Annotated in this window: 54 protein-coding genes (1 of these 54 only partly in view); 27 read left to right on the forward strand and 27 right to left on the reverse strand. The window is 67.8% G+C overall.

Going from position 1 to position 55,296, the window contains the following annotated elements; genetic code table 11:
- The first annotated feature begins 77 nt into the window (after window positions 1–77).
- A complete protein-coding gene (locus BGO20_RS01055; protein ID WP_291662783.1) occupies window positions 78–986 on the forward strand; it encodes a LysR family transcriptional regulator in 909 nt (302 codons plus the stop codon).
- Between the two features lie 81 nt (window positions 987–1,067).
- On the opposite strand, the gene BGO20_RS01060 is transcribed toward BGO20_RS01055, so the two are convergent.
- Entirely contained in the window at window positions 1,068–1,460 is a 393-nt protein-coding gene (locus BGO20_RS01060; protein WP_299856322.1) for a hypothetical protein, read from the reverse strand.
- On the opposite strand from BGO20_RS01060, the gene BGO20_RS01065 reads away from it, so the two are divergent.
- The 7 genes from BGO20_RS01065 (at window position 1,434) to BGO20_RS01095 (ending at window position 8,297) form a co-directional block, all read left to right on the forward strand.
- A complete protein-coding gene (locus BGO20_RS01065; protein ID WP_299856324.1) occupies window positions 1,434–2,363 on the forward strand; it encodes a M24 family metallopeptidase in 930 nt (309 codons plus the stop codon). The genes BGO20_RS01060 and BGO20_RS01065 overlap by 27 nt on opposite strands.
- A 39-nt stretch (window positions 2,364–2,402) precedes the next feature.
- Window positions 2,403–3,440 carry a TRAP transporter substrate-binding protein gene (locus BGO20_RS01070; protein WP_291662785.1) on the forward strand — a complete coding sequence of 346 codons (1,038 nt, stop codon included), beginning with the start codon at window positions 2,403–2,405 and terminating at the stop codon, window positions 3,438–3,440.
- 64 nt (window positions 3,441–3,504) lie between these two features.
- Window positions 3,505–4,125 carry a TRAP transporter small permease subunit gene (locus BGO20_RS01075; protein ID WP_291662786.1) on the forward strand — a complete coding sequence of 207 codons (621 nt, stop codon included), beginning with the start codon at window positions 3,505–3,507 and terminating at the stop codon, window positions 4,123–4,125.
- Window positions 4,122–5,405 carry a TRAP transporter large permease gene (locus BGO20_RS01080; protein WP_291662787.1) on the forward strand — a complete coding sequence of 428 codons (1,284 nt, stop codon included), beginning with the start codon at window positions 4,122–4,124 and terminating at the stop codon, window positions 5,403–5,405. Before BGO20_RS01075 ends, BGO20_RS01080 begins: the two co-directional genes overlap by 4 nt.
- A gap of 48 nt (window positions 5,406–5,453) precedes the next feature.
- Complete coding sequence (locus tag BGO20_RS01085) at window positions 5,454–6,140, forward strand: DUF2848 domain-containing protein (protein WP_291662788.1); 687 nt, start codon at window positions 5,454–5,456, stop codon at window positions 6,138–6,140.
- Between the two features lie 2 nt (window positions 6,141–6,142).
- The gene (locus BGO20_RS01090; protein WP_291662789.1) at window positions 6,143–7,498 is read left to right on the forward strand and encodes an amidase; all 1,356 of its coding nucleotides are present in this window, start codon (window positions 6,143–6,145) and stop codon (window positions 7,496–7,498) included.
- Window positions 7,499–7,502: 4 nt separating this feature from the next.
- A complete protein-coding gene (locus tag BGO20_RS01095) occupies window positions 7,503–8,297 on the forward strand; it encodes a putative hydro-lyase (protein ID WP_291662790.1) in 795 nt (264 codons plus the stop codon).
- Between the two features lie 209 nt (window positions 8,298–8,506).
- Here the strand turns inward: BGO20_RS01095 and BGO20_RS01100 are convergent, their stop codons facing one another.
- On the reverse strand, window positions 8,507–8,812 hold the full coding sequence (locus BGO20_RS01100) for a hypothetical protein (protein ID WP_291662791.1): 306 nt from the start codon (window positions 8,810–8,812) through the stop codon (window positions 8,507–8,509).
- Window positions 8,813–8,818: 6 nt separating this feature from the next.
- Window positions 8,819–9,829: a 1-aminocyclopropane-1-carboxylate deaminase gene (locus tag BGO20_RS01105; protein ID WP_291662792.1), complete on the reverse strand. Its 1,011-nt coding sequence runs from the start codon at window positions 9,827–9,829 to the stop codon at window positions 8,819–8,821.
- A 157-nt stretch (window positions 9,830–9,986) separates the two neighbouring features.
- Between BGO20_RS01105 and BGO20_RS01110 the strand changes: the two genes are divergently transcribed.
- On the forward strand, window positions 9,987–10,451 hold the full coding sequence (locus BGO20_RS01110; protein WP_291662793.1) for an Lrp/AsnC family transcriptional regulator: 465 nt from the start codon (window positions 9,987–9,989) through the stop codon (window positions 10,449–10,451).
- 192 nt (window positions 10,452–10,643) lie between these two features.
- On the opposite strand, the gene gyrB is transcribed toward BGO20_RS01110, so the two are convergent.
- From gyrB to hmgA, 6 genes are all read right to left on the reverse strand, one after another.
- A complete protein-coding gene (gyrB, locus tag BGO20_RS01115; RefSeq protein ID WP_291662795.1) occupies window positions 10,644–13,082 on the reverse strand; it encodes a DNA topoisomerase (ATP-hydrolyzing) subunit B in 2,439 nt (812 codons plus the stop codon).
- A 169-nt stretch (window positions 13,083–13,251) separates the two neighbouring features.
- Window positions 13,252–15,090, reverse strand: coding sequence for a DNA helicase RecQ (recQ, locus tag BGO20_RS01120; protein WP_291662796.1), 1,839 nt, complete (start codon window positions 15,088–15,090; stop codon window positions 13,252–13,254).
- Window positions 15,091–15,171: 81 nt separating this feature from the next.
- Window positions 15,172–15,804, reverse strand: coding sequence for a maleylacetoacetate isomerase (maiA, locus tag BGO20_RS01125; protein ID WP_291662797.1), 633 nt, complete (start codon window positions 15,802–15,804; stop codon window positions 15,172–15,174).
- Window positions 15,805–15,814: 10 nt separating this feature from the next.
- Entirely contained in the window at window positions 15,815–17,143 is a 1,329-nt protein-coding gene (fahA, locus tag BGO20_RS01130) for a fumarylacetoacetase (protein ID WP_291662799.1), read from the reverse strand.
- Between the two features lie 11 nt (window positions 17,144–17,154).
- The gene (locus BGO20_RS01135) at window positions 17,155–18,468 is read right to left on the reverse strand and encodes an MFS transporter (RefSeq protein ID WP_291662801.1); all 1,314 of its coding nucleotides are present in this window, start codon (window positions 18,466–18,468) and stop codon (window positions 17,155–17,157) included.
- A 141-nt stretch (window positions 18,469–18,609) separates the two neighbouring features.
- Complete coding sequence (gene hmgA, locus BGO20_RS01140) at window positions 18,610–19,974, reverse strand: homogentisate 1,2-dioxygenase (RefSeq protein WP_291662803.1); 1,365 nt, start codon at window positions 19,972–19,974, stop codon at window positions 18,610–18,612.
- Window positions 19,975–20,130: 156 nt separating this feature from the next.
- On the opposite strand from hmgA, the gene BGO20_RS01145 reads away from it, so the two are divergent.
- The 12 genes from BGO20_RS01145 to BGO20_RS01200 all read left to right on the forward strand — a co-directional run bounded on the left by BGO20_RS01145 (window position 20,131) and on the right by BGO20_RS01200 (window position 31,052).
- Window positions 20,131–20,565: a MarR family winged helix-turn-helix transcriptional regulator gene (locus tag BGO20_RS01145; RefSeq protein ID WP_291662805.1), complete on the forward strand. Its 435-nt coding sequence runs from the start codon at window positions 20,131–20,133 to the stop codon at window positions 20,563–20,565.
- A gap of 113 nt (window positions 20,566–20,678) precedes the next feature.
- Window positions 20,679–21,428, forward strand: coding sequence for a GntR family transcriptional regulator (locus BGO20_RS01150; protein WP_291662807.1), 750 nt, complete (start codon window positions 20,679–20,681; stop codon window positions 21,426–21,428).
- 166 nt (window positions 21,429–21,594) lie between these two features.
- The gene (locus BGO20_RS01155) at window positions 21,595–22,803 is read left to right on the forward strand and encodes an ABC transporter substrate-binding protein (protein WP_291662809.1); all 1,209 of its coding nucleotides are present in this window, start codon (window positions 21,595–21,597) and stop codon (window positions 22,801–22,803) included.
- 107 nt (window positions 22,804–22,910) lie between these two features.
- Window positions 22,911–23,813: a branched-chain amino acid ABC transporter permease gene (locus BGO20_RS01160; protein ID WP_291662811.1), complete on the forward strand. Its 903-nt coding sequence runs from the start codon at window positions 22,911–22,913 to the stop codon at window positions 23,811–23,813.
- Between the two features lie 5 nt (window positions 23,814–23,818).
- Window positions 23,819–24,802, forward strand: coding sequence for a branched-chain amino acid ABC transporter permease (locus tag BGO20_RS01165; protein ID WP_291662814.1), 984 nt, complete (start codon window positions 23,819–23,821; stop codon window positions 24,800–24,802).
- Window positions 24,792–25,589 (forward strand): ABC transporter ATP-binding protein, encoded by a 798-nt coding sequence (locus BGO20_RS01170; protein ID WP_291662815.1) that lies wholly within the window; start codon window positions 24,792–24,794, stop codon window positions 25,587–25,589. The genes BGO20_RS01165 and BGO20_RS01170 overlap by 11 nt, the downstream gene beginning before the upstream one ends.
- The gene (locus BGO20_RS01175; protein ID WP_291662816.1) at window positions 25,582–26,295 is read left to right on the forward strand and encodes an ABC transporter ATP-binding protein; all 714 of its coding nucleotides are present in this window, start codon (window positions 25,582–25,584) and stop codon (window positions 26,293–26,295) included. The genes BGO20_RS01170 and BGO20_RS01175 overlap by 8 nt, the downstream gene beginning before the upstream one ends.
- A gap of 32 nt (window positions 26,296–26,327) precedes the next feature.
- Window positions 26,328–27,071 (forward strand): SDR family NAD(P)-dependent oxidoreductase, encoded by a 744-nt coding sequence (locus tag BGO20_RS01180; RefSeq protein ID WP_291662818.1) that lies wholly within the window; start codon window positions 26,328–26,330, stop codon window positions 27,069–27,071.
- A 10-nt stretch (window positions 27,072–27,081) separates the two neighbouring features.
- On the forward strand, window positions 27,082–28,779 hold the full coding sequence (locus tag BGO20_RS01185; RefSeq protein WP_291662819.1) for an FAD-dependent oxidoreductase: 1,698 nt from the start codon (window positions 27,082–27,084) through the stop codon (window positions 28,777–28,779).
- 13 nt (window positions 28,780–28,792) lie between these two features.
- Window positions 28,793–29,413, forward strand: a complete 621-nt coding sequence (locus BGO20_RS01190; RefSeq protein WP_291662820.1) for a glutathione S-transferase family protein — start codon at window positions 28,793–28,795, stop codon at window positions 29,411–29,413.
- A 24-nt stretch (window positions 29,414–29,437) separates the two neighbouring features.
- Window positions 29,438–30,268 carry an SDR family NAD(P)-dependent oxidoreductase gene (locus BGO20_RS01195; RefSeq protein WP_291662822.1) on the forward strand — a complete coding sequence of 277 codons (831 nt, stop codon included), beginning with the start codon at window positions 29,438–29,440 and terminating at the stop codon, window positions 30,266–30,268.
- A 13-nt stretch (window positions 30,269–30,281) separates the two neighbouring features.
- Window positions 30,282–31,052, forward strand: a complete 771-nt coding sequence (locus tag BGO20_RS01200) for an SDR family NAD(P)-dependent oxidoreductase (RefSeq protein WP_291662824.1) — start codon at window positions 30,282–30,284, stop codon at window positions 31,050–31,052.
- 19 nt (window positions 31,053–31,071) lie between these two features.
- Here BGO20_RS01200 and BGO20_RS01205 read toward each other — a convergent pair whose 3' ends face one another.
- Window positions 31,072–31,851 carry a helix-turn-helix transcriptional regulator gene (locus BGO20_RS01205; protein ID WP_291662826.1) on the reverse strand — a complete coding sequence of 260 codons (780 nt, stop codon included), beginning with the start codon at window positions 31,849–31,851 and terminating at the stop codon, window positions 31,072–31,074.
- 128 nt (window positions 31,852–31,979) lie between these two features.
- Window positions 31,980–32,450 carry an Lrp/AsnC family transcriptional regulator gene (locus tag BGO20_RS01210; RefSeq protein ID WP_291662827.1) on the reverse strand — a complete coding sequence of 157 codons (471 nt, stop codon included), beginning with the start codon at window positions 32,448–32,450 and terminating at the stop codon, window positions 31,980–31,982.
- A gap of 120 nt (window positions 32,451–32,570) precedes the next feature.
- Here BGO20_RS01210 and hppD point away from each other — a divergent pair, with 120 nt between their 5' ends.
- A complete protein-coding gene (gene hppD, locus BGO20_RS01215) occupies window positions 32,571–33,680 on the forward strand; it encodes a 4-hydroxyphenylpyruvate dioxygenase (RefSeq protein WP_291662829.1) in 1,110 nt (369 codons plus the stop codon).
- Window positions 33,681–33,696: 16 nt separating this feature from the next.
- Complete coding sequence (locus tag BGO20_RS01220; RefSeq protein WP_291662830.1) at window positions 33,697–34,065, forward strand: Rieske (2Fe-2S) protein; 369 nt, start codon at window positions 33,697–33,699, stop codon at window positions 34,063–34,065.
- A 32-nt stretch (window positions 34,066–34,097) separates the two neighbouring features.
- Here the strand turns inward: BGO20_RS01220 and BGO20_RS01225 are convergent, their stop codons facing one another.
- The 7 genes from BGO20_RS01225 to BGO20_RS01255 form a co-directional block, all read right to left on the reverse strand.
- Window positions 34,098–34,712, reverse strand: coding sequence for a LysE family translocator (locus BGO20_RS01225; RefSeq protein WP_291662831.1), 615 nt, complete (start codon window positions 34,710–34,712; stop codon window positions 34,098–34,100).
- Between the two features lie 76 nt (window positions 34,713–34,788).
- Entirely contained in the window at window positions 34,789–35,916 is a 1,128-nt protein-coding gene (recF, locus tag BGO20_RS01230) for a DNA replication/repair protein RecF (protein ID WP_291663483.1), read from the reverse strand.
- A gap of 10 nt (window positions 35,917–35,926) precedes the next feature.
- Entirely contained in the window at window positions 35,927–37,042 is a 1,116-nt protein-coding gene (gene dnaN, locus BGO20_RS01235; RefSeq protein ID WP_291662833.1) for a DNA polymerase III subunit beta, read from the reverse strand.
- A gap of 155 nt (window positions 37,043–37,197) precedes the next feature.
- Window positions 37,198–38,718, reverse strand: a complete 1,521-nt coding sequence (gene dnaA / locus BGO20_RS01240) for a chromosomal replication initiator protein DnaA (protein ID WP_291662835.1) — start codon at window positions 38,716–38,718, stop codon at window positions 37,198–37,200.
- A 774-nt stretch (window positions 38,719–39,492) separates the two neighbouring features.
- Complete coding sequence (gene rpsT, locus BGO20_RS01245) at window positions 39,493–39,759, reverse strand: 30S ribosomal protein S20 (protein ID WP_291662837.1); 267 nt, start codon at window positions 39,757–39,759, stop codon at window positions 39,493–39,495.
- A gap of 181 nt (window positions 39,760–39,940) precedes the next feature.
- The gene (locus tag BGO20_RS01250) at window positions 39,941–40,924 is read right to left on the reverse strand and encodes a threo-3-hydroxy-L-aspartate ammonia-lyase (RefSeq protein ID WP_291662838.1); all 984 of its coding nucleotides are present in this window, start codon (window positions 40,922–40,924) and stop codon (window positions 39,941–39,943) included.
- A gap of 109 nt (window positions 40,925–41,033) precedes the next feature.
- Complete coding sequence (locus BGO20_RS01255; RefSeq protein WP_291662839.1) at window positions 41,034–41,807, reverse strand: enoyl-CoA hydratase; 774 nt, start codon at window positions 41,805–41,807, stop codon at window positions 41,034–41,036.
- A gap of 191 nt (window positions 41,808–41,998) precedes the next feature.
- Here BGO20_RS01255 and BGO20_RS01260 point away from each other — a divergent pair, with 191 nt between their 5' ends.
- A complete protein-coding gene (locus BGO20_RS01260) occupies window positions 41,999–42,556 on the forward strand; it encodes a lipocalin family protein (protein WP_291662841.1) in 558 nt (185 codons plus the stop codon).
- Window positions 42,557–42,669: 113 nt separating this feature from the next.
- On the opposite strand, the gene BGO20_RS01265 is transcribed toward BGO20_RS01260, so the two are convergent.
- A complete protein-coding gene (locus tag BGO20_RS01265) occupies window positions 42,670–43,470 on the reverse strand; it encodes an endonuclease/exonuclease/phosphatase family protein (RefSeq protein ID WP_291662843.1) in 801 nt (266 codons plus the stop codon).
- Window positions 43,471–43,523: 53 nt separating this feature from the next.
- Window positions 43,524–44,420, reverse strand: coding sequence for a bifunctional DNA-formamidopyrimidine glycosylase/DNA-(apurinic or apyrimidinic site) lyase (gene mutM / locus BGO20_RS01270; protein ID WP_291662845.1), 897 nt, complete (start codon window positions 44,418–44,420; stop codon window positions 43,524–43,526).
- Between the two features lie 114 nt (window positions 44,421–44,534).
- On the opposite strand from mutM, the gene ubiE reads away from it, so the two are divergent.
- Both ubiE and ubiB read left to right on the forward strand, forming a co-directional pair.
- Window positions 44,535–45,296: a bifunctional demethylmenaquinone methyltransferase/2-methoxy-6-polyprenyl-1,4-benzoquinol methylase UbiE gene (gene ubiE / locus BGO20_RS01275; RefSeq protein ID WP_291662847.1), complete on the forward strand. Its 762-nt coding sequence runs from the start codon at window positions 44,535–44,537 to the stop codon at window positions 45,294–45,296.
- Between the two features lie 16 nt (window positions 45,297–45,312).
- A complete protein-coding gene (gene ubiB, locus BGO20_RS01280) occupies window positions 45,313–46,869 on the forward strand; it encodes a 2-polyprenylphenol 6-hydroxylase (protein ID WP_291662848.1) in 1,557 nt (518 codons plus the stop codon).
- Between the two features lie 12 nt (window positions 46,870–46,881).
- Here ubiB and BGO20_RS01285 read toward each other — a convergent pair whose 3' ends face one another.
- The 3 genes from BGO20_RS01285 to BGO20_RS01295 form a co-directional block, all read right to left on the reverse strand.
- On the reverse strand, window positions 46,882–47,739 hold the full coding sequence (locus BGO20_RS01285) for a C40 family peptidase (protein WP_291662849.1): 858 nt from the start codon (window positions 47,737–47,739) through the stop codon (window positions 46,882–46,884).
- Between the two features lie 47 nt (window positions 47,740–47,786).
- Window positions 47,787–48,140 (reverse strand): MarR family transcriptional regulator, encoded by a 354-nt coding sequence (locus tag BGO20_RS01290; RefSeq protein WP_089177619.1) that lies wholly within the window; start codon window positions 48,138–48,140, stop codon window positions 47,787–47,789.
- A gap of 80 nt (window positions 48,141–48,220) precedes the next feature.
- Window positions 48,221–49,609, reverse strand: coding sequence for a leucyl aminopeptidase family protein (locus tag BGO20_RS01295; protein WP_465245986.1), 1,389 nt, complete (start codon window positions 49,607–49,609; stop codon window positions 48,221–48,223).
- Between the two features lie 116 nt (window positions 49,610–49,725).
- Between BGO20_RS01295 and BGO20_RS01300 the strand changes: the two genes are divergently transcribed.
- Window positions 49,726–50,631, forward strand: a complete 906-nt coding sequence (locus BGO20_RS01300; protein WP_291662854.1) for a tetratricopeptide repeat protein — start codon at window positions 49,726–49,728, stop codon at window positions 50,629–50,631.
- A 167-nt stretch (window positions 50,632–50,798) separates the two neighbouring features.
- Here BGO20_RS01300 and BGO20_RS01305 read toward each other — a convergent pair whose 3' ends face one another.
- The 4 genes from BGO20_RS01305 to BGO20_RS01320 form a co-directional block, all read right to left on the reverse strand.
- Window positions 50,799–51,776 (reverse strand): type II secretion system F family protein, encoded by a 978-nt coding sequence (locus BGO20_RS01305; protein ID WP_291662856.1) that lies wholly within the window; start codon window positions 51,774–51,776, stop codon window positions 50,799–50,801.
- Window positions 51,777–51,785: 9 nt separating this feature from the next.
- Window positions 51,786–52,763, reverse strand: a complete 978-nt coding sequence (locus tag BGO20_RS01310; protein ID WP_291662857.1) for a type II secretion system F family protein — start codon at window positions 52,761–52,763, stop codon at window positions 51,786–51,788.
- Between the two features lie 27 nt (window positions 52,764–52,790).
- On the reverse strand, window positions 52,791–54,230 hold the full coding sequence (locus tag BGO20_RS01315) for a CpaF family protein (RefSeq protein WP_291662858.1): 1,440 nt from the start codon (window positions 54,228–54,230) through the stop codon (window positions 52,791–52,793).
- A gap of 81 nt (window positions 54,231–54,311) precedes the next feature.
- Window positions 54,312–55,296, reverse strand: the 3' portion of a protein-coding gene (locus BGO20_RS01320) for a CpaE/TadZ family protein (protein ID WP_291662860.1). Its footprint extends 281 nt past the window's final position; 985 of the gene's 1,266 nt are visible here — the last part of the coding sequence; the start codon falls outside the window, past its right edge — the gene reads right to left on this strand; its stop codon occupies window positions 54,312–54,314.

Consider the following 55,296-nt stretch of genomic DNA (forward strand, 5'->3'; position numbering starts at 1 on the left):
ACCGGCTAGCGTCCCCGATCCGGCGCCGAGTCGGCTTTTTGTTGGCTTGCAGACGCAAGCCTCGACATCATGGGGCCATGATCGACCTGCGCAACATCGAGACCTTCTTCTGGGCCGCGGCGCTCGGCAGCCTTCGGGCAGCCTCGGAGAAGCTCGGAACCACCCAGCCCGCGATCTCGCAGCGGATCGCCTCGCTGGAGGCGGCGCTCGGCGTGCGGCTGTTCGAGCGCGACGCCCGCGGCGTCAAGCTCACGGCCAAGGGCCACGAACTCCTTGCCCATGCCGAGCGGATGATGCAGGCGCGCCGCGACATGATGCAGGCGGCCCGCGACCAAACCACCATGAGCGGCACGTTGCGCATCGGGGTTGCCGAGACGATCGTGCAGACCTGGCTGCCCAAGCTGATCGAGGAGGTCCATGTCGCCTATCCGGCGCTCGTCCTGGAGATCGAGGTCGATAGCACCCATGTGCTCCAGTCGCATCTGATGGCGCGCCAGATTGACCTCGCCTTTCTGCTCGGCCCGGTGCTGGAGGCGCGGGTCGAGAACCTGCCGCTCTGCACCTATCCGCTTGCCTGGGTGGTCAAGCCAGGCGCGGGCCTCGGCCCCGGCTCCGTGTCGCTCTCCCGCATCGCCGCGCTCCCGATCATCACCTATCCCTCCAACAGCTCGCCCTATCGGCAGGTCCGCGACATGCTGATGCGCGCCGGCATCTCGACCCCGCGCATGTATGGCAGCGCCTCGCTCTCGATGGTCGTGCGCATGGTGCTCGACGGCATCGGGGCCGCCGTGATCACGCCGGTCTTCCTCGGTCGCGAGCTGGAACGCGGCGAATTGCAGATCGTCGAGGTCGAGGCCGATCCTCTGCCCGATCTGAGCTTCACCGCGAGCTGGATCGATGGACCCGACAGCCATCCCGCCCGCGTCATCGCGCGTATGGCGCAAGCGGTCGCACGGCAGGATGGTCGCGGTGCGGAGGGGGGATAAATCTGGCTTATACCTCCGTTCCAAACATACGATTGGACAGCAACGCCCGCCATGCCCTGCAATGCCGATGCATAGACGGCTCTAAAGCCGCGGCAGAGGGGTCACGCGTTGAACGTTGCAGACATCGCGATTTCGAAGCGCCTTGCCTTGGGTGCTGCTGTCGTCGTCTCGTCCTGATCCGCAATGACGGTCGGAGCGGCGCGCGACATCATCGATCTGCTTGCGGAGCGGCGGAGCGCTCTGCTGCAGCTCGCGCGCGACCATGGTGCCGGCAGCGTCGCCGTCTTCGGCTTCGGTAGCGCGCTTGGCGCCGGCAGCGCTTCGCACGGTGCCCTTCGGTTCTTCAGCGGTTGGGATGGGCATGAAAGCCTGTCGCTCATGCTCGTCACCCAACAGGGCGCGCATCTTCTGGTCGGCAGCCCGTTCATGCTGCCGCTGGCGCGCGAGTTGCAGCCGGATCTTGCCGTCGAGCATGTCCCGCCGCTGGACTGGGGCAAGGCGCTCGTGGCGCTGGCGAACGGCACTTGCGTCGCGACGGTAGGCTTCGGCGAATTGCCCCGGGAGCTTGATGCTGCGCTGACGGCGGACGGCTTTGTCGCTGGCCCCTCGCTGGACGACGCCGCAGCGCGACTGCGGCTGGTCAAGGATGCAGCAGCCCTTGGCCGGCATCGCGACGCGGCCGCCCTGTGCGATCTGCTCTTCGGCCGGCTCGGTGCGGAGCTGGCGAGGCGGCGTCCGGCCTGGGAAATCCAGCTCGATCTCGAAACCGAGGCGCGTCGGCAGGGCGCCGATTATTGCCGGACCTGGCTGACCGTCGCGCCGGCAGCGGACTACCCGCGCTACTGGCCGGCGGAGGCGCGGCGGGTGCCCGAGCCTGGCGACCAGGTTCTCTTCGGCGTCGCGCTGACAGTCGACGGTCATTGGGGCCACGGCATCCGGATGGGCAGCATCGGGCCCCAGAAGGCCGCGCACCGCGAACTCGCCGGCCATGTCGAGGCCATGCTGGAGGCGGGGCTGTCGGTGCTGCGTCCGGGCCTGCCGCTCGGCGGAGCCGAGCAGGCCATGGAGGCGGTTCTGGCCGAGCGCGTCGATGCGCAGGACCGCCCGCGCCTCCGGCGCTTCCGCAACGGGCATGGTCTGGGCTTCTCCTATGAGGAGCCGCTGACGACCGGCGTGTTCCGCCAGCACTTCGATCCCGGTGCGCCGCCGGCCGCGGCCTCCGATCTCGCGCTGGCGCCCGGCATGATCTTCGAGCTCCATCCCAATCTGTTCGTGCCCGATCTCGGCGGCGCGGCGCTCGGCGAGATGGTCCTCGTCACGCCGGACGGCTCCGAATGCCTGCTCCACCATCCTCGCGCCTGCCAGTCCTGGGACTAGGGCGCGAGGCATTTCACCACCACCAACGAGGGGATAACGATGAAAGCTTTCATTCTCGCGGCGGGCCTGCTCGCGGCAACCGCCGCCTCCGCACAGGACCTGCCGAAGACCAGCCTCAAGATCGTCGGCGGTTTGAGCAACCTGACGGCCTATCAGGACTACGAGCAGCCGTTCTGGACCAAGACGATCCCCGAGAAGTCGAAGGGGCAGGTCACGGCCGAGATCAAGGGGTTCAACGAGATGGGGCTGAAGGGCCCCGAGCTGCTGCGGTTGATGTCGCAGGGCGTGATCGAGTTCGGCACGGCGACGCTCTCCTATTTCGCCAGTGACAACCCGATCAACGAGGCTATCGATCTCGCCGGCCTGGCGCCCGACGCCAAGACCGCGCGCAAGATCACCGACGCCTTCGAGCCGATCTACGCCAAGTTCTACGGCGAGGGCTCGAAGGTCCGCCTGCTCGGCATCTCGCCCTATCCGGCGCAGGTGCTGTTCTGCAATGCCGAGATCAAGGGCCTCGCCGATCTCAAGGGCAAGAAGGTCCGCACCTCCAGCCGCACCCAGGCCGAGTTCGTCGAGGCCTTCGGCGGCTCGAGCGTGACCATGGCCTTCGGCGAGGTCGTGCCGGCCCTGCAGAACAAGGTCGTCGACTGCGCCATCACCGGCTCGCTCTCCGGCTATTCGGCCAAATGGTACGAGGTCTCGACCCATCTGCTGGCGCTGCCGATCAACTGGAACCAGCAGATCCACGCGGTCAACGAAGCCGCCTGGAACAAGATCGACCCCAAGGTCCGCGAGTTTCTGGCGACCAACATCAAGACCCTGGTCGGCCAGATCTGGGACGCGGCCGCGCAGCAGACCCAGCAGGGCTATGATTGCAACACCGGCGCCGCCGCCTGCACGCTGCCGGTCAAGGGCAAGATGCAGCTCGTGGTCCCGACCGACGCCGACAAGGCGCTGCTCAAGACCGTGCTGCAGGAGAAGGTGCTGCCGAAATGGGCCGCACGCTGCTCGGCCGATTGCGTCGCCGGCTTCAACGCCACGATCGGCAAGGAACTCGGCCTGACCGCCAAGAAGTAAGCGCCGGAACCGGAGGCCGGCCCGCGCCGGCCTCCTCCCCACTTGACCGGGAGCCGAGGATGCCATGACCAATCCGCCCCCGCCTAACGCTCTGGCGGCGCTGCTGCGCCATGCCGAGAGGCTGTCCCGCGCCGCCGTCTGGTGCGCCGGGGCCCTGACCATCGCGAGCGTGCTGCTGATCTCCTTCGACGTGCTCGCCCGCAAGTTCCTTGGCTTCACCACCGGCGGCGCGGACGAATTGTCGAGCTATGCCTTCGCCGTCAGCACGAGCTGGTCGCTCGCTTTCGCGACCCTGCAGCGTGCCCATGTCCGCGTCGACGTGCTTTATCAGTACCTTCCCGTGCGGCTCGCCGCCGTCCTCGACTGGGTCTCGCTGGTCGCGCTCGGCGTCTTCATGGCGATGCTGACCTACTATGCCTATGACGTGGTCGGCGCCTCGCTCGCCCAGAGTTCGCGGGCCAACACGCCGCTGGCGACGCCGCTCGCGATCCCTCAGGGGCTGTGGTTCGTCGGCCTGCTCTTCATGTGCGTCGTCCTCGCCCTGATGCTGCTGCGCGCCTCGATCGCGCTGGTGACCGGCGACATCGCCACCGTGAAGGCGATTGCAGGCGTCCGTTCCACCCAGGAAGAGGCCGAGGAGGAAGCCGCCGCCGGCGAGCGCATGGTCAAGGGAGACGCGGCATGATCGCCACCACCCTCATCCTCCTGCTCGTCCTGATCGGCCTGTCGATCCCGGTCGGAGCGGCGCTCGGCGTACTCGGCCTGATCCTTGACCCGCTCTATTCGATGCTGCCGCTGACCCGCGGCATCGGCGAGCTGGCCTGGAGCACCAACAACGAGTTCCTGCTCGTCGCCATCCCGCTCTTCATCCTGCTCGGCGAGATCCTGCTGCGCTCCGGCCTTGCCGAGCGGATGTATGGCGCGATGAGCCTGTGGCTGTCCTGGCTGCCGGGCGGGCTCATGCACGCCAATATCGGTGCCTCCGCTTTGTTCGCGGCGACCTCCGGATCGAGCGTCGCGACCGCGGCGACGGTCGGCACGGTCGCGCTGCCGCAGATCAAGCGCTACGGCTACAACGAGCCGCTCTTCCTCGGCAGCCTTGCGGCCGGCGGCACGCTCGGCATCCTGATCCCGCCCTCGATCAATCTCGTGCTCTACGGAGTGCTGACCAACTCCTCGGTGCCCAAGCTCTATCTTGCCGGCATCATTCCCGGCCTGCTGCTGGCCGGCCTGTTCATGCTTACGGTGATCATCGGTTGCATCGCGAAGCCGGAATGGGGCGGGCGTCGCATTACCGCGAGCTGGGGCGAGCGTTTCGCCAGCCTGAGGCATCTGGCGCCGCCACTCGGCATCTTCCTGCTCGTGGTCGGGTCGATCTATGCCGGCCTCGCCACGCCGACGGAGGCTGCCGCGCTTGGCGTAACCGGTGCGATGATCCTCGCGGCATTCTCGCGCCGGCTGACATTGTCGATGCTGCGGGACGCCGTCGAGGGCACGATGAAGGCGACTGCGATGATCATGCTGATCATCCTCGCCGCCGCCTTCCTCAACTTCGTGATGTCGGCGACCGGCATAACCGACGCGATCACCGGTTCGATCCGTGGCCTCGGCCTGTCGCCGGTGCAGATGCTGTTCGTGATCGTGGTGTTCTACCTGATCCTCGGCTGCTTCATGGAGACGCTCTCCATGATGATCACGACGATCCCGATCGTGGCGCCGATCATGATCGGGCTCGGCTACGATTCGATCTGGCTCGGGATCCTGATCATCGTGCTCGTCGAGGCCGCGCTGATCACCCCACCGGTCGGCCTCAATCTCTTCGTGGTCCAGAGCCTGCGCAAGAGCGGCTCGATGAATGCGGTGATCATGGGCAGCATGCCCTATGTCGCGGCGATGGCATTGCTGCTGCTGCTGCTCGCGCTCTTCCCGGACCTCGCGCTCTTCCTGCCCCGCGTCTTCGACTAGGCGCGGAGGTATCACCTTTCCCAATTCCCGAAAAATCTGCAGGACGTCATGGAACTCCACTTCACCGTTGAAGGCGGCGCTGCCACGAAGCCGCTCAAGGTCGAACTCGCCCAATTGGTCGTCGCCGGCTGGGCCGGGCGCGACCGCGCCGCGATCGAGCACCATATCGAGGAACTCGCCGCCATAGGCGTGCCGCGGCCGAGCACGGTACCGCTCTACTACCGTGTCGCCGAGAGCCTGGCGACGCAGGCGGAGTCCATCCAGGTCATCGGGACCGAAAGCTCCGGCGAGGTCGAGACCTTCGTTTTCAGCGCCGGCGGCGAGATGTATGTCAGCCTCGCCTCCGACCATACCGACCGCAAGCTGGAGACGATCGGCGTTGCGATCTCCAAGCAGCTCTGCGCCAAGCCGCTGGCACGCAAGGCCTGGCGCTTCGCCGAGGTTGCCGGGCACTGGGACGAGATGATCATCCGCTCCCATATCGAGGAGAACGGGGCGCGCGTGCTCTATCAGGAAGGTCCGCTGGCCAGCCTGCGCCCGCCGCTCGAGCTCATCGCCGGCTTCACCGGCGGCGCAGCGCTCCTGCCGGACGGAACCGGGATGATCTGCGGCACGGTCGGTGCGATCGGCGGTATCCGGCCGTCCCCGTCCTTCGCCATGGAGCTGTTCGATCCCGTGCTCGGCCGCAGCATCGAGCATGCTTACAGGATCGTGTCGTTGCCGGAAGTCGCCTGACCATGAGCCGGACGCTGACCGAGCTGCGCGATGATCTCGCCGCGGGGCGCACCACCTCCGTCGCCCTGACGGAAGACGCCCTGGCGCGCGCGCAAGCGAACGACGGTGAAGGCGCCCGCGTCTTCACCAAACTCTACGCCGAGCGCGCTCTGCAAGCGGCCCGCGCCTCCGATGCCCTTCGGCAAGCCGGTTTCATCCGCTCACCCCTCGAGGGTCTGCCGATCTCGATCAAGGACCTGTTCGACGTCGCCGGCGACATCACCAAGGCAGGCAGCGTCGCGCTCGACGACGCGCCGCCCGCCCGGGCCAATGCGCCTGTGGTCGATCGCCTCGTCGCCGCCGGCGCGGTCATCGTCGGCCGCACCAACATGACCGAGTTCGCCTTCTCCGGGCTCGGGCTCAACCCGCATTACGGCACGCCGCTGAACCCGTTCGACCGGGCCGCCGGGCGCATTCCGGGCGGCTCGTCCTCGGGGGCGGCGGTCTCGGTCAGCGATGGCATGGCGGCAGCCGCGGTCGGCACGGATACAGGCGGTTCGGTCCGGATTCCCGCTGCGCTCTGCGGCCTCACCGGTTTCAAGCCGACTGCACGGAGGGTCCCGCGCGAGGGGGCCATGCCGCTTTCGACCAGCCTCGATTCGATCGGGCCGATTGCGCGCAGCGTCGCCTGCTGCGCGATGCTCGACGCGGTTCTCTCCGGCACTGGCGAGAACCTGCTCGGTGAAGCGAGCCTCGCCGGATTGCGGCTCGCCGTGCCCAGGACCGTCGCGCTCGACGGCATGGACACGGTGGTCGCGGCCGGCTTCGAAGCCGCGCTCGGGGTCCTGTCGCGGGCCGGTGCGCGGATCAGCGAGATCGACATCCCCGAATTCGCGCAGCTCGGCGCGATCAATAGCAAGGGCGGCTTTACGGCGGCGGAAGCCTGGCACTGGCATCGCGATGTGATCGAGCGGGCGGGCGATCGCTACGATCCGCGCGTGCGAGTGCGGATTCTGCGCGGCCGGGAGATGTCGGCTGCCGACTATATCGACCTGCTGGCGGCCCGCTCCGCCTGGATCGCCGCGGTCGAGGCGCGGATCGCCCCCTTCGACGCGCTGGTCATGCCGACCGTGCCGGTCGTCGCGCCTCGGATCGACGAGCTGTCGGACGACGCTGCCTTCGGCGCCACCAATTTGCTGATCCTGCGCAACCCCACCTTCATCAACTTCCTCGACGGCTGTGCCCTGAGCGTGCCGTGCCATCGCCCCGGGGAGGCGCCGGTCGGGCTGATGCTCGCCGGCGCGGCTGGGCGCGACCGCGCGGTCCTGTCGATCGGGCAGGCGGTGGAACAGGCGCTGCGCGCCGCAAGCGGGAGCTGAGGCCATGGCCGAAAACCTGTCCTTGCTTGATCCCCATGCGGCGCGCCTGGCGGTTCGCTCGGGCGCCTTCGACGCGCCCACCGCGAATGTCGCGCCGGGCTTCGTCCAGGCCAATCTGGCGATCCTGCCGCGCGAGCTCGCCTTCGAGTTCATGCTGTTTTGCCAGCGCAACCCGAAGCCCTGTCCGCTGATCGGGGTGTCCGAGATCGGCGATCCCATGCTGCCTGCGCTTGGGCACGATCTCGACATCCGCAGCGACCTGCCGCGCTACCGCATCTGGCAGGACGGCGAGCTGGTGGCGGAGCCGGCCGACATCCGCGACTACTGGCGCGAGGATCTGGTCAGCTTCCTGATCGGCTGCTCCTTCTCCTTCGAGGAGGCGATGCTCGCCGCCGGCCTGCCGGTGCGCCATATCGAGCAGGGCAGCAACGTGCCGATGTACCGGACCTCGATCGCGACGACGCCGGCGGGCCGCTTTTCCGGGCCGCTGGTGGTCTCGATGCGCCCGCTGACGCCGGCCGATGCGATCCGCGCCGTCCAGGTCACCGGCCGGTTTCCGTCGGTTCATGGGGCGCCCGTCCATCTCGGCGACCCCGCCGCCATCGGCATCCAGGACATCATGGCGCCCGATTATGGCGACCCCGTCGAGATCAGGCCCGGCGAGATCCCGGTGTTCTGGGCTTGCGGTGTCACGCCGCAGGCCGTGATCGCTCATACCCGTCCGTCGTTCTGCATTACCCACGCACCGGGTCGTATGCTCGTCACCGATATTCGCAACGGCGCGCTCGCCGCGGGCTGATCCTTCAGGGGGGTCGGTGGCGGCGCGCCAGAAGCTGGGGTTGGGACGTCGCCCGCCGCCGGCTGTGGGGGGCCCACAAGTCCGGATCGCGCTTCCATACGCGGTCGAAAGTCAAAATGGCCTGCCTCTGGTAGAGCGCGACGCCGCACTCAGAACGGTCGATCGAGCGCCAGGAGATCGACAAGCGCGAAGCCGCACGGCTGGGTGGCTCAAGGGAAAAGCGGCTCGATCGGCTCAAGCCGGCGGACCGGCTCGATCGCCAGCAACCTCATGGCCACTCCCGCCGGCAGCGCGGCATCCGCGCGCCAGCGCGAGACGAGGCTCGCCGGGTCGCTCGGCCCCCGCAGCTCGACGGCCATGATCTCCCGGCTTGGTTGGCCGTCCTCGTCGCGCTCCGTGGCGACTAGGCGGAGCCTGCCTTGCGAGGCGCGCGCGAGCTGCTCGACCCGGCCGAGCAAAGCCTGCCGGGTGCCCTCGGTCCGCGAGTCGTATTCGAGAAGCAGCAGCGCTTCCATGGCGGCTCAGCCGTTGCGGAAGGTGTAGCTGTAGCCGTTGATCGCCGGCACGCCGCCGAGATGGGCGTAGAGCACCTTCGAACCAGCGGGGAAGAAGCCCTTCCGTACCAGGTCGATCATGCCCTGCATGGATTTTCCCTCATAGACCGGGTCAGTCATCATGCCTTCGAACCGTGCCGAAACGCGTATCGCCTCGATGGTTTCCTTCGAGGGAACGCCGTAGAGCGGATAGGCGTAATCCTCGTTCAGCACGATGTCGTCTTCGGTAATATCCTTGCCGCCGACCAAGGCCGACGTCTTCTGCGCGATGTCGAGCACCTGTGCCTTGGTCTGCGTCGGCGTCGCCGAAGCGTCTATGCCGATGACGTTTCGCTGGCGCCCGTCTTTGGCAAAGCCGACGACCATGCCTGCATGGGTCGAGCCGGTGACGGTGCATACGACGATGTAGTCGAACTTGAAGCCGAGCTCGGCCTCCTGAGCCCTGACCTCTTCGGCAAAGCCGACATAGCCGAGACCGCCGAATTTGTGGACCGAGGCGCCTGCGGGGATGGCGTAGGGCTTGCCGCCCTTAGCCTTCACATCCGCCAGCGCGTTCTCCCAGCTGGCACGGATGCCGATGTCGAAGCCCTCATCGACCAGTTCGACATGGGCGCCCATGACGCGGGACATCAGGATATTGCCGACCCGGTCGTAGACCGCATCGTCATGCGGAACCCAGCTCTCCTGCACGAGCCGGCACTTCATGCCGATCTTGGCGGCGGTTGCCGCGACCATGCGGGTGTGGTTCGACTGGACGCCGCCGATCGAGACCAGTGTGTCGGCGCCGGACGCGATCGCGTCGGGGATAATGTATTCGAGCTTGCGCAGCTTGTTGCCGCCGAAGGCGAGGCCAGAGTTGCAATCTTCGCGCTTGGCGTAGAGCTCGACGGCGCCGCCGAGAAAGGCGGACAGCCGGGAAAGTCTCTCGATCGGCGTCGGTCCGAAAGTCAGCGGATAGCGTTCGAATTGGCTTAGCATGGCGGCTTCTCCCCATCACTTGAATGGGCGAAAGCTAACGAAATCACGCTGAAACGTCCTTTCAAACTTGAGCTGTAGATTGCCATTCAAGCGACGTTGATTTGCTCGTGAGAACTTTTTGCTTTCATAGAATGGGGGAAAAATGGAAGGCTGTTTCATGGACGATGAACTCGACCGGACCGACCTCAAGATTCTTCGTCTGCTACAGTCCGACGGGCGCCTCGGTAATGCCGAGATCGCCAAGCGCGTGAACACCAGCCCCGCCACCTGCCACCGCCGGATTCAGCGTCTCTTCGCCGAGGGCTACGTCACCTCGGTGCGGGCGCAGATCGCCCCGCAAAAGGTCGAGATGGGCACGCTCGCTTTTGTCGGCGTGGTGCTGGACCGCTCGACCCCGGAGAGCTTCGGTGCCTTCGAGGAGGCGATCCGCGAGATGAAGCTCGTGCTCGACTGCCACATCGTCGCTGGCGATTTCGATTACATCCTCAAGATCCGCGTGCGCGACATGGCCGACTTCAACAAGCTCCATGCCGACCGGCTGATCGCGCTGCCGGGCGTGCGTCAGACACGCACCTTCTTCGTGATGAAGGAGGTCGTGGACAACGCGCCGCTGGTGTTTTGAGGGCGAAGCTCAAGCCGCGATCGCGACCGTCCCAGTCGTCGTCCGAAGCGCCCGTCAGGACCACCTGCGCGCAGCCGGACGATCTTCAGACGGCTCAAATCTTGGGATCGATGATCACGTTAAGCCGCGCCTGGAGGCCTTCAATGGGCGGAGGAATTCGACTCACGATCGGGTTCACGCTCGACACGGCGCTCAGATGTCGACGGTGGCGTTGAGCGCGTTGGTCTGGATGAACTCGCGGCGCGGTTCGACGACGTCCCCCATCAGCTTGACGAATAGGTCGTCGGCCTCGCCGTTCTGGTCGACCTTGACGCGCAGCAGGGAACGGACGTCGCGATCGAGCGTCGTCTCCCAGAGCTGATCCGGGTTCATCTCGCCCAGCCCCTTGTAGCGTTGCAGCGCGACCCCCTTCTTGCCGATGGTCGAGACCGCATCGAACAGGTCGCTCGGCCCGTTGATGGCGAAGGAATCCCCCTTGCGGGCAAGCGTGCCGGGGCTGGCATAGGCCTCCTGCAGCGAGGCGGCGGCGGCGTGCAGCTTGCGCGCTTCGGCGCTGGCGAGCAGGCCGGCGTCGATCGTCGCAGCCTGCTTCACGCCGCGCACCATCCGCGTGAACACGAAGCCGCCGTCGCTGACCTTGCCCTCCCAGCCTCGCTCCAGCTCGTCGGAGATGGCGTCGAGCCGTTGCGCGATCCTGGTCGCGGCGGCGTTCGCCGCTTCCGTGTCGTCCTCGCCGAGCGGATGCAGCGCGCCTGCGATCGCCATCTGCTCGACGATGCGGCGGTCGTAGCGCGAATGCAGCTGCGCCAGCGCGTTGCGGACGTTGCGCGCCTCCTCGATCAGCGCCCTGAGATCGGCACCACCGCGCTCCACGCCCCCGGCCGTCTTGAAGGTCGCGCCCTCGATGGTGGAATCGATCAGGTATTCCTCGAGCGCGCGCTCGTCCTTGAGATAGACATGGCTCTTGCCGCGGCTTGCCTTGTAGAGCGGCGGCTGGGCGATGAAGAGATGGCCGGCATCGATCAGCTCCGGCATCTGCCGGAAGAAGAAGGTCAGCAGCAGCGTGCGGATATGGGCGCCGTCGACGTCGGCGTCGGTCATGATGATGATCTTGTGGTAGCGCAGCTTGGCGAGGTTGAAGCCGCCCTGGTCCGCGTCGGCGCGGCCGATGCCGGCGCCCAGCGCCGTGATCAGCGTGCCGACCTGCTCGGATGAGAGCATCTTGTCGAAGCGTGCCCGCTCGACGTTGAGGATCTTGCCGCGCAGCGGCAGCACGGCCTGGTATTCGCGGGCGCGGCCCTGCTTGGCGGAGCCGCCGGCCGAGTCGCCCTCGACGATGAAGAGTTCGGACTTGGCCGGGTCTCTCTCCTGGCAATCGGCCAGTTTGCCCGGGAGGGACGCGATGTCGAGCGCGCCCTTGCGGCGGGTGAGGTCGCGCGCCTTGCGGGCGGCCTCGCGGGCGGCGGCGGCCTCGACGACCTTGCCGACGATGGTCCTGGCTTCGTTCGGGTGCTCTTCCAGCCATTCGGAGAGCGCCTGGTTGACGACGTTCTCGACGACCGGGCGGACCTCGGAGGAGACCAGCTTGTCCTTGGTCTGCGAGGAGAATTTCGGATCGGGCACCTTGACCGAGACGATCGCGGTCAGGCCTTCGCGGCAATCGTCGCCGGTCAGCGAGACCTTCTCCTTCTTGGAGATGCCGGAGGTCTCGGCATAGCCGGTGACCTGGCGGGTCAGTGCGGCGCGGAAGCCGGCGAGATGGGTGCCGCCGTCGCGCTGCGGGATGTTGTTGGTGAAGCAGAGCACGTTCTCGTGGTAGCTGTCGTTCCACCACAGCGCGACGTCGACGGTGATGCCGTCCTTCTCCGCCGTCAGCATGATCGGCTTGTCGACGACGGCCGTCTTGGCCCGGTCGAGATAGCGCACGAAGGCTTCGACGCCGCCTTCATACATCAATTCCTCGCGCACCACCTCGGCATGGCGCGCATCGGTCAGGACGATACGCACGCCCGAATTCAGGAAGGCGAGCTCGCGCAGGCGATGCTCCAGCGTCTTGTAGTCGAACTCCACCATGGTGAAGGTCTCTTGCGACGGGGTGAAGGTCACCTCCGTGCCGCGCTTGTCGCCCTGCGGGCCGACGACGGCGAGCGGCGCGACCGCCTCGCCGTGGCGGAATTCCATGAAGTGCTCGTGCCCGCCGCGCCAGATGCGCAGCTTCAGCGAGGTCGAGAGCGCGTTGACGACCGAGACGCCGACGCCGTGCAGGCCGCCCGAGACCTTGTAGGAGTTCTGGTCGAACTTACCGCCGGCATGGAGCTGGGTCATGATGACCTCGGCCGCCGAGACGCCTTCCTCGCTGTGGATATCCGTCGGAATGCCGCGGCCATTGTCGGTCACCGTGACCGAACCGTCGGCGTTCAGCGTCACCGTGACGATGTCGGCATGGCCGGCCAGCGCCTCGTCGATGGCGTTGTCGACGACCTCGTAGACCATGTGGTGCAGGCCCGAGCCGTCATCGGTGTCGCCGATATACATGCCCGGCCGCTTGCGAACCGCATCCAACCCCTTGAGAACCTTGATGGAATCGGCGCCGTAATCGTCGGGCTGGGCGCTGAGCGCGGCATCGGTCATGAAGTCGTCCTTGAACGGGCGAGCGAGCGCCCGCGAGAATCCTGATTCGAAAGCACAATATAGGGACAGACGATGGCTTTTTCACGCGCCCGCGTATGTGCGTGCGTGAGCGCGAGCCCCGCTGCCGTCCTTGCTGCGCTCGCACGGCAGGTCGGTGGGAGAAGAGTCTTCAGCCGCGGAACGCCGCGATCGCCTCGAGGAAGGTCTCGCCATACTGGGCGAGCTTGCGTTCGCCGACGCCTTCGATCGCCCGCATCTCGTCGAGGCCGAGCGGGCGTTCGCGCGCCATCGCGATCAGGGTGCGGTCGGTGAAGATGATATAGGCCGCCACGCCCTCGGCGCGGGCAAGCTCCAGCCTGAGCTTGCGCAGATGCTCGAACAGGGCCGCGGTTTCTCCGTCGAGCCCGTCGGCGCGCGCCGCCTCCCGCTCGGAGCGGCGCGAACGGCGCTCGGCGAACGGATCGACTCGGAGTGCGATGCTCTCGCGCCCGAACAGGATGTTCTCGCCCTTCGGCGTCAGCTTGAAGCCGCCATGCTCGACGCTGGCCTCGGCGAGCGCGCCGGCCGCAAAGAGCTTGCGCGTCAGCCCCATCCAGGCGGCCTTGGACTTGTCGGCGCCGACGCCGAAGGTCTTCAAGCCGTCATGGTTCTGGCGGCGGATGGTTTCGGTCGTCGTGCCCGTGAGGATGTCGGCGAGATGGCCGGCGCCGAAGCGTTCGCCCGAGCGGATCACGGCCGAAAGCAGCTTGCGCGCCTCCAGCGTCGCGTCCTGCAGTGCCGGCGCTTCCGCGCCGCAGAGATCGCAGCGGAACGGCACCTGCCCGTGCCGACAGGACGGCGTCTCCTCGCCGAAATAGGCCAGCAGCGCGCCGCGCCGGCAGAGCGCGTTCTCGCACAGGTCGATCATCGCGTTGAGGCGCTTGTGTTCGATGCCCCGGCGCTCGTCGTCGATCGGCTTCTCGTCGATCTGGCGCCGTCTCAGCACCATGTCGTCGACACCGTAGAGGGTGAGCGTGTCGGCCGGGAGCCCGTCGCGGCCGGCGCGGCCGATCTCCTGGTAGTAGCTTTCGACCGAGCCCGGCATGTCGGCGTGGACGACGAAGCGCACATCCGGCTTGTTGATGCCCATGCCGAAGGCGATGGTGGCGCAGACGACGACCTCGTCCTCCTGCAGGAAGATATCCTGGTTGCGGTTGCGCTCCGCCTGCTCGAGCCCGGCATGGTAGGGCAGGGCGTTCCAGCCTTTTTCACGGAGCCCGGCCGCAAGGCGCTCGGTCTTGCTCCGCGAGGAGCAGTAGACGATGCCGGAGCCGCCGCGATGCCGGCGCAGGAAATCGTCGATCTGCCGGCGCGGCTGATCCTTCGGCGCGAAGGCGAGCTTCAGGTTCGGTCGGTCGAAGGAATGCACCACCATCTGCGGCGGCGCAGGGAAGAGCTGCTGGGCGATGTCGGCCTGGGTCTGCCGGTCGGCGGTGGCGGTCAGCGCCGTGACGGGCACGCCGCCCAGGGCCTCGCGCGCCTTGGCGAGCAGGCGGTACTCCGGGCGGAAATCATGGCCCCATTGCGAGACGCAATGCGCCTCGTCGATGGCGAGCCGGTTCACGCCGATCCGCTTCAGCCGCGAGACCAGTCCCTCGCCGGCCAATCGCTCCGGCGAGACGAAGAGCAGGCGCAATTCGCCGGCATTGAGCTTGTCCCAGGCCTCTGCGGCCTCCTCCTCGCTGTTCATCGAGTTGAGCGAGGCGGCCGATACGCCGGCGCGGACGAGCTGGCCGACCTGGTCGCGCATCAGCGCGATCAGCGGCGAGACGACCAGCGTCAGCCCGCCCGCGACCAGCGCCGGCAGCTGGTAGCACATCGATTTGCCGGAGCCCGTCGGCATCACCGCGAAGACGTCGCGCCCGTCGAGGGCGGCGGCGATCACCTCCCACTGTCCGGGGCGGAAGTCGTCGTAGCCCCACACGGATTTCAGGATCGCGCGGGCTTCTGATTCGCGGGAGGGCGACATGGGATGTGGGTGTGCCGCAGCTGGCCACGCTTGGCCAGTCTCCGGCACGGATCGCCACCCCAAATCGGGGGAAGACCACCTTTAGCCGGCCGCGTCGGCCTGCTTGGCGGGGTGCGCCGCCTGGAAGGCCGGATGCGCCTCGGCCAGCATTTCGACGCGCAGGATCCGCGGATAGGCCTCGAGCGGCACGTTGAAGCGCCGCGCCGCATAGAGCTGCGGGACGAGATAGGCGTCGGCGAGACCGGGCGCCGGCCCGAAGCAGTAGCCGTCCTCGCTGATCATCGCCTCCACCGCGGCGAAGCCCTGTCCGATCCAGGTCGCGATCCAGCCGTTGACCTCCTCCTCCGGGCGGCCGAGCGGCCCGCGCAGATAGGTCAGCGGCCCGACATTGTGCAGCGGATGCACGTCGCAGCCGATGATCGCCGCAACGGCGCGGACTTTTGCGCGTGCGACCGGATCGGCGGGCAGGAGCGGCGGATTCGGATAGACCTCTTCCAGATATTCGATGATGGCGGGCGATTGCGTGAGCACGCTGCCGTCATCGAGCACCAGCGTCGGCACGCGGCCCTGCGGGTTGAGCGCGCGATAGGCCTCGGTTTTCTGCTCGCCGCGGACAAGATGCACGAAGGCCTGCTCCGCCGCGATGCCCTTCAGGGCGAGCGCGATGCGCAGGCGATAGGAGGAGGTCGAGCGCCAGTAGCCGTAGAGCTTCATCGCTTTCTCCTCACGGAGCAGGCTGGATGATGGCCCGGCATTCGCCGAAGCCGATCGAGGCGAAGCCGTCGCGCCGGGCCTGCGCCCTCAGCACGATCTCGTCGCCATCCTCGAGGAAGCGCCGTTCCTCGCCGGAGGGCAGCTCGATCGGGGTGCGGCCGCCCTGCGTGCTCTCCAGCAGGCTGCCGCGGCTGGCCTGGTCAGGGCCGGAGATGGTGCCGGAGCCGAGCAGGTCGCCCGGCATCAGATTGCAGCCATTGCTGCTGTGATGCGCCAGCATCTGCGCGACGGTCCAGTACATGTGCCGCGCGTTCGAGCGGGCGAGACGATGGGCCGGCAGGTTGTCGCGCCGCATCGCTTCGGTCCGGATCAGGACGTCGAGTTCGAGATCGAAGGCGCCTGTGGCTTGATCCTCTGCATCGGAGAGATAGGGCAGAGGTGCGGGGTCGCCTTCCGGACGCGGAGGCTGCGCGATCCGGAACGGCGCCAGCGCCTCGGGCGTAATGATCCAGGGCGAGATGGTCGAGGCGAAGCTCTTCGCCAGGAACGGCCCCAGTGGCTGGTATTCCCAGGCCTGGACGTCGCGCGCCGACCAGTCGTTCAGCAGGCAGAATCCGGCGATGTGGTCCGCCGCCGCGGAGATCGGAACCGGCTCGCCCTGCTCGTTGCCCGGCCCGACCCAGATCCCGAGTTCGAGCTCGTAGTCGAGCCGCCGCGACGGCCCGAAGACCGGCGCTGCGGCATCCGGGGCTTTGGTCTGTCCGTTGGGACGACGGACCGGTGTGCCGGACGGCCGGATCGACGAGGCCCGGCCGTGATAGCCGATCGGCACGTATTTGTAGTTCGGCAGCAACGGGTTGTCGGGCCGGAACAGCTTGCCGACCTCGGTCGCATGATGGATGCCGACATAGAAGTCGGTGTAGTCGCCGATGCGCGCCGGCAGATGCAGCGTACAGTCCACGAGATTGGACAGCAGCGGAGCGAGCTGGTCGCGCTCCGGCGCATCTTCGCGCAGAAGCTCCGAGAGCCGGGCCCGCAATGCCTTGCGCGGACCGGCGCCGAGTGCCAGCAGCCCGTTGAGGCTGCCGTCCGCGGCGGCCCTGACGGCGTCTGCGGCCGCGCCGGTGAGAAGCCCGGCTTCGAGCAGGCCGGCAAGGTCGAGCACCTGGTCGCCGATCGCCGTGCCGATCCGGGGCGTTCCGTCCGGCGGCGAGAACAGGCCCAGCGGCAGGTTCTGGATCGGGAATTCCGGATGGCCGTTGGCCTCGGTCACCCATGAGCGGAGCTGCGGATCGTGGGTCTCGTCGAGGCCGTTGGCGAGGGCGGCGTGATCGGTCATTTCCGGCGTACTCACTTCAGCAGGTCGGCGCCGCGCGTCTCGCGGGCGCTCAGCATGGCCCATACGGCCGGCAGCACCATCAGCGTCGCGTAGACCCCGACGGCCAGCGGCGCGTGGAAGGCATCGAGGAGCCAGGTGCCGATGATCGGCGCCAGGGCTCCGCCCAGCACGGCGGCGACGGAATAGGCGGTCGACATCGCCGTATAGCGGACGCGCGCCGGGAAGAGTTCGGTGAAGAAGGCCGACATGCCGCCGACGATGATGCCGTGGAAGGTGAGCGTCAGCAGGGTCGCGGTCTTGAGCTGTGCCGCCGATGCGCCTTCGCCCAGCGTGAACAGGTAGAAGCCGGCGGCGACGCCGCCGACGAGCCCGAGCAGGGTGACGGGCCGGCGCCCGATGCGGTCGGCCGCCGCACCCGCCAGCAGGATCACCGCGACTTCGACCAGCGAGCCCCAGAACAGGGCGTCGAGAGCCGCTCCGCGCGGCGCCTTGAGATAGACGGTCGCGAGCACGATGAAGAAGGTGGAGAACAGATAGAACAGGGCGCTCTCGCCGGCTTTGACCAGGAAGACGCGCAGCATGCTGGCGGAGTGGGTCGAAAGCGCCTCGCGCAGCGGCGCGTGCGCCACCTCCTGCCGGTGCTCCTTCAGTTCGACGAAGGCCGGCGATTCCTCGACGCGGCGGCGCACCCAGAAGCCGAACAGGATGAGGACGGCGGAAGCGAGGAACGGGATGCGCCAGCCCCATTCGACGAAGGCGCTCTGCCCGTAATGGCCGATGACCAGGCCGATCACGGCGGTGGCGAGGACGTTGCCGGCCGGGCCGCCGATCATCGGGAACCCGGTCCAAAGGCCGCGCTGCCGTGCCGGCAGGCTCTCCGCGACGATCACCAGCGCTCCGGTCGACTCGCCGCCGACGGCGAAGCCCTGCAGCAGGCGCAGGATGATGAGGAGCACCGGGGCCAGCACGCCGGCCTGCGCATAGGTCGGCAGCACGCCCATCGCGACGGTCGAGATGCCCATCAGCAGCAGGCTGGCGACCAGGCTGCGCTTGCGGCCGATCCGGTCGCCGAGCGTGCCGAAGAACCAGCCGCCGAGCGGGCGGGCGACGAAGCCGACGGCCTGCGCGCCCAGCGCCGCCAGCAGCCCGGCGAACGGGTCCGTCGCCGGAAAGAAGGCGGTGTTGAAGACCAGCGCGGCGCAGACCGCGAAAACCGCGAAGTCGTACCACTCCACGATGGTGCCGATGCTGCTCGCGATCAGCAGGCGGATACGGGCGGCCTGGCTGCTATGGGCAGGCGAGGCCGAAACGGATTGCACGCTCATGGGATGTCTTCCTCACCTGGATGTCGGATCGCGACACGGCACTCGGTCAAAGCCGAGAGCCGCGACGATCGCGGCTCGGGTTGTTTCTGCCCGGTTTTCTGTCGGAAGGATGAGGCCGCGGCGAACGCTGCGGCCCGAGGGTTACTTCGGTGCCGGGACCTTCGGATCGAAGTATTTTTTCAGGGCCTTGCCGTAGCCGGCATAGCTCTTCTGGAAGGCGGGGCTTTCGGCCGCGAATTGCGAGACCTTCTGCGGGAAGCGGGTCTCGAACATGAAGGCGAGCGTGCCTTCGAGCTTGTGCGGCTTGAGCTCGACGTTCGAGGCGCGCTCGAAGGCGTCCATGTCGGGCCCGTGCGGCAGCATCATGTTGTGCAGCGAGGCGCCGCCCGGCTGGAAGCCGCCACCGGTCTTCGCGTCGTAGACGCCGTAGACCAGCCCCATGAACTCGCTCATCACGTTCATGTGGTACCAGGGCGGCCGGAAGGTGTTCTCCGCCACCAGCCAGCGGTCGGAGAAGATGACGAAGTCGATATTGGCCGTGCCGGGCGTCTCGGAGGGCGAGGTCAGGACGGTGAAGATCGACGGGTCGGCATGGTCGAACAGGATTGGCCCGACCGGTGAATATTTGCGCAGGTCGTATTTGTAGGGCGCGTAGTTGCCGTGCCAGGCGACGACGTCGAGCGGGGAATGGCCGAGATCGCAGGCCCAGAGCTTGCCGCCCCATTTCACGAACATCGTCGAGGGCGCGTCGCGATCCTCATAGGCCGCGACCGGGGTGAGGAAGTCGCGCGGATTGGCAAGACAGTTGGCGCCGATCGGTCCGCGCTCCGGCAGCGAGAACGAGCCGCCATAGTTCTCGCAGAGATAGCCGCGGGCCGGCCCGCCGGTGAGCTCCACCCGGATCTTCACGCCGCGCGGGATGACGGCGATCTCGCCCGGCTCGATGTCGATGATGCCGAACTCGGTCCAGACGCGCAGGCTCCCCTGCTGCGGCACGAACACCATCTCGCCGTCGGAATTATAGAAATACTCGTCCTTCATCGAGCGCGTGATGAAGTAGAGATGCGCGGCCATCCCGGCCTGCGCGCCGGCGTCGCCGCAGGTCGTCATGGTGCGCACGCCCTCGACGAAGCTGAGCTGCTCCGCCGGGATCGGGATCGGGTCCCAGCGATAGGGTGCGATCGGCAAGTCGGGCGTCGCGACCGGCGCCGTCTGCCACAATCCGATATCGGCGGCGCGGAACTCGCCGAAATGCACGACGGTCGGGCGGATGCGGTAGAGCCAGGAGCGCTCGTTGGTGGTGCGCGGCGCGGTGAAGGGGGAGCCGGAGAGCTGTTCGGCGTAAAGGCCGTAGGCGCATCTCTGCGGCGAATTGCGTCCGAGCGGCAGCGCGCCGGGCAGCGCCTCGGTCTCGAAGCCGTTGCCGAAACCGGACATGTAGCCGGTCGCGATGGCGCTCTCGGACTTGCGGTCGCTCGCGTGGACTGCGGGATTCTGGACGTTCATGTTTCTTCTCCCGGAGAGAATCGCCGTCTTCGACGTGGTCTTGGTGCCGTGATGGGCGGAGGCATTCCTCCGCCTCGACCGTCCCGGATCGTTCCTTCGAGACGGGAACCGCGATATCGTTGCAGCGGTAACCGTCGATTTTGTAACTAACAAGCGATGACCAAGCTCGCCCTCGAAACCTTCCTGCCCTATCGCCTCAACCGGCTCTCGGCCGCGGTCTCGCAGGAATTCCGTGCCGTCTATGGCCCGCATCACGACCTCACCGTGCCGGAATGGCGGGTTCTGGCGACGCTCGGCCAGTTCGAGGCGATGAGCGCCAAGGAGATCGGCGCGCATTCGGCGATGCACAAGACCAAGGTCAGCCGTGCCGTCCGCGCCCTGGAGGAGCGCCGCTGGCTCACCCGGCGCGAAAGCCCCGACGACCGGCGCGAGGAGATTCTGCGCCTGACGTCGCTGGGGCGGAAGACCTATGGCGAGATCGTCCCGCGGGCGCTGGCCTTCGAGGCCAGGATCCTGGAGGCGCTGGGCCCGGATGCCGAGCGGCTGCTGACCGCGCTGCGTCATCTGGAACTGACCCTCGACCAGCGCTGAGACGTGCCGGGACCGGGGCCGCCGGAGCCGATATGTCCCCTGCCGTGGTGACAGCGGCCGCGGCGGATCGGAGGCATGCTGAACACCATCGCCGGCCATGGATCCCGATCCGCATGCAGAATCGCTTCAGCTTCCCGGTTTCAGAGCCTTCGGCGACCGCGGCGGAGAGCGGTATCTCCGGTCGCCGGCGCTCGGGGGATGTCTACGAGACGCTGCGCAGCGCCATCCTCTCCGGCGAGATCCGCCCCAACGAGCCGTTGATCGAAGCGGACATCGCCGCGGCGCTCGCGGTCAGCCGCACCCCGGTTCGGGAAGCCTTGCAGCGGCTGGCCGTGGAGCAGCTGATCCTGCCGCGCAAGCGCGGCTGGGCGGTGCGCGAGATCACCGCGCTCGAGGCGGGCGAGAATTCCGAGGTCCGGGCGGCGCTGGAAGGCTACGCGGCGCGGCTTGCGGCGGAGCGCGCCACCGAGGCCGAGATCGCGGCGGCGGCCGCGGTCCATGCCCGCAGACTCGCCATCGATCCGGCCGATGACGCGGCGCGCGTCGAGACCAATCGGGAATTCCACCGCGTGATCGTCGATGCCGCCCGCAACGGCAGGCTGCGGGACGCGATCCTGCGCTCCGGCCGCTTCTACTTCAACGGCTCCGTGGCACGCATGACCTCTCCGGAGGAGTTCCGCCTCAGCAACGAGGATCACGCCCTCATCCTCGCTGCCTTGCGGGCGCGCGACGGGGACCGCGCCGAGCATGCCATGCGCGGTCACATCATGCGCACCTTCCATATTTTCCGGAAGCTGGCCTATCCCTCGCCCGACGCATCGTCCCTCGCCCCGCTGCATGCCACGTCCGGCGAGGGAGCATGACCGGTCGGCAGGCGGTGTCCGGCAGTGGCGGTGCGGGCTCCGGTGTCCCAAGCGGCTGTGACAGCATGGACTCCGGCCCGCTCTATGATCGCCGAAAGGCTGGCCTGTGGCATCGCCGCAAGACCGGCCTCAACGACAAGACGAACCGACCACAGGGAGAGAGATGATGAGGACGACGCGAGTCGCAGTTGGCCTGGCGCTGGCCGCCAGCCTGTTCACCGGCCTCGCCGCGCGCGCCGAGGACCCGGGCATCACCGACAAGGCGATCAAGATCGGCATCTTCGGGCCGCTCTCGGGGCCGAACATGGCCTATGGCTTCGACGTCGTGAACGCGGCGAAGATGTATTATGACAAGATCAACAAGGAAGGCGGCATCCACGGCCGCAAGATCGAGTACGTCGTCGAGGACGACCGCTGCAACGCCAACGATCTCGTCGCCGCCGTGAAGAAGCTGGTCGAGCAGGATCAGGTCTTCATGCTCAATGGCGGCTCCTGCTCGGCGGCCGTCGTCGCCGCCAAGGACTATGTCGTCCGCAACAAGGTGCCGCTCCTGATGCTCAACGCATCGGGCGACGGCGCGCTCTTCCCGCCGACCGACTACATCTTCGGCGCCTATTCGATCTCGCAATACGCCGTCGGCGGCGCGATGATCGAGTTCGCCGCAAAGAAGCTCGGTGCCAAGACCGTCGCCTACATCAATCATGACGACGCCTACGGCGCCTGGAACCTCGAGGGCTCGAAGAAGGATGCCGAGGTCAACGGCGTCAAGCTCGTGGTCGAGTCCGTCAATCCGAACATCAACGACGTCACCGCGCCGTTCCTGAAGCTGCGCGCGGCGAATCCGGACGCGATCCTGCTCGTGACCTATGCCCGGCCGGCCGCGCTGCTGATCAAGAAGGCGCATGAGATGGGCTTCAACAAGCCGATCATCCTCTCCGTGACCGGCACGGCGAGCCTGGGCCAGCTCGCCGAGAATGTCGGCAAGGACGCGCTCAAGAACTTCTACACCCAGGAGGTCATGATCGATTCCCCCGGCGGCGCGAAGCTGAAGCCGATCTACGACATGTACAAGGCGGCCTATCCCGATCTGGCGGCCAAGCCCGACCATCCGCAGACCTACATGCCCTATGGCATCCCCTCGGCGATGTCGCTCGTCAAGGCGCTGCAGGATGCCGGCCCGAACCCGACGCGCGAGAAGGTGCTTGCGGCGCTGAAGACGCAGGATTTCGACTCCGGCGTGATGGCCGGGCGGATCCAGTTCGGTCCCCAGCAGCGCGCCGCCAACCGCTCGACGATCTTCATCAAATACGACGGCAACACGATGACCCCGCTGCCGGGCGTCTTCACCAGCCGCTGGACCTATCAGGCGAAGTGACCGCCACGGGCAGGCTGTTCGGCCTGCCTCATGAGAACGGGCGGCGGCATCCGCGCCGCCGCCCTTCCCTGACCTGAGCATCGGGCCGGACATGGACTTTTAAGCTGATGGACCTGCAACTCGCCCTGATCTTCCTGCAGCAAGGCATCGCCTCCGGCCTCGTCTCGGGCAGCGTCTATGCCCTGCTCGCGTTGGCGATCGTGGTCATCTTCAAGACCTCGGACGTGCCGAACTTCGCCCAGGGCGAGGTCTTCATGGCGGCCGGCTACGTCGCGCTCTATCTCTTCGTTTTCCAGCAGATGCCGATCTGGGTCGTGCTGCCGGCGACGCTCGTCGTCGCCTTCCTCGCCATGGCGCTGTTCCGCCGCTTCGTGCTCGATCAGGTCGCGAAATCGGCCAAGGACCTCGTCTATCTCGTCATCGCCACCCTCGGCCTGTCCTATGTGCTGAAGGGGTTGGTGCGCCGCACGGGTTTCGGCGACACGCCGCGCTCCTTCCCGGCGCTGGTCCCGACCGACTCCATCATGATCGGCCAGGCCTCCGTCACGCTGCTCGACCTTGCCATCTTCGGCACCGCAGTCGTGGTGATGGCGGCCTTCTTCTGGATGTTCAACTACACCAAGATCGGCCGGGCCATGCGTGCCGTCGGCATGAACCCGAAGGCCGCCCAGCTCGTCGGCGTCGACCTGCGCCGCTGCCATATGCTGATCTGGGGCCTCTCCGGCGTGATCTCCGCCATCGCCGCGCTGCTGATCTCGCCGAAGATCCTGATGACCGCCGACATGGGCTCCATCGTCATGCTCGCCTTCGCGGCGGCGATCGTCGGCGGCTTCTCCAGCCTGCCGGGCGCCGTGGTCGGCGGCTTCGTCATCGGCATCGTCGAGAATCTGGTCGGGCTGTTCATCTCCTCGCGCGCCATCGTGCTCGCCCCCTTCCTCGCCATCCTGATCGTGCTCGTCCTGCGCCCGCAGGGCCTGTTCGGCGGGAAGCTGACGATCAAGAAGGTCTGAAGCCCGTGTCGTCCTCTCCCCTCGCATCGGCGCCGGAGGGCCGGCCCGGCCTGCCGGGAGCCGCTCTCGGCGGGCTCGCCCTGGCCGCGCTCCTCGCCGTCGCCCTGCCGTTCTTCACGACCGGTTACGTCGTCTATATCGCCAACCTGCTGCTGGTCTTCGTGGTGCTCTGCCTCGGCCTGCACATCGTCATCGGCGAGACCGGCCAATTCTCGATGGCGCATGCCGCCTTCTACGGCATCGGCATCTACGCGAGCGCGCTCGCCAACCGCGCGGTCGACCTGCCCTATCCCTTCGCCATGCTGTTCGGGGCGCTCGTCGCCGGTGCGGTCGGCCTGTTCATCGGGGCGCTGGCGCTGCGCATGCGCGACATCTATCTCGCGCTCGCCACCTTCGCCTTCGGCGAGGCGATGCAATGGGTCTTCGCCAACTGGGACAGCGTCACCAACGGCCCGAACGGCCTGCGCATCGCGCCCGCCCGCTTCGGCCCGCTCGAAATCCTCAGCGACAAGCAGGCCTATCCCTTCGTGCTGTTCTTCTGCCTGCTGGCGATCGGCTTCACCGTCGTGGTCTCGCGCTCGCGGCTCGGCCGTGCTTTCCGCGCGGTGCGCGAGTCGGAGGTGGCGGCGATGGCGATGGGCATCGACGTGCGCCGCACCCGCGTCATCGGCTTCGGCCTCTCGGCGGCGGTCGCGGGCTTCGCTGGCGGCATGTTCGGCCTGTTCCAGACCTTCATCCACCCCGACAGCCTGGGCTTCCAGACCACGATCCTCGTGCTGACCATGGTCGTGGTCGGCGGCCTCGGCTCGATCTGGGGCGCCATCGGGGGCGCCATCGTCTTCGGGCTGATCTCGGAGGTGCTGCGCCAGGCGCCGCAATACCAGGAGATCATCTACGGCGCGATCCTGATGCTCTTCATGATGTATGCCCCGCACGGCCTTTTCGCCTTCGTCGGCGAGCGCATCCGGGAGGCGCGCCATGGCCGCTGAAGACATGGCCGCCGCCGCCGCGCCCTTCCTGAACGTCGAGGGCCTGACCATCCGCTTCGGCGGGCTCACCGCGGTCGGCGGGCTCGACATGGCCGTGGCCAAGGGCTCGATCCATGCGCTGATCGGCCCGAACGGCGCCGGCAAGTCGACGACCTTCAACTGCATCTCGCGCTTCTACACGCCGAGCGAGGGACGCATCACCTATGACGGGCGCGACATCACCCGCCTGCCGGCCCGCGAGATGGCCGGCTTGGGGATAGCCCGCAGCTTCCAGAACCTCGAGCTCTTCGCCGAGCTCACCGTCTTCGAGAACGTGCTGATCGGCGCGCATGTCCATGCCGGCCGGACCTGGCGCGACGCGCTCAGCGCCCGCCCGCGCGGCGTCGTCGAGGAGGTCGAGCATCTGATCGAGCGCACCGGCCTGACGGCTTACGCCCAGACCAAGGCGCGCAACCTCGATTTCGGCCATCAGAAGATGGTCGAGATCGCTCGCGCGCTCGCCATCCGTCCGAAGCTGCTGCTGCTCGACGAGCCTGCCGCCGGCCTGCGCAACCGCGAGATCGCCGCGCTCGACACGCTGCTCTGCGAATTGCGCGAGCGCGACGGCCTCACCATCCTCCTGGTCGAGCACGTCATGCAGTTGGTCATGTCGATCTCCGACCGGATCACCGTCCTGAGCTTCGGCACCAAGATCGCCGAAGGCACGGCCGCCGAGGTGCGCGCCCATCCGGCGGTGATCGAGGCCTATCTCGGCCGCGAGGCGGCCCAGGAGGCAGCTCATGGCTGATCTGCTCGAAATCGACGGTATTTCCGCCGCCTATGGCCGCATCCAGGCGCTCTCCGAGGTCTCGCTCAAGGTGCCCGAGGGCGCCATCGTCGCCCTGCTCGGTTCGAACGGTGCCGGCAAGAGCACGACGCTGAACACCGTTTCGCGGCTCGTGCCGGTGACGAAGGGGCGCATCCGCTTCGCCGGCGAGGAGATCCAGTCCTGGGCCTCGCACAAGGTCGTCTCGGCCGGCGTGCTGCAGGTGCCGGAGGGCCGCGAGGTCTTCCGCGACATGAGCGTGCGCGAGAACCTCGACATGGGCGCCTATCGCCGCAGCGATGCCGCCGGCATCAGGCGCGATCTCGACCGGGTCTTCGAATACTTCCCCAAGCTCAAGGAGCGCCTCCAGCAGAAGGCCGGCACGCTCTCGGGCGGCGAGCAGCAGATGCTGCTGATCGGCCGGGCGCTGATGGCGGGCCCGCGCCTGCTGCTGCTCGACGAGCCCTCGCTCGGGCTTTCACCGCTGCTCGTCCAGCAGATCTTCGCGATCATCGAAAGGCTGAACCGCGAGGGGCTCACCATCCTGCTTGTCGAGCAGAACGCGGCGATCGCGCTGGGATGCTCGACCTACGCCTACATTCTCGAGAACGGCGAGATGGCCCTCGAAGGCGCATCCGCGAAACTGCGGCAGGACGACAGCGTCCGCCGCACCTATCTCGGCGGCTGAGCCGGGACGCGACACGGACAGGATTTCGGCTCATGGCTATGCCGCAGGACAAACCCATTGCTCTCGTCACGGGTGGTGCACGCGGGATCGGCCGGGCCATCGTCGAGCGCCTCTGCGCCGACGGGTTTTCGGTCGGCATCCTCGACCGCGAGGCGGAGATCGCGACGGCTCTGGTGACGGAACTGACAGCCCAGGGCCATAGCGTCTTCTTCCAGCCCGTGGACCTTGCCGATCACGCTGGCCTTTCCGCGCTGGCGGAGCGCCTCCCGGTGGCGCAGGCTCTCGTCAACAATGCCGGCATCTTCGAGAACAAGCCGTTCTTCGATCTCGCCGCCAGCGATTTCACCCGCATGATGGATGTGAACGTCACCGCGCTCTTCCTGCTCTCGCAGGCGGTGGCGCGGCGCATGGAAAAGGGCGGGCGCATCGTCAACATCGCCTCCCGCACGTTTCTGGGCGCCCGCAACCACGCCCATTACGTCGCCTCGAAGGCCGCCGTCGTCGGCCTGACGCGGGCGATGGCGATGGAGCTGCTGCCGCGCGGCATCGCCGTCAATGCGGTGGCGCCAGGTGGGGTCGCGACCGAGATGGTGGCGAAGCAGTCGGAAGAGGCACGCGCCGCCCTGCTCGCTCAGCAGCCGACAGGCGCGCTCGCGGCGCCCGAGGACATCGCCAACGCCGTCGCCTTCCTGGCCTCGCCGCGCACCAATTTCATCTACGGCCAGGTCCTGCTCGTCGACGGCGGCAAGTCGCTCGGCGGCGGCATGGGCGGCTGAGGGCATGGCGATGAGCGAGAGCTTCGACGAAATCCGCGACGTCGTCGTGGTTGGCTCGGGCGCCGGCGGGATGTCGGCGGCGATCACCGCCGCCAAGGCCGGGCTCGACGTGCTGCTGATCGAGAAGAGCGAATATGTCGGCGGCAGCACCGCCGTCTCGGGCGGCGCGATGTGGGTGCCGGAAAACCCGCATGCCGCCAAGGCCGGCCATGCCGATACCCGCGAAGCGGCGATGACCTATCTCGAAGCCGTGCTCGGCAACCGCCTGCGGCCGGACCTGATGCGCGCCTTTCTCGACAACGGCCCCGAGATGGTCCGCTTCTTCGAGCGCGAGACGGCGCTGAAATTCGAGGCGCGAGCCTATTCGCCGGACTACCAGCCCGAGCAGCCCGGCGCCTCCAGGGGCGGGCGCACCATCGACCCCGCTCCTTATGACGGCAACGAGCTCGGCGCCGATTTCGCGCTGCTGCGCCCGCCGCTGAAGGAGTTCACCGTGCTCGGCGGCATGATGGTGAACCGCAAGGACATCGACGCGCTGGTCGGTCGCTTCCGCAGCCTCGCGAACTTCAGGCACAGCGCCAAGCTCCTGATCCAATACGGGCTCGACCGTCTGCGCCATCCGCGCGGCGCGCGTCTCCTGATGGGCAATGCATTGGCCGGGCGTCTGCTGAAATCGGCGCGGCTGGCCGGTGTCGATCTACGGACCAGGACGGCTGCCGGCTCCCTGATCGAGCAGCACGGCGCCGTCACCGGCCTCGTGGTCAAGGGCGCCCAAGGCGAGCGCCGCATCGGCGCGCGGCGCGGCGTGGTGCTGGCGAGCGGCGGCTTTCCGGCCAATGCCGCGATGCGGCGCGAGCACATGCCCCATGCCGAGGTCCATCGCTCGATGGCGCCGGTGACGGATACCGGCGACGGCATCGCTCTCGGCCTGTCCGTCGGTGGCGCCCTGCGCGACGACAATATCGGTGCCGCCTTCTGGACGCCGGTTTCCGTCCTGAAGAAGCCGGACGGCAGCGAGGTGCAGTTTCCGCACCTGATCCTCGACCGCGCCAAGCCCGGGCTGATCGCGGTCGACGGCAAGGGCAACCGCTTCGTCAACGAGGCGACCTCCTATCACGGCTTCGTCGAGGCGATGCATGCAGGCGGAGCCGTGCCCGCCTTCCTCGTCTGCGACAGCGCTTTCCTGCGCAAATACGGGCTTGGCCTCGTCCATCCCGGCCTCAAGACACCGAAGGCCTTCGTCGAGGCAGGCTATCTGTTCGAGGGCGACAGCATCGCCGCGCTCGCCGGCCGGATCGGCGTGCCGATGCCTGCTCTGGCCGCAGCCGTCGCGGGCATGAACGAGGCGGCGCGCTCCGGCGAGGATGCCGCCTTCGGCAAGGGCTCGAGCGAGTACAACCGCTATCTCGGCGACCCCAACAACAAGCCGAATGCCTGCCTCGGGCCGATCGAGACCTCCCCCTTCTACGCCGTGAAGGTCTGGCCCGGCGATATCGGCACCGCGACCGGCCTGACCTGCGATCCGCAGGCTCGGGTGCTCGGCCGCGACGAGCGCCCGGTCCCCGGTCTCTACGCCACCGGCAACGACATGAACTCGATCATGGCTGGCGCCTATCCCGGTGCCGGCATCACGCTCGGCCCCGCGCTCACCTTCGGCTTCATCGCCGGACGGGCGCTCGCCGCCGAGCCCGACCGCCTGCCGCGTTGAGAAAGGCATTCAAATGAAGCTCTACCAGTCCGCCACCTCGCCCTTCGTCCTCAAGGTCCGGATCGCCGCCGCGGAGCTTGGCCTGCTCGACCGGATCGAGATGCTCGACGTCTCGCAGGATTACAAGGCCGGCGGACCATTGGCGCGCGAGCAGAACATCATCAAGACCAACCCGCTCGGCCAGGTCCCGACCCTGCTGCTCGAAGACGGCTCGACGATCGCCGATAGCCGCGTCATCTGCGAATATCTCGACCGGCTCGGTGGCGGCTCGCTGTTCCCGGCCGAGCCCAAGGCGCGCTGGAACGCCCTGACCGAACAGAGCTATGGCGACGGGCTTCTCGATGCGGCGCTCGCTGCGCGCTACGAAGGCCTCCTCCGGAGTGAAGAGCAGCGCTGGCAGCGCTGGATCGATGGCCAACTCGCCAAGGTCCATGCCACGCTCGACCTGATCGAGGCCAAGGCTGCCGGCTTCGACGAGCGCGTCGATATCGGCACGATCACCTTCTATTGCGCGCTGGCCTATCTCGATCTGCGCTTCGCCGATCTGAACTGGCGGGACGGCCGGCCGCAGGCCACGGCCTGGTTTGCCAAGATCGCCGAGCGCCCCGCCTTCGGTGGCCAGAAGCTGGGCTGAGGCCACGGCGAGCAGGAGGCGGCGATGGCTGCGAATTTCGGGCTTGCCGGCCGAACCGTCCTGATCACCGGCGGTGCCTCCGGCATCGGGCGGGAATGCGCGCTGGCGCTGGCGCGTGAGAGGGCGGCTGTTGCCATTGCCGACGCCGATGCGGAAGGCGCCACGGCGACAGTCCGCGAGATCGAGGCGCTCGGCGCCCGTGCTGTCGCGACGAGCTTCGACGTGCGCGATCCTGCTGCCACCGACGCGGCGGTCGAGAGCATCGAGCGCGATCTTGGCCCACTCGACGGTTTGATCACCGCGGCCGGCATCTCCCGCCCTGCCCCGGCGACCGAACTCGCCGCCGAGAGTTGGGAGGCCGTGATCGGCGTCAATCTCTCCGGCACCTTCTATTCCTGCCAGGCGGCCGGCCGGCGCATGGTGGCGCGCGGGCGCGGCGCCATCGTCACGATCGGCTCGGTCTCCTCGCTCGGCGGTCAATCAGGTCGCGCACATTACTGCGCCTCGAAGGCCGGTGTCGTCGGCCTGACGCGCGACCTCGCCGTCGAATGGGGCTCGCATGGCGTCCGCGTGAACTGCATCGGCCCGAGCGCGACGGATACGCCGATGATCCGCCGCGGCATCCCCGAAAGCTTCGTCGCCGGGGTGATGGAGGATCGCACGCCGCTCGGGCGGTTGGCACAGCCTTCCGAAGTAGCCTCGGTCTGCCTCTTCCTGCTCTCGGACCTCGCGAGTTACGTCAACGGCGCGCTGCTCATGGCCGATGGCGGCGTCTCGGCCGGCTTCTTCACGCGCGGCCACGGCCGCGACTTCTCCTCGAAGGCCCTGCTGGCGCAGGGCGTCTACAGCGAATGATCGGAAGCCTAAGATGAGCAAGCTCGCCCTCGTTACCGGTGCCGGGCGCGGAATCGGCGCCGCCATCGTCCACAAGCTCGCCGCCGATGGCTGGCGCGTCGCCGTCTGCGACCTGACCCGCGAGCCGGCGGCCGCCGTCGCTGCCGCACTGCCCGGCACCGGCCATAGCGGCTGGGCGGTCGATGTCTCCGACGAGGCTTCCGTGGACGCGCTCTTCGATGGGGTCGAAGCGGCCCACGGCCCGGTCACCGCGCTCGTCTGCAACGCCGGCATCCTGTTGATGGCGGCCGACGGCGAGCGGCCGACCATCTTCGACATGACGCTCGACGACTGGGAGAAGACCCATGCGGTCAACACGCGCGGCGTCTTCCTGAGCATCCGCGCCTATGCCCGCCGGCGCCGGGCGCTCCCCGTCGAGGGCGGCCGCGTCACCACGACCAGCTCGGTCGCGGCCGAGCTCGGCGGCTACCGCGGCTCGGCCAGCTACATCTCGTCGAAATCGGCGATTCTCGGCTTCACCAAGGCGATGGCGCGCGAGCTCGCGTCGCTGAAGATCACCGTGAACTGCGTCGCGCCGGGCGTCATTGATGCCCCGATGCTGGCGGCAGCAACGCCACGCTCGGCCGCGCCGGGCTCGATGGATACGCTGGCGCAGGCCGTGCCGCTCGGGCGGCTCGGGACGCCCGAGGATATCGCCGGGGCAGTCTCGTTCCTGCTCTCCGAACAGGCGTCATACATCACCGGCGCGACGATCGACGTGAACGGCGGCTATCGCATGGCTTGAGCCGTCGCGGTGAGGCGCCTCACATCAGGATGCGCATCAGCTCGTTCTGCGAGGAAATGCCGAGCCTGGCATAGGCGCGCTTGCGATAGGTGAGCACGGTGTTGATGCCGACGCCGAGCTCGAGCGCGATACCTTCCGAGGTCAACCCGCTCGCGATCAGCGCGCAGACGTCCCGCTCCCGCGCGGACAGGCTGGGCGCGACCGCAGCGAGCCGTGCCCGAAACGCCGGAAGCGTGCCGTCTCTGGCCGGCTCCTCCGCTTCGTAATGGCGCCAGAGGGCGGCCATCAGCAAGGGCGCGCTCTCGACGAGATGCGCGATCTCCTGGTCGCTGAAGCTCTCCTTGCGGCGGCGATAGATGCTGAGCCGCATCGTGTCGCCGCTGCGGCGCTGGATCAGCGAGAAGCGCTCCGACAGCCCGACCGAAAAATAGCATTCGCTGCGATAGGACGGGTTGGCGATGTCGCTCGCCCGCATCCTGACGCCCCAGCAATCGCGGCTGCCGGTGCCGTCGAGCTCGACCGTGTTGGCCGGGTCGGCGCGCCAGTGGCGGGAGACGTAGCGGCGCGCGACATCGAGCGCTGCCCGACCGGGCTCCTGCCGGTTCTCGGCGAGAAGCGTGTGGACGGCACCATCCGCCGCCGTCACGAAGGCGGTGACGATCTCCGTGCCGGTGAAGCGGCGTGCGATATCGAACAGCCCGGCCGAGAAACCGGGCCGGCCGACGCTCTCGATGACCTGCGGCATCGTCGCCAGGATACTGCTCGCGGCCATGGCCTGCTGAATGGCCAGAAGCTGCATCTCAACCTCCCGCCGGCTTCTCTTTCAGCGCGGCGGCGGGCCGGCGGCGGAAGCCTTCAAGGCCAACAGCGATACCAGCAGCCGGCTTCGCATGCAAACTCGTGCGCAAGGCAGGCGGTGGTTCTGCTCTAGGCGATCGGCAGCCCCGGTTCGTCCTTGAGGTTCATCAGCGCGATCTCGGACTGCACCCGGCCGACCTGCGGATGCGGCAGCAGATGGCCGTGGATGAACTGCGCGAAGGCGGCCAGATCCCGCGCGACGATGACGAGCACATAGTCGGCATCGCCCGATACCGAGAAGGCCTGCCGGATTTCCTCGTGCCGGGCCAGGAAATCGGCGAAGGATTCGGCGTTCCTCTCGCTGTGCGACGACAGGTTGACGCGGGTGATCGCCTTGAGGCCGAAACCCAGCGCCGTGGCGTCGAGCTTCGCGGCATAGCCTGTGATCACGCCGCTCTCTTCCAGCCGCGCGCGCCGTCGCGAGCATTGCGAGGGCGAGAGGTTCACGATCTCGCCGAGCTCGGCATTGGTGAGCGCGGCATTGTCCTGCAACGCCTTCAGAATTGCGCGGTCGAACCGATCGATCTCGTTCTGCGGCATGAAAGGCGCCTTCGATGCACGGAATGTGCAAATCCTCCGGCGTGCGTGTCGAGTTTGCAAGCCCCTCGCACCGGAACTGCCTCACTCTCGCCGACAACAGCACGATCAGGAGGATGCAGGATGGGTCCCTTTCCGCATGATGCCCCAAAGGCCACGATCAGCGCGGCCAACCCGGCCGGCACCGACGGTTTCGAGTTCGTCGAGTTCGCCCACCCCGAGCCCGCGAAGCTCGACACCCTGTTCCGGCAGATGGGCTTCGTGCCGGTCGCCCGGCACCGGACCAGGGACATCACCCTCTACCGCCAGGGCGACATCAATTATCTGCTGAACCGCGAGCCGGACAGCCACGCCTCCCGCTTCGTCGCCGCGCACGGGCCCTGCGCCCCGGCGATGGCCTGGCGGGTGGTCGACGCGCAGCAGGCGCTGAAGCGCGCGCTCGATCTCGGTGCCCGGGAATATACCGGGCCCGGCAAATCGCTCGACGTGCCCGCGGTCATCGGCATCGGCGGCTCGCTGCTGTACTTCATCGACACCTATGGCGAGGCGGGCTCGGCCTATGATGCCGAGTTCGAGTGGCTCGGCGAGCCCAACCCGAAGCCCGCCGGTTTCGGCTTCTTCTACCTCGATCATCTCACGCACAACGTGGTGCGCGGGAACATGGATACCTGGTACAAATTCTACCACGACACCTTCAATTTCCGCGAGATCCGCTATTTCGACATCGCTGGGAAGATGACCGGGCTGACCAGCAGGGCGCTGACCTCGCCGGACGGCAAGATCCGCATCCCGATCAACGAGAGCGCCGACGACCACAGCCAGATCGAGGAATATCTGCGCGAGTACAAGGGCGAAGGCATCCAGCACATCGCCATCGCCACCAACGACATCTATGCCGGCACCGACGCCATCGCCGCGGCCGGCCTCGAATTCATGCCCGGCCCGCCCGACATCTACTACGAGAAATCCAAAAGCCGGGTGAAGGGCCATCAGGAGCCGCTCGACCGGCTGCGCAAGCGCGGCATCCTGATCGATGGCGAGGGCGTGGTCGGCGGCGGCGAGACCCGCGTGCTGCTGCAGATCTTCTCCAAGACGGTGATCGGGCCGATCTTCTTCGAGTTCATCCAGCGCAAGGGCGATGACGGCTTCGGAGAGGGCAATTTCAAGGCTCTGTTCGAATCGATCGAGGAGGACCAGATCCGGCGCGGCGTGCTCAAGAGCACGGCGGCATGAGCGCGTCCGCTCGTCGATGAACGATGCCTGGCGCGATTATTCCAGCGCACCTCCGGCAGGTGCGCCGGTCTGCGAATCCGGTCTTGTCGGCGAAGGGGCGGCGCGCTGCCTGACGGTCGAGTCGGCCGCGGGCGCCTTCCCGCTCCTGCTTCTGCGGCGCGGCGGGGTGTTGCGCGCCTATGTCAACGCCTGCCCGCACCAGTACCTGCCGCTCGACTATCGTTCCGGCAACGTCCTGTCGGCGGACGGGACAAGGCTGCTGTGCTCGGCCCATGGCGCCGTCTTCGATGCGGCGACCGGCGGTTGCCTGTCCGGCGACACGGCCGACGGACTCGATCCGGTGCCGGTGGTCGAGAGCGAAGGGCTGATCCGCATCGCAGGCTGAACGCCGCGCCCGCGGCCGGCGCGCGCCGCCGTTCAGCTCCGGGTCGCGATCGCGGCGGCGGCGCCGATCATCAAGCCGCCGGTCGTCCGGTTGATCCAGCGCATCGCGCGCGGACTGGCGACGAGCCGCCGCGCCCGGTCGGCCGCATAGGCATAGGCCATCAGCGTCCCCGTGATGATCGGCATGATCAGCGCCGCGACTTCGACGAAGGAGAGCGGGGTCAGGGCGTTGAGATCGATCACCAGCGGCAGGATCGAGAGGAAGAAGACCATCACCTTCGGGTTGCCCAGCGTCAGCGCGATGCCGCCGAGGAAAAGGCGGCCGCCCTCGCCGCGAGCCGCAGCCGGGGCAACCGGTGCGTCCGAGGGCGCGGTCCAGGCCTTGAAGGCGAGGTAAAGGAGATAAGCGCAGCCGGCATATTTGATCGCGACGAACACGCCGTGGAAGCTCTGCATCAGCACGCTGAGGCCCAGCGCCGTCAGCGTGAACCAGACGAGATCGCCCGCGACGATGCCGGCCAGGAAGGGCAGCGAGCGCCGGAAGCCCGAGGACAGCGAACGCGCGACCAGGGCCGCGATCGCCGGCCCCGGCGAGGCGACGGCGAGGAAATAGACGCCCGCGAACAGGGCAAGGCTGGACATGTCCATGGAAAGGCTCCGAGACTGCCCGCGAGACTAGCAGGAACGCCGGCAGGCGTCCCATCGCAAGCCGTGGCCTGACCGATCAATCGAGCGGATCGATCCGCCCCGGCGTCACCGCGAAACGCTGCGCGCCGGCCGGCAGATCGCCGAACAGGGCGGCGTCCGCGCCGGTCATCCAGACTTGGCAGCCGAGCTCCGTCAGTGCTTCGTAGAGCGCCGCGCGCCGGCGCGGGTCGAGATGGGCGGCGACCTCGTCGAGCAGGACGAGCGGCGCGATGCCGCTCATCGCCGCGACCAGCCGGGCATGGGCGAGCACGAGGCCGATCAGCAGCGCCTTCTGTTCCCCGGTCGAGCCCTGGCCGGCGGGAATGTCCTTCGGACCGTGCCGGACTTCGAGATCAGAAGCCTGCGGCCCGGCCAAACTGCGCCCGGCGGCTCGGTCGCGATGGCGGTTCTCGCGCAGCAACTCGCGATAGGCGTCCTCGGCATCGACGGCCGGCAGCCGCGCGACCAGAGCGTCGATCTCGCCCGAAAGCGCGATATCCGCATAGGGGAAGGGCGAGGCCTCGTCGCGCGTCTCGGCGATGATGGCAGAGAGCCGCGCCACGGTCTCGGCGCGCGCGGCGGCAACCGCGACGCCGAGCTCGGCGACCTCGCGCTCGACCGCGTCGAGCCATTGCCCTTGATTGGGGCTCTCTTCCAGGATGCGGTTGCGCGAGCGCAGCGCCCGCTCCAGCGCATTCGAGCGCGTGGCGTGGCTCGGGTCGATCGCCAGCACCAGCCGGTCGAGGAAGCGGCGGCGGTCACCGGCAGCGCCCCGGAACAGCCCGTCGAGATCCGGCGTCAGCCAGACCACGCGCAGATAATCGCTGAACGCGAGCGCCGAGCCGACAGTGGCTCCGTCGACCCGGGCGAGCCGTGGCCGGCGCCCCTCGGGATCGAGCGGGCCGAGGCCGATGCCGAGCCGGCCGGCATCCTCTGCGAGCGTGATCGAGGCGGCGAAGGAACCGTCGCCGCCGTGCCGGGCCATGCTCGCGAGTTCGGCCCGGCGCAGGCCCCGCCCGGGCGTGAACAGCGAGAGCGCTTCGAGGATGTTGGTCTTGCCGGCCCCGTTCTCGCCGATCAGCGCAACGATTTGGCCCTCGACCGGGAGATCGAGGGCCTCGTACGAACGGAAATCCTGCAGGATCAGGCGCGCGACGGCGGCCATGGCCGCGGGATCAGACACGCATCGGCATCAGCACGTACAGCGCGGAGGCGCCTTCGCGATCCTGGATCACGGTCGGCGAACCGGGATCGGCGAGCTTCAGCAGCGCGGTATCGCCGTCGAGCTGGGCGGCGATGTCCATCAGGTAACGTGCGTTGAAGCCGATATCGAGCGGGCTCGCCTCGTAGTCGACCTCGATCTCCTCGGTCGCGGAGCCCGAATCCGGGTTGGTGACGGAGAGCGTCATGCGCCCGTCCGCCATGGAGAGCTTCACCGCGCGGCCGCGCTCCGAGGAGATCGTCGAGACGCGGTCGACGCTAGCCGCGAAATCGCCCCTGTCGACGGTGAGCCGCTTGTCGTTGCCGCTGGGAATGACGCGCTGGTAGTCGGGGAAGGTGCCGTCGATCAGCTTCGAGGTCAGCACCACATTGGCGGTGGCGACGCGGATCTTCGAACCCGAAAGCTCGACCGCGACCTCGCTCTCGCCGTCTTCGAGCAGCTTCTGGATCTCCGCCACGGCCTTGCGCGGGACGATCACGCCCGGCATGCCGGCCGAGCCCTGCGGCGCGGCGGTGTCGACGCGCGCGAGCCGATGCCCGTCGGTCGCGACCGCCCGCAGCACCGGCCGGCCGTCGACGTCGATGGTGTGGAGATAGATGCCGTTGAGATAATAGCGCGTCTCCTCGGTCGAGATCGCGAACTGCGTCTTGTCGATCAGGCGCTTGAGCTCGCCGGCCGGCAGCACGAAGCGATGCGCCATCTCGCCGGCGGTGATGTCCGGGAAATCGCTTTCCGGCAGGGTCTGGAGCTGGAAGCGCGATCGGCCCGAGCGCAGTACCAGCCCGGTGTCGCCGGTGGTCTCGAGCGAGACCTGGGCCCCGTCCGGCAGCTTGCGGACGATGTCGTAGAGGGTGTGGGCGGGAACGGTCGTCGCGCCGGGCTCGGTCACCTCGGCGGGAATCGTCTCCACCACCTCGATATCGAGGTCGGTCGCCTTGAGGCGCAGGCCGCCTTCAGCGGCCCCGAGCAGCAGGTTCGACAGGATCGGGATCGTGTTGCGGCGCTCCACAACGCGATGGACGTGCCCGAGCGACTTGAGCAGCGTGGAACGTTCGACCGTGACCTTCATGATTGTCTAGTCTTCTGGCGCTGGCCGCCCGCGCGCAAGCGCGCGGGCCGAATGAATGGCCAGCGACATTGCCGGACGCCAGCCGGGTGCGCAAGCCTGCCCACCCCGGCAACCACAAGCAATTGAAAGATCAGGGGGGAACGGGCCTGTGCCGCTCACTCCTGCAGCATGCGCTTCAGCAGATCGACCTCCTCGTGCAGCGAGCGGTCCTCGCTGATCGCCTTCTCGATCTTGCGTACGGCGTGCAGCACCGTGGTGTGGTCGCGCCCGCCGAAGCGGCGTCCGATCTCGGGCAGGGAGCGCGGCGTCAGCGCCTTCGACAGATACATCGCGATCTGCCGCGGCTTCACCACCGCCGCGGTGCGGCGCTCCGAGAGGATGTCGGCGCGGCTGACATTGTAGCGCGTCGCCACGAGCTTCTGGATGTCCTCGATCTTGACCCGGCGCGGCTCGCGCGTCCGGACGAGGTCACGGATCGCCGCTTCCGCGGTCTCCAGCGTCACGAGCTGGCCGGAGAGGGTGGCGTGCGCCAGCAGCCGGTTGGCGGCGCCGTCGAGGTCGCGACCATTGGTCGCGACGACACGGGCGACATAGGCGACCACGTCGGGGCTGACCTGGAAGTTGGGATGGGCGCCCTGCAGGGCCTCCAGCCGGGTCGCCAGGATCTTGCCGCGCAAGGCTTCGTCGAGCTCGCCGACTTCGACGACGAGGCCGCCGCCGAGCCGCGAGCGGATGCGCTCGTCGAGAGCCTCGAGCTCGCCGGCGAGGCGGTCGCCGGCGACGACGATCTGCTTGCCGGCGTCGAGCAGCGCATTGATGGTGTGGCCGAACTCCTGCTGGATCGACTTGCCCTGGATGAACTGCACGTCGTCGACGACGAGCAGGTCGATGCCGCGCAGCTTCTCCTTGAAGGCCAGCGCCGTCTGCGACTTCAGCGCCGCGACGAAGCCGTACATGAAGCGATCCGCCGTGAAATAGGCGACGCGCTTGCCGAGCCGGCGCGCCTCCTGCGCGATCGCCTGCAGCAGATGCGTCTTGCCCAGCCCGACTCCGGCATGGAGATAGAGCGGATTATAGGGGCTCTGGCCGGCAGGCGCCGCGGCGATACGCTCGGCGGCGGCGAAGGCGAGCTGGTTCGACTTGCCGACGACGAAGCTCTGGAAGCTCATCCGCTTGTCCAGCGTCGTGCCGCAAACGTCGACGGGCTCCGCTTCGCCGCCCTGCGCGCTCGCGGGAACGAGCTTTGCGGCATCGGCCGGAATCGCCGCCGCCGGCGCTGCCGCGCGGCTGCGGATCACGGCTTCCGCCAGGGGCGCCGGCGCGGCATCGCGCGACGCCTGGCGAACGGAGAGCAGCACGCCGCTCGGCGCCGGCAGCTCGGCGATGCAGTTTACCCGCAGCCGCTCGGCGTAATGGGCTTCGAGCCAGCTCTTGAGGAAGCGCGTGGGGACCGTGAGATAGGCCACGCCCCCGACGATGCCGGCGAGCTCGAGGCGGGCGAACCAGCTCGAGAAGACATCCTCGCCCAATTCGGCACGCAGCCGGCGCCGTACGCGCTCCCAGGCCTCCTGGACCGTCCTGTCGTCCGCACTGACCGTTCCGGCCTCCTCAGCGGCAATCGTTACCACCACCGGTGCCGTCTCGACCACATCTCCGATTTCCTGCCGCTCGAACATCTATGGCCCCATTCGCTCTCAAATGATCACGCCTTCGGCAGGGCGGTCGCAGCAGCGGCCGCCTGTCCCGGCGTTGTTGTCCGGTCAAAAAGGATCCCGGCCCGACAGGCGCCTCCGCCCGACGGGACTTCAGATCCCTGTCCTGTCGATTACGCTTGGAAGGCCCGCCGCTGGCTGGAGTTGCCCTTCATCTCGGTACTGAAGACAAAGAGCGACATTCTCCAACCTCCCTGGTCGCGAGCCCAAACACCGATAATCTATGGAAACCGCCGCCGCGTTCATTGCTGTCCGCCGGGCGATGAAGAGACCTTACAGGGCGGCCTCGAAGCGCTGCAACACCCCGGTCAGCCGGCTTCGGAGCGGGGCGGCTTCCTCGCGCCGGATCAGGCCGGAGGGTGGAGCCGCAATTGGTTGGGGAACTTAATCTTTTCTTTACGGCCGCCCGGGGCCTCCGGCCCGAATCTTTTTTTTCGGAAGGGCCGGGCGGCTGCCGCGGAGTCGCCACGATTCCATATCGGCAAAATCCTTTGCCTGCTAAGATGATGATAAATAATGCTTTTCCATGCGCGGCGGACTCCCTCTGACGGGGCGATCTCGCGCCCTGAAAGCCGCCCCGGAGTCAAGTCCGTAAAGGCGTGGAAAGATTGCCGAATCGGCTTGCCGAAGCGATTTCAATCGTCATGTGCCGAGTTGCAACAGCGGCTGCGAAGCCAACGAAAAAGCCCGGCACGAGGCCGGGCTTTCTAAAGGTGTAATACCAATTGAGAAGGCGGCTCAGGAAGCCAGCGCGCCGATCCGATGGGCGAGGCGCGACACCTTGCGGGAGGCGGTGTTCTTGTGAACCACGCCCTTCTGCGCGGCGCGCATGATCTCGGGCTGAGCGGCCTTCAGGGCCTCGGCCGCGGCGGCCTTGTTGCCCGAGGCGATCGCCTCCTCGACCTTGCGCAGGAAGGTGCGCATGCGCGAGCGGCGGTTCCTGTTGACCTCGGTGCGCCGTGCGATCTTCCGCGTGGCCTTCTTGGCCGACGTCGTATTGGCCATCGAAACGTCCTCGTCCTCATTACGGCCCGTCGCCTGGCGTTGAGCCGGCGGTCCTGGCCGCTACCTTGCTGGAAACACGTGAGCGGCGGCCGAGCTTGCGCGGGCCGCCGCGAGTGGTGGGGCTATAGTCGCTTGCGCGCGCGCCGTCAACGCGGAATCCGCATGTGGCTCGCCGTCGGGCTCAGGGAGCGGGCGCGATGAAGCGCGCGAAGCTCGCCAGATCGACATTCCCGCCCGACAGGACGACGCCGACGCGCCGGCTCTCGACCGGGATCGCGCCGCTGAAGGCCGCCGCCGCCGCGAGGCAGCCGGTCGGCTCGACCACGAGCTTCATGCGCTCCGCGAAGAAACGCATCGCATCGACCAGCGCGGCGTCGCTCACCGTGACGATGTCCTCGACCTCGCGCTGGATGATCGGGAAGGTGAGATTGCCGAGGAAGGCGGTCTGTGCCCCGTCGGCGATGGTCTTGGGCACGCCGATCGTCACGATCTCGCCCTTGCGCAGCGATTGCTGCCCGTCATTGCCGGCCTCCGGCTCGACGCCGAAGATGTGGCAGGCGGGATTGAGCGCCTTCGCCGCCAGGCAGGCGCCGGCCAGCAGCCCGCCGCCGCCGAGCGGCACGATCAGGATGTCGAACGGGCCGGCATCCTCGATCAGCTCCTTCGTCGCGGTGCCCTGGCCGGCGATGACATCGGGGTGGTCATAGGGCGGGATGACCGTCAGCCCGCGCTCGGCGGCGAGCCGGTCGCCGATGGCGAGCCGGTCCTCGGTGTAGCGGTCATAGCGCACGATCTGCCCGCCATAGCCTTCCGTCGCCGCGACCTTCGCGGCCGGCGCGTCGTTGGGCATGATGATGGTGGTCGGCACGCCCAGAAGCTGGCCGGCATAGGCGATGGCCTGGGCATGGTTGCCGGAGGAGAAGGTGACGACGCCGGCCTTCTTCTGCTCAGGGCCGAGCGAGGCGATGGCATTATAACCGCCGCGGAACTTGAAGGCGCCCATGCGCTGCAGGTTCTCGGGCTTGAAGACGAGGCTGGCTTGCGTCCGCCGGTTGGCGGTGGCCGAGCTCATCGCCGGGGTGTGGTGGGCGACGCCCCTGAGCCGTTCGGCCGCGGCCTCGACATCGGCATAGGTCGGAAGGGACGGTCCGGTCTGGGCGTTCATCGCGGGAAATCCTGCTGGCGAAAGACGAGGGCTATCTGCCAGCAGGAGCGTCGTTCCATCAAGGCGGCGGCGCTCGACACCGCCATGCGGCAGGCGGTGGCCTGTCGGCTCAGGCGTTCTTGAAATCGGGCTTCCGCTTCTCGGCGAAGGCGGACATGCCCTCCTTCTGGTCTGCCGTCGCGAAGAGCGAGGAGAAGATGCGGCGCTCGAAGCGCAGCCCCTCCTGAAGGGTTACCTCGAAAGCGCGCTCGACCGCTTCCTTCGCCATCAGCACGGAGGGCAGCGACTTCGCCGCGATCGCCTCGGCCGCCTTCAGCGTCTCGGGCAGAAGCTCGGCCAGCGGCACGACCCGGGCGACGAGGCCGGAGCGCTCGGCTTCCTCGGCGCCCATCATCCGTCCTGTCAGGCACAGATCCATCGCCTTGGCCTTGCCGACCGCCTTGGTCAGGCGCTGCGTGCCGCCGGCGCCGGGGATGACGCCGAGATTGATCTCGGGCTGGCCGAATTTCGCATTGTCCGCGGCGATGATGAAATCGCACATCATGGCGAGCTCGCAGCCGCCGCCGAGCGCGAAGCCCGCGACCGCCGCGATGATCGGCTTCTTGCGCCGGCCGATCCGGTCCCAGTCCTCGAACTTGTCGTCGAGATAGGTGCCGGGGAAGGTCCGGCTCTGCATCTCCTTGATGTCGGCGCCGGCGGCGAAGGCCTTCTCCGAGCCGGTGAGGACGACGCAGCCGATCTCGGCATCTTTCTCGAAGCCGTCGAGCGCCTGGTTGATCTCGCCGATGAGCTGGCCGTTCAGCGCGTTCAGCGCCTGCGGGCGGTTGAGCGTGATCAGCCCGACCTTGCCCTTCGTCTCGACGAGAATGGTCTCATAAGCCATGGCGGCCTCCCGGATGCTGCTGTGCCGCCAGCTTTAGCGGGCCGCCAGGCCTCAAGTCCACGGGCAGCAGACGCAAAGCGGGATGCGCGAAAGCGACCGCCGTCGGACGATCGATGGATCCGGCGGCCGGCGCCGCGCGTATTGCTGGGCAGGCGCCGCATCGACGGCCGCTCGTCACGAGGGAGGTCGAAATGAAGTCGATCCTGCTCGCCGCTGCGGCGGCTCTCACCTTGGCCGGCTGTGCCGGCGGCTCGGGCGCCAGCGGCTCCGGCCAGGCTCCCGAGCCTCGCAAGCGCATCGATGTGGCGCGCTTCTATTCAGGAACCTGGCGCGAAATCGCGCGACGCCCCATGAGCATCACCGATGGCTGTGTCGCAGGAGCGACGGAGTATGGCCCGGGTCGCCAGGGCGGCATCGAGGTGCTGGATTCCTGCCGGATGGGCAGTCCGAAGGGCGAGCTGAAGACGGTCGGTGGGCCGGGCACGATCCTCGACCCCGGCTTCAATGCCAAGTTGCGCGTGGACTACAAGCTCTACGGTTTTGTGCCGGTGCAGCGGGATTATTGGGTTCTGGATCGTGCCGATGACTATAGCTGGTTCATCTCGGCCGACCCGACCTTTCGCGACCTCTACATCTTCACCCGCGATCCGCAGATCGGCGCCACCCAGCGCAAGCGGCTGGTGCAGCGCGCCGCGGCGCTCGGCTACGACGTCTCGAAGCTGGAGTTCCCGCAGCAGCCCAAGCGCTGACGTCAGCGGCGCGGCACAGGCCGCCGTCTTCGCCGCCGTCATGGGGCTGGCTCTGGACCCGACTCTCTGAGTGCTTGGTGCAGAGCCGGCGCTAGCGGCTTCGAGCAAGCCCCCTATAACGTCAGAACCAAAGGACAGTGGTCCGAAACCTCGGGCTCGGTGACTACGGTGAAGTCCGCCACCTCCACGCGACTGTTTACAAGCATGTAATCGGCGAATTTTCCCGCTTTCGCGTAATGGGAGGTGCGGGTGCTGCCGAACCCTCGCGCGGTCACGAGGTCGACCAGACCGATGCGGCCGAGAATCTCGAACGTTTGGCTCCCCGGCTCGACGTTGAAGTCTCCACAGACGACGACAGGGTCGTCTGGTTCTGCAATCTGCCGGACGAGGTCAGCCAGCCGCTCGGCTTGCGCAATCCTTTCGGGGGTATCGGCCTTTCCGTCGAGGTCACGTAAGCCGTGCATATGCGCGACGCAGATGAACTGCGCCTTTTCAAAGTCGAAGACCCGCACGGCATGGGCGCTTCGCGACCGCGGATGCTCGCCATAGCCATCGGGACAGAAGGCTTTGTGGACGAAGCCTTGCACCTGTCCTGTGATCGGCAGCGTCCGGCGCACGAATGTTGCAAGCCCCCATTGGGAGGGAATGGACGACTCCCCATCCCAGAGCACGCCCTGCGCTGCGGGGCAGAAGATCGGTATGTGATCCGGGAGAACCCTCGCGACATCGCGAAACATGTTCGCTCGCTGCGGCAGAACATGGCTTCCGTCTCGGTACGTCAGCCACTCCTTCGCGGTCTCGGGACTGTGCACCACCTCCTGCAGGCAGAGGATGTCCGGAGATGAAGCCGCCAGATAGGCAGTAAGCGGTGCATGGAGCTTCCCGCCCCAACCGTTCAGACACATGATCTTCATCCAGCGGCCTTCGGTCTCGACTGTTCCATGCGCGGAGGGATTGCAGCGGCCCGTTAGCGAACAGCCCGCCTCTGGCAGCTCTCGCAATAAAACGTCGAGCGCCCCGATTGCACCAGCCGCTTCACCAGCTTCCCGCAGCTCGGCGTGACGCAGGTCTCGCCTTCGCGGTCATAGACCTTGAAGCGGTGCTGGAAATAGCCGAGCGAGCCGTCGGCATGGGCGAAGTCGCGCAGCGTCGAGCCGCCGGCCGCGACCGCCTCCTCCAGCACCTCGCGGATAATGCGGGCGAGCTCGTGGGCCTTCTCGCGCGGACGGCCGGTCGGCGTCGCGATCGTCCCGGCTTCCGCCTCCGGGTGGAGCCCGGCCCGGAACAGGGCCTCGCAGACATAGATATTGCCGAGACCGGCCACGAGCCGCTGATCGAGCAGCGCGGCCTTGAGCGGCGCGATCTTGTCCGCAAACAGCTTTGCCAGCGTCTCGCCCGAGAGTTCGTTGCCGAGCGGTTCGATGCCCATGCCCGCGAAATGCTTCGATGTCGCGAGCTCCGCGCGGGGCACGAGGTCCATGAAGCCGAAGCGGCGCACGTCGTTATAGGTAACGCGCGCGCCGGTCCCCATCTCGAACACGACATGGTCGTGGATCAGGTGCCGGCCGATCTCATTGTAATAGGAGCCGGGTTCGGTCGGCGGGGTGCCGGGCGCCTCGACGATGAAGCGCCCGCTCATGCCCAGATGCATGATCAGCGCTTCGCCGTCGTCGAGATCGGCGATCAGGTATTTCGCCCGCCGCGACAGGGCCTCGACGCGTCGACCACTCAGACGCTCGGCGAAGCGCTCGGGCAGGGGAAAGCGCAGGTCCGGCCGGCGCAGCTCGACGCGCTGGAAGCGCTCGCCCAGCATGGCGGGCTCCAGCCCGCGCCGGACGGTTTCGACCTCGGGTAGCTCCGGCATCGTCAACGACCTTCGTAAAGCCTGCGGCGAGACGGGCCGCGACAAGCCCGCCGCCTTTGGCTATTCATCGCCTCAGGCGAAGACAAGACAGATTTGCACAGGGCCGGCCCGACCGTGACAGCAGCTTCCGACACCACTCATTTCGGCTTCGAGACGGTGAAGCTCGCCGAGAAGCAGGCCAAGGTCGACGACGTCTTCCACAAGGTCGCCAATCGCTACGACCTGATGAACGACCTGATGTCGGGCGGCCTGCACCGGGCCTGGAAGAGCGCGCTATTGACCGCGATCAACCCGGCCAAGGACCGGCCGTTCCACCATCTCGACGTGGCCGGGGGCACGGGCGATGTCGCCTTCTCGGTGCTGGAGGCCGGTGGCGTTCAGACCGACGTCACCGTGCTCGACATCAATGCCGACATGTTGCGTGTCGGGCGCGAGCGCGCCGACAAGCGTTTTCCGGAGGACGATCGCATCCGCTTCGTCCAGGGCAATGCCGAGGAACTCGGCCTGCCGAGCGACCATTTCGACTGCTACACCATCGCCTTCGGCATCCGGAACGTGCCGCGCATCGACAAGGCGCTGGCGGAAGCCTATCGCGTGCTGAAGCGCGGCGGGCGCTTCCTCTGCCTCGAATTCAGCCATGTCGACGTGCCGCTGCTCGACAAGATCTACGAGACCTATTCCTTCAAGGTCATCCCGCCGATGGGCCGCATGGTCACCGGCGAGGCCGAGCCCTACCAGTATCTCGTCGAGTCGATCCGCAAGTTCCCGAAGCCGCAGGCCTTCGCCAACATGATCGAGGATGCCGGCTTCCGTCGCGCGAAGTTCACAGCCATGACCGGCGGCGTCGTGGCGCTGCATTCCGGCTGGAAGCTGTGATGCTGGCTCAGGCGGCATGATCTCCTCCTTCTTCCACATGCTGCGCGGCGCGCGCGTCGGCTTCGTGCTGGCGCGCGAGGGCGCGCTGGCGCTGGTCGACCCCTCCGTGTTGCCGCCGCTGGCGCGCGGGCTGATCCGCCTCGGCCGGCTGATCGAACGCCGTGGCGCCGGCTCCTCCGCCACCCGGCTCGCGGCGGCGCTGACGCGGCTTGGCCCCTCCTATGTCAAGTTCGGCCAGTTCCTGGCGACGCGGCCCGATGTCGTCGGCATGAGGATCGCGCAGGACCTCTCGGCCCTGCAGGACCGGATGCCGGCCTTCCCGATGGCGGAGGCCCGCGCCATCGTCGAGGCCGCCCACGGCGCCAAGCTCGAGGACGTCTTCGTCGAATTCAGCGAGCCGGTCGCGGCCGCCTCGATCGCGCAGGTGCATCGCGCCCGGCTGAAGGACGGCCGCGAGGTCGCGGTCAAGATCCTGCGCCCCGGCATCCGCGACCGTTTCAATCGCGACCTCGCCGCGATGCGCTTCGGCGCGGAGACGGCCGAGCAACGCTCGGCTGAGGCGCGGCGCCTGCGCTTCACCGGCGTCGTCGAGACGCTGGCCCGCTCGGTTGCGATGGAGATGGATTTGCGGCTCGAAGCCGCCGCGCTCTCCGAATTCGCTGAGAACACCAAGGACGATCCCGATTTCCGCGTGCCGGAGCCGGATTGGCAGCTCACGGCCCGCGAGATGCTGGTCGACGAATGGATCGACGCGATCCGTCTTTCCGATGTCGAGGGCCTGCGCTCCGCCGGACACGATTTGCCGGAGCTCGCCCGCAAGATCATCCAGTCGTTCCTGAAGCACGCGATCCGCGACGGCTTCTTCCATGCCGACATGCATCCCGGAAATCTCTTCGTCGACGCGGAGGGGCGCCTCGTCGCCGTCGATGGCGGCATCATGGGCCGGCTCGGCCTGAAAGAGCGGCGCTTCCTCGCCGAGATCCTGCTCGGCTTCATCACCCGCGACTACCGCCGCGTCGCGCAGGTGCATTTCGAGGCGGGCTATGTCCCGGCTCATCACGACGTCGAGGATTTCGCCCAGGCGATCCGCGCCGTCGGCGAGCCGATCCACGACAAGCGCGCCGACCAGATCTCGATGGCCAAGGTGCTGACCCTGCTCTTCGAGATCACCGGCATGTTCGACATGGCGACCCGCACCGAGCTCGTCATGCTGCAGAAGACCATGGTGGTGGTCGAGGGCGTCGCCCGCTCGCTCGACCCGCATCTCGACATGTGGGGCACCGCCGATCCGGTCGTCCGCAGCTGGATCACGCATAACCTCGGGCCGATCGGCCGATTGGAGGAGGCCGGGCGCGGCGCCCGCTCGCTGCTCGGCTCGCTCGCGAGCCTGCCCGACACGGTCGGCCGGGCCGAGCGCGTGCTGGGACAGCTCGAGGATGCCTCCCGGCACGGCTTTTCTCTCGACGAGCGCAGCGTCGCGGCGATCGGCCGTGCCGAAGCCCGGCGCAACCGCTGGGGCACGGCCGCGCTCTGGGTCATCGCCGGGCTGATCGCCTACGGCGTCTTCGGCTGAGGACGGAGCCGTTCAGGCCAGCCGCTTGATGCTGGTGATGGCGCCGAAGCTCTTGGCCAGGATGCGCTCCCGGGCTGCCCTGAGCGGTTCGCTGAAGACGGTCATCGTGTAGCCGTTGGCGTGGAGCAGCGTGTCCGGGTCGGTCAGGATCCCGACATGGCCCTTCCAGAAGACGAGGTCACCGCGCCTGAGGCCGGAGAGGCTGTCGTCGAAGGGCACGGCCGTGCCGAGCGTCGCTTCCAGCATGTCGGAATCCCGCGGCGAGGCGATGCCGGCCGCCGCCAGCGCGAGCTGCGTCAGCCCGGAGCAGTCGAGTCCGAGGCTGGTCTTCCCGCCCCAGAGATAGGGCACTCCGAGGAAGCGCTCGGCCACTGCGACGGAATCGGGCTCGAAGCGGTCAGGCGGAGCGAGGTGCCTGAGGAAGACATGGCCGCCATCGGCGAGCACGGCGAAATCGTCCTTGTGCTCCACGACGGCGACGCCTGCGTTGAGCGAGAGGGCCGCGAGCGGCGGCAGTTTGATCGAGGGGCCGGGGTAAACGAAGGTTCGAAGCGCGCTGACGCGATGCGTCGGTGCTGGCTGGTCCGGCCGCAGGCAATCGTCGGGCAGATAACCGACATAGCCGTCCCCGGCGAGCTGCCCCCAGGCCCAGCCTTCAAAGCGCTCATAGACCTGCACCAGCTCACCCGCGAGCGCTTCCGTATCCAGGGCGGCGTCGGGGCGCGGCTCCCGCCGCAGCGCCGCCGCAGGGGTGACGACGCGCATCGGCTGCGGATCGGCGAAGGCCGGAGCCTTGACCTGCCCGCGCAGATGGCCGGCGGCGAGATCGTCGCGGAAGGGCGTGATGCGGCGGTCGAGAATCGCGGTCATGACGGCAATCTATCCTTGCCTCCGGGCCACGGGGAGAGGCCGGCGGCTCAGCCGGCCCCGATTTCCTTCGCATGCTCGGTGACGAGGTCGCCGAGTCGTTCCACGGCGAGCGCTCCCGCGACCGTGCGCTGGATCACGACGTTGCGCCGGTCCTCCTCGTCGCGCTTGCGGGTGAGCAGGCCGAGCTTGCCGAGCGTGTCGAGCGCGCGGGTGATCACCGGCTTGGTCACGCCGAGCTGCTTCGCCAGACCCCGCACCGTATGCGGCGGCAGTTCGAGATAGACGGTCAGCAGGATCGCGGTCTGGCGGGCCGAAAGGTCCGGCTCGCCGTCCCGCACCAGGTCGAGATGCACCTGCCGCCAGAGCCTGAGCGCCTGCGAGGGCCTGATCTCCAAGGGCATGCGGACAGGGTTCCCGATCGTTACGGGTCCGTATCATTATCGCGCGGGCGCCGTGGCGCAATCGCCTTCGCCGATCAGGCTTAACCGGCGGGATAGAGCTGCTTCGCGAGGGCATAGGTCAGCCGCGCGGCCTGGCATTCGCCGCCTTCGGGGCGGCCGGGCTTGGCCGCGGGAGTCCAGGCATAGATGTCGAAATGGGCATAGGAGGGCGTCCGCTCGACGAAGCGGTTGAGGAACAGCGCGGCCGTGACCGACCCGGCCATACCACCGCTGGAGACATGGTTCACATCGGCGATCTTGGAATCGAGCATGCGGTCATAGGGCGCCCAGAGCGGCAGGCGCCAGACCGGGTCGTTCACGGCAAGCCCGATCCGCGCGATCTCGGCGGCAAGCCCCTCGTCATGGGTGTAGAAGGGCGGCAGCTCCGGGCCGAGCGCCGTGCGGGCGGCCCCGGTCAGCGTGGCGTAGTCGATCAGCAGCTCCGGCGCCTCCTCGTCTGCGAGCGCGAGAGCATCCGCCAGGATCAGCCGCCCCTCGGCGTCGGTATTGCCGATCTCGACGGTGAGACCCTTGCGGCTCGGCAGGATGTCGCCCGGTCTGAACGCCTCGCCCGCGATCGCGTTTTCCACCGCCGGCACCAGCAGGCGCAGCCGCACCGGCAGCTTGGCCAGCATGATCATGCGCGCGGCGGCGATGGCTGCGGCCGCTCCGCCCATGTCCTTCTTCATCAGCAGCATCGCTGCGGCAGGCTTGATGTCGAGCCCGCCGGTGTCGAAGGCGACGCCCTTGCCGACCAGCGTGACCCTCGGGTGAGACGGGCTGCCCCAGACGAGATCGATCAGCCGCGGCACGCGCGGGGATGCGCGGCCCACCGCGTGGATCATCGGGAAATTCCGGTCCAGCAGCTCCTCGCCGGCGATGCTCTCGACGGTCGCGCCGCATTCGGCGGCGAGCACGCGGATGGCGGCCTCGATCTCGTCCGGTCCCATGTCGTTCGCCGGCGTGTTGACGAGGTCGCGCGCCAGCATGGCCGATTCCGCGATCAGGCTGATCTCCGCGCCATCGACGCCCCTGGGCAGGACGAGCCGTGCCTTCGCCGGAGCGGGCTTGCGGTAGCGGTCGAAGCGATAGCCCTGCAGCAGCCAGCCGAGCGTGGCCAATGCCGGGTCGTCGATCTCGCCCTGCAGCGTGTAGGCGCCCTCGGGCAACTGCGCGGCCAGCCGCGCAGGGGCGAACGCGTCGCGGCTGCGCCCGGCGTCGGCGATTCCGAGCAGGACAGCGCCGAGGCGGCCGTCGCTGCCGGGCAGGAAGCAGTGCTCGCTGGCGCGCCCCGCAAAGCCCTGCGCCTGGGCAAAGCTCCGCTGTTCGGCCGGCAGTCTCTCCCGCAGCTCCGGCCAGCGCGAGGACGAGACGACGTGAACGGGAACGGCCGCATCGGCGGTGGTGGTCAGGAGGCTGTGCACGGGCAGGAACCGGTCTGGCAGGGCGGCGGAGGCGGCGAGTTAAGAATGCATTAGGGTTAACGCTTTATCACCGGAGCGACCAGACGAACCTGCCCGATAACATCCGCGAGGCGATCCGGCCCATGTCCATAGCGCCCCCCTCCGAAGCGCAGCCCGCGTCTTGCCAGGTCCGGCACCGCCGCCGTTCGGCCGGGCTCGGCCTCGCCGTCTGCTTGGCCGCACTGGCGCTCGCCGGCTGCCAGAGCCGCGGCGGCCCGGGCGACATCACCGGCTCGATCGGGCGCAGCCAGCCCGCCGCGCCGCGCACCCTGGCCGATTGGCAGGCGGAGCGCGACAGCTGGGGCAGGCGCTACGAAGCCAACCAGAAGGATCGCAATGCGGCCTTCTATTACGCGCGCGCGCTGCGGGCGACGGACCAGCATGCCCAGGCCCTCGCCGTACTGCAGAGCGCGGTGCTGATCCATCAGGACGACCGCGAGTTGCTGGGCGCCTATGGCCGGTCGCTCGCCGATAACGGCCGCCTGCGCGAGGCCGACGACGTTCTGTCCCGGGCGCATTCGCCCGAGCGTCCTGACTGGCGCATCCTCTCGGCGCAAGGCACGGTCGCCGACCAGCTCGGCGAGCATGACCGGGCCCAGCAGCTCTATCAGGCGGCGCTGAAACTCGTGCCCGACGAACCGACGGTGATGTCCAATCTCGGCCTGTCGCTGGCCCTCTCCCGGCACCTGCCGGAGGCCGAACGCGTGCTGCGCGAGGCGGCGGCCGCGCCGGGAGCCGATGTGCGCGTGCGCCAGAACCTCGTGCTGGTCCTCGGCCTCCAGGGCCGCTTCGGCGAGGCGGAAAGCGTTGCCCGCCAGGACCAGAGCCCGGCGGAGGCGGCGGCGACCATCGCCTATCTCAAGCGCAGCGTCACGCAGCGCAACAGCTGGGATCTGCTCAAGGGCAAGGACAAGGCCAAGGGCGAGCAGGGCGCGAGGCCGCCGCTGGCGCAGGACGCGGGTTCGGCAGCGGGTCGAGGCAGGAGCTGACGCGAGAGCGCTCCCCCGGCCGCAAGCATCGTCAGTCGAAACGAAAGAGGCCGGAGCGGTTGCTCCGGCCTCTTTCGTTATGGTGCAGCTGGCATTCCGATACTCCAGCTCTTTGATTTTGCATCGGCTTCTTCCGAAAACCGCGGTCCACTTTTCGGGCCGATGCTCTAGTGCCACTTGAAGACCTGGATCAGGGCCGGCGTCATGATGATCACGAAGAGCACCGGCAGGAAGAACAGGATCATCGGCACGGTGAGCTTCGGGGGCAGCGCGGCCGCCTTCTTCTCGGCGGCGTTCATGCGCTGGTCGCGGCTTTCCTGCGCCAGCGTCCTCAGCGCGGTGCCGAGCGGCGTGCCGTAGCGCTCGGCCTGGATCAGCGCGGTCGAAACCGATTTGACGCCTTCGAGGCCCGTCCGCATCGCGAGGTTCTCATAGGCGGCCCTGCGCTCGGCGAGATAGGAAAGCTCGGCCGTGCACAGGCCGAATTCTTCCGCGAGCGCCACCGACTGGCTGCCGATCTCGGTCGAGACCTTGCGGAAGGCATGCTCGATCGACATGCCGGATTCGACGCAGATCAGCAGCAGGTCGAGCGCGTCGGGAAAGGCCTGACGCATCGAGGCCTGACGCTTGGAGATCTGGTTGGACAGGAAGATCTCGGGCGCCTTGATGCCGAGATAGGCAGCGGCGATGGCGATGCCGGCCTTGACCATCAGGGGCTGGCCGAAATCGTTGACGACGAAGACGTAGAACAGCGTGAACAGAAACAGCCCGACCGGAGCGGCGAGCCGGAAGAAGAGGAAGGCGATTTCGGCCTGGGGTCCGCGGTAGCCGGCCATGGTGAGCTGCCGCTTCGCATTCTCCGTGCCCAGCCAGTCGCCGAGTTTGAACTGCTCGACGACGCGCCGCATATAGGCCTTGGGCTCCTGCCGCAGGCTCACCTTGTCGCCCTGCCGGTTCAGCCTCTCGCGCTCGCGGGCCCGGATCTTCTCGCGCTCGGTCGCGACGCTCTTCATCCGCTTCTGCAGGCTGTTGCCCTCGGTCAGCGGGATCGCGATGGTCAGGACGGTTGCCGCCGCGGCGACGGCGGCCAGCAGCGCCAGCAGGAACTGCGGGTCGGTGAGCTTGGTGACGATGAGGGAGATCATCGCGCCGCCTCAGATGTCGAAGTTGATCATCTTGCGCATCACCAGCACGCCGATGAGCATCCAGATGCCGCTGGCGACCAGCGCGAACTTGCCGGTCTGGGTCAGCCAGAGCAGCTCGATGTATTTCGGCGTGGTCAGATAGACCAGCAGCGCCACGGTCGGCGGCAGCGCCCCGATGATCGCGGCCGATGCCTTGGCCTCCATCGAGACGGCCTGGATCTTGTCGCGCATCTTGCGCCGCTCGCGCAGCACGCGCGAGAGGTTGCCGAGGGTCTCGGACAGGTTGCCGCCGGTCTTCTGCTGGATCGCGATGACGATGCCGAAGAAGTTCGCCTCGGCGCAGGGCATGCGTTCGAACAGCTTCACGGAGGCCTCGGCCAGCGGAAGCCCGAGCGTCTGCGATTCGATGATCTGGCGAAATTCGCTGCGCACGGGTTCGGCCGCCTCGCTGGCGATGATGCGCAGGCAGTCGCTGACGGGCAGGCCGGCCCGGATGCCGCGCACGATCACGTCGAGCGCATTGGGAAACTCGACGCCGAACTTCTTGAGCCGCTTGGCCTTGCAGCGCTTGAGGAACCAGGCCGGCAGTCCGAAGCCGCCGATGAAGAGGCCGGCCGCGGCCAGGATCGCATTCCCGCTGACCACGAACAGCACCCCGCCGAGCAGCAGGGCGGCGATGCCGCTGATCACGTAGTATTTCTGCCGCGACCAGTTCAGGCCGGCCTGGGCGATGCGGGTCTCGAGCGAGACCTTGCTGCGCGCATTCTCGCGGCTCTCGATCTCCTTCAGGCTCTGCGCGATCTGGCCGCGCTTCAGCCGGGCCTGTGCCTCGCGGTCGAGGCCCCGTTCGGCGGCCGGGCTTGCGAATTCCTTGCGGCGCTTCTCGGCGCGCTTCTCGCCGCTCAGCGTCGGGTAGAGCAGTGCGTAGAACACACCGCCAACGGCGAGCATCGCCAGTACGGCGACGGCGAGCGTGCTCGGGTTCATGGCCGCTCGCCCTCGTTGCGTCCAGGGCTAGGCCGCATGGCTCTCGCCCGTCTGCTCGAGCTGGTCGAGGGCGGCCGCCAGGCGCTGCTCCTCGCCGAAATAGCGGGCGCGTTCCCAGAAGCGCGGCCGCCCGACGCCGGTCGAGCGGTGCCGGCCGATCAGCTTGCCCGTCGCGTCCTCGCCGAGGACCTCGTAGGTCATCAGGTCCTGGGTGATGATGACCTCGCCTTCCATGCCCAGCACCTCGGTGATGTGGGTGATGCGGCGCGAGCCGTCGCGCATGCGCTGCGCCTGGATGATGACGTCGACGGAGGAGCAGATCATCTCGCGCAGCGTCTTCGAGGGCAGCGAGAAGCCGCCCATCGTGATCATCGATTCGATACGGCTCAGGCACTCGCGCGGCGTGTTGGCGTGCAGCGTGCCCATCGAGCCGTCATGGCCGGTGTTCATCGCCTGCAGCAGGTCGAAGGCTTCGGGCCCGCGCACCTCGCCGACGATGATGCGCTCGGGACGCATGCGCAGGCAGTTCTTGACGAGATCGCGCATCGTCACCGCGCCGGTGCCCTCGAGATTGGGCGGGCGGGTCTCGAGGCGCACGACATGCGGCTGCTGGAGCTGCAGCTCGGCGGCGTCCTCGCAGGTGATGACGCGCTCGTCATGCTCGATGTAGTTGGTCAGGCAGTTGAGCAGCGTGGTCTTGCCGGAACCCGTTCCGCCCGAGATCACGATGTTGCAGCGGACCTTGCCGATGATCTTCAGGATCTCCGCGCCCGGCGGCGAGATCGCCCCGAACTTGGTGATCTGGTCGAGCGTCAGCTTGTCCTTCTTGAACTTGCGGATGGTGAGAGCGGGGCCGTCGATCGCCAGCGGCGGCGCGATGACGTTGACGCGGGAGCCGTCGGCAAGGCGCGCGTCGCAGATCGGCGAGCTTTCGTCGACGCGCCGGCCGACCTGGCTGACGATCCGCTGGCAGATGTTCATCAGCTGCGCATTGTCGCGGAAGCGGACATTGGTCAGCTGGATCTTGCCGCCGGTCTCGATGAACGTCCGGTTGGCGCCGTTGACCATGATGTCGGCGATGTCGTCGCGCGCCAGCAGCGGTTCGAGAGGGCCGTAGCCGAGCACGTCGTTGCAGATGTCGTCGAGCAGTTCCTCCTGCTCGGCGATCGAGAGCACGACGTTCTTCAGCGAGATGATCTCGTTGATGATGTCGCGGATTTCTTCCCGGGCGGATTCCGAGTCGAGCTTCGCGAGCTGCGACAGATCGATGGCCTCGATCAGCGCCCCGAAGATCATGCTCTTCATCTGGTAGTATTCTTCGGAGCGCGCCGCCTCCGGAACCACCGTCCTGCGATTTTCGGGCGCGGCCGCCGCCGGCTCGGGCCGGCGCGGTGCCGGCGCAGCCGCCGGGATTCGCGGCTCCGGGCCGGGGGCGCTAGCGGCGCCGGCTGATCGCTTGCCGAACATCTCACGCGTCTCCGGCGTACGGGCGCGCGGCGCTCAGGCCCGGCGCCGCGATGAAACCGAGAGGGGAAAGGCCGGGCCGCGTCATGAGGCTTTGCGGCGTTTCAGCTTGGAAACCAGCGGCTCCAGCAGGCTGCGCCTGCCGCGCCGCGTCTCGCCGCGCCCCGTGAGGGTGCCGGCGATCTGGGCGAAGGCCTCGTTCGCCTTGCTGCCCGCCTGCACCTCGGCGATCATCTGGCCATTGTTCGCGGCCGTCCCGAAAAGCTGGGCCTCGAAGGGAATCGTCGACAGCACCTCGATCCCGAGGGTCTTGGCGAATTCGGGTGGCGCGATCTCGGGCCGCTTCGGCACGCCCACCTTGTTGAGCACCAGCCGGGCCCCTGCATCGTTCGGCCGCGCCGCGCGGGCGAGATCGACGAAATTCTTGGCGTTGCGCAACGAGGCGAGCTCGGGCTCCGCCACGATCAGGATCTCGTCGGCCCCGAGCATGGTGCGCTTCACCCAGGCGCTCCACTGATGCGGCACGTCGAGCACGATGCAGGGCACGCTGCTCCTCAGCAGGTCGAGCAGCTGCTCCAGCGCGTCCTCGCCGAGATCGATCGTGCGGTCGAGCATGGCCGGCGCGGCAAGCAGCGCCAGATTGTCGCTGCAGCGCGAGAGCAGCCGGTCGAGCAGATTGGCGTCGAGGCGCTCGGGCGCGAAGATCGCCTCGGCGATGCCCTGCGGCGGATCCTGGTTGAAGTTGAGCCCGGCGGTTCCGAAGGCGATGTCCAGATCGACCACGACGGTCGAGGCGCCGAGGCCGCCGGCAATCGCCCAGGCGATGTTGTGAGCAACGGTTGAGGCACCGACGCCGCCCTTGGCGCCGGTCACGGCGATGATGCGGCCGAGATTGCGCGCCTCGGCGGAAACGTAGAGCTCGGACAGCGTGCGCAGCACGTCGAGCGTCTCCAGCGGAGCGATCAGATATTCGCTGACGCCGCGCCGGATCAGGTCGCGATAGAGCTGCACGTCGTTGACGTGGCCGATCACGACCACCTTGGTGCCGGCGTCGCAGCTTTCCGACAGC

It is taken from the genome of Allobosea sp. 67-29 (assembly GCF_001898115.1).
Lineage (GTDB): Bacteria > Pseudomonadota > Alphaproteobacteria > Rhizobiales > Beijerinckiaceae > Allobosea.

Excerpts from the sequence above, each read along its gene's own strand:
- BGO20_RS01195 (WP_291662822.1), top strand. The coding sequence starts at position 29,438 with ATGGCTGCGAATTTCGGGCTTGCCGGCCGAACCGTCCTGATCACCGGC.
- hppD (WP_291662829.1), top strand. The coding sequence starts at position 32,571 with ATGGGTCCCTTTCCGCATGATGCCCCAAAGGCCACGATCAGCGCGGCC.
- dnaA (WP_291662835.1), bottom strand. The coding sequence starts at position 38,718 with ATGTTCGAGCGGCAGGAAATCGGAGATGTGGTCGAGACGGCACCGGTG.
- BGO20_RS01070 (WP_291662785.1), top strand. The coding sequence starts at position 2,403 with ATGAAAGCTTTCATTCTCGCGGCGGGCCTGCTCGCGGCAACCGCCGCC.
- BGO20_RS01100 (WP_291662791.1), bottom strand. The coding sequence starts at position 8,812 with ATGGAAGCGCTGCTGCTTCTCGAATACGACTCGCGGACCGAGGGCACC.
- maiA (WP_291662797.1), bottom strand. The coding sequence starts at position 15,804 with ATGAAGCTCTACGGCTACTGGCGCTCGACCTCCTCCTATCGCCTGCGC.
- BGO20_RS01190 (WP_291662820.1), top strand. The coding sequence starts at position 28,793 with ATGAAGCTCTACCAGTCCGCCACCTCGCCCTTCGTCCTCAAGGTCCGG.
- BGO20_RS01250 (WP_291662838.1), bottom strand. The coding sequence starts at position 40,924 with ATGAACGCCCAGACCGGACCGTCCCTTCCGACCTATGCCGATGTCGAG.
- BGO20_RS01180 (WP_291662818.1), top strand. The coding sequence starts at position 26,328 with ATGGCTATGCCGCAGGACAAACCCATTGCTCTCGTCACGGGTGGTGCA.
- BGO20_RS01090 (WP_291662789.1), top strand. The coding sequence starts at position 6,143 with ATGAGCCGGACGCTGACCGAGCTGCGCGATGATCTCGCCGCGGGGCGC.
- hmgA (WP_291662803.1), bottom strand. The coding sequence starts at position 19,974 with ATGAACGTCCAGAATCCCGCAGTCCACGCGAGCGACCGCAAGTCCGAG.
- BGO20_RS01200 (WP_291662824.1), top strand. The coding sequence starts at position 30,282 with ATGAGCAAGCTCGCCCTCGTTACCGGTGCCGGGCGCGGAATCGGCGCC.
- mutM (WP_291662845.1), bottom strand. The coding sequence starts at position 44,420 with ATGCCGGAGCTACCCGAGGTCGAAACCGTCCGGCGCGGGCTGGAGCCC.
- BGO20_RS01080 (WP_291662787.1), top strand. The coding sequence starts at position 4,122 with ATGATCGCCACCACCCTCATCCTCCTGCTCGTCCTGATCGGCCTGTCG.
- BGO20_RS01160 (WP_291662811.1), top strand. The coding sequence starts at position 22,911 with ATGGACCTGCAACTCGCCCTGATCTTCCTGCAGCAAGGCATCGCCTCC.
- BGO20_RS01265 (WP_291662843.1), bottom strand. The coding sequence starts at position 43,470 with ATGAAGATCATGTGTCTGAACGGTTGGGGCGGGAAGCTCCATGCACCG.
- BGO20_RS01185 (WP_291662819.1), top strand. The coding sequence starts at position 27,082 with ATGAGCGAGAGCTTCGACGAAATCCGCGACGTCGTCGTGGTTGGCTCG.
- BGO20_RS01105 (WP_291662792.1), bottom strand. The coding sequence starts at position 9,829 with ATGCTAAGCCAATTCGAACGCTATCCGCTGACTTTCGGACCGACGCCG.
- rpsT (WP_291662837.1), bottom strand. The coding sequence starts at position 39,759 with ATGGCCAATACGACGTCGGCCAAGAAGGCCACGCGGAAGATCGCACGG.
- BGO20_RS01220 (WP_291662830.1), top strand. The coding sequence starts at position 33,697 with ATGAACGATGCCTGGCGCGATTATTCCAGCGCACCTCCGGCAGGTGCG.
- BGO20_RS01310 (WP_291662857.1), bottom strand. The coding sequence starts at position 52,763 with ATGAACCCGAGCACGCTCGCCGTCGCCGTACTGGCGATGCTCGCCGTT.
- BGO20_RS01150 (WP_291662807.1), top strand. The coding sequence starts at position 20,679 with ATGCAGAATCGCTTCAGCTTCCCGGTTTCAGAGCCTTCGGCGACCGCG.
- BGO20_RS01075 (WP_291662786.1), top strand. The coding sequence starts at position 3,505 with ATGACCAATCCGCCCCCGCCTAACGCTCTGGCGGCGCTGCTGCGCCAT.
- recQ (WP_291662796.1), bottom strand. The coding sequence starts at position 15,090 with ATGTCGCCCTCCCGCGAATCAGAAGCCCGCGCGATCCTGAAATCCGTG.
- BGO20_RS01085 (WP_291662788.1), top strand. The coding sequence starts at position 5,454 with ATGGAACTCCACTTCACCGTTGAAGGCGGCGCTGCCACGAAGCCGCTC.
- gyrB (WP_291662795.1), bottom strand. The coding sequence starts at position 13,082 with ATGACCGATGCCGCGCTCAGCGCCCAGCCCGACGATTACGGCGCCGAT.
- BGO20_RS01145 (WP_291662805.1), top strand. The coding sequence starts at position 20,131 with ATGACCAAGCTCGCCCTCGAAACCTTCCTGCCCTATCGCCTCAACCGG.
- BGO20_RS01285 (WP_291662849.1), bottom strand. The coding sequence starts at position 47,739 with ATGACCGCGATTCTCGACCGCCGCATCACGCCCTTCCGCGACGATCTC.
- BGO20_RS01110 (WP_291662793.1), top strand. The coding sequence starts at position 9,987 with ATGGACGATGAACTCGACCGGACCGACCTCAAGATTCTTCGTCTGCTA.
- BGO20_RS01260 (WP_291662841.1), top strand. The coding sequence starts at position 41,999 with ATGAAGTCGATCCTGCTCGCCGCTGCGGCGGCTCTCACCTTGGCCGGC.
- BGO20_RS01305 (WP_291662856.1), bottom strand. The coding sequence starts at position 51,776 with ATGATCTCCCTCATCGTCACCAAGCTCACCGACCCGCAGTTCCTGCTG.
- BGO20_RS01225 (WP_291662831.1), bottom strand. The coding sequence starts at position 34,712 with ATGGACATGTCCAGCCTTGCCCTGTTCGCGGGCGTCTATTTCCTCGCC.
- BGO20_RS01210 (WP_291662827.1), bottom strand. The coding sequence starts at position 32,450 with ATGCCGCAGAACGAGATCGATCGGTTCGACCGCGCAATTCTGAAGGCG.
- BGO20_RS01135 (WP_291662801.1), bottom strand. The coding sequence starts at position 18,468 with ATGAGCGTGCAATCCGTTTCGGCCTCGCCTGCCCATAGCAGCCAGGCC.
- BGO20_RS01170 (WP_291662815.1), top strand. The coding sequence starts at position 24,792 with ATGGCCGCTGAAGACATGGCCGCCGCCGCCGCGCCCTTCCTGAACGTC.
- ubiB (WP_291662848.1), top strand. The coding sequence starts at position 45,313 with ATGATCTCCTCCTTCTTCCACATGCTGCGCGGCGCGCGCGTCGGCTTC.
- recF (WP_291663483.1), bottom strand. The coding sequence starts at position 35,916 with ATGGCCGCCGTCGCGCGCCTGATCCTGCAGGATTTCCGTTCGTACGAG.
- BGO20_RS01095 (WP_291662790.1), top strand. The coding sequence starts at position 7,503 with ATGGCCGAAAACCTGTCCTTGCTTGATCCCCATGCGGCGCGCCTGGCG.
- BGO20_RS01060 (WP_299856322.1), bottom strand. The coding sequence starts at position 1,460 with ATGCTCGACGGCAAGATCCGGCTGCAACTCGCGCGCCAGCGGCAGCAT.
- BGO20_RS01300 (WP_291662854.1), top strand. The coding sequence starts at position 49,726 with ATGTCCATAGCGCCCCCCTCCGAAGCGCAGCCCGCGTCTTGCCAGGTC.
- dnaN (WP_291662833.1), bottom strand. The coding sequence starts at position 37,042 with ATGAAGGTCACGGTCGAACGTTCCACGCTGCTCAAGTCGCTCGGGCAC.
- BGO20_RS01055 (WP_291662783.1), top strand. The coding sequence starts at position 78 with ATGATCGACCTGCGCAACATCGAGACCTTCTTCTGGGCCGCGGCGCTC.
- BGO20_RS01290 (WP_089177619.1), bottom strand. The coding sequence starts at position 48,140 with ATGCCCTTGGAGATCAGGCCCTCGCAGGCGCTCAGGCTCTGGCGGCAG.
- BGO20_RS01175 (WP_291662816.1), top strand. The coding sequence starts at position 25,582 with ATGGCTGATCTGCTCGAAATCGACGGTATTTCCGCCGCCTATGGCCGC.
- BGO20_RS01155 (WP_291662809.1), top strand. The coding sequence starts at position 21,595 with ATGAGGACGACGCGAGTCGCAGTTGGCCTGGCGCTGGCCGCCAGCCTG.
- BGO20_RS01255 (WP_291662839.1), bottom strand. The coding sequence starts at position 41,807 with ATGGCTTATGAGACCATTCTCGTCGAGACGAAGGGCAAGGTCGGGCTG.
- BGO20_RS01205 (WP_291662826.1), bottom strand. The coding sequence starts at position 31,851 with ATGCAGCTTCTGGCCATTCAGCAGGCCATGGCCGCGAGCAGTATCCTG.
- BGO20_RS01315 (WP_291662858.1), bottom strand. The coding sequence starts at position 54,230 with ATGTTCGGCAAGCGATCAGCCGGCGCCGCTAGCGCCCCCGGCCCGGAG.
- fahA (WP_291662799.1), bottom strand. The coding sequence starts at position 17,143 with ATGACCGATCACGCCGCCCTCGCCAACGGCCTCGACGAGACCCACGAT.